The 53,116-nt window shown below is 65.8% G+C and carries 59 protein-coding genes and 1 tRNA gene (2 of these 60 running past the window's edge); 32 read left to right on the top strand and 28 right to left on the bottom strand.

Going from position 1 to position 53,116, the window contains the following annotated elements; translation table 11 throughout:
• Together ACP15H_RS14040 and ACP15H_RS14035 are read left to right on the top strand one after the other, a co-directional pair.
• On the top strand, nucleotides 1–72 hold the 3' end of the coding sequence (locus ACP15H_RS14040; protein ID WP_425066799.1) for a hypothetical protein. 339 nt of this gene lie to the left of the window's left edge; 72 of the gene's 411 nt are visible here — the last part of the coding sequence; the start codon falls outside the window, past its left edge; it ends in the stop codon at nucleotides 70–72.
• Between the two features lie 78 nt (nucleotides 73–150).
• Nucleotides 151–1,848 carry an N-acyl-D-amino-acid deacylase family protein gene (locus ACP15H_RS14035; protein WP_425066798.1) on the top strand — a complete coding sequence of 566 codons (1,698 nt, stop codon included), beginning with the start codon at nucleotides 151–153 and terminating at the stop codon, nucleotides 1,846–1,848.
• Between the two features lie 18 nt (nucleotides 1,849–1,866).
• Here the strand turns inward: ACP15H_RS14035 and ACP15H_RS14030 are convergent, their stop codons facing one another.
• On the bottom strand, nucleotides 1,867–2,304 hold the full coding sequence (locus ACP15H_RS14030; protein ID WP_425066797.1) for a cupin domain-containing protein: 438 nt from the start codon (nucleotides 2,302–2,304) through the stop codon (nucleotides 1,867–1,869).
• 27 nt (nucleotides 2,305–2,331) lie between these two features.
• A complete protein-coding gene (locus ACP15H_RS14025) occupies nucleotides 2,332–2,766 on the bottom strand; it encodes a hypothetical protein (RefSeq protein WP_425066796.1) in 435 nt (144 codons plus the stop codon).
• Nucleotides 2,767–2,832: 66 nt separating this feature from the next.
• On the opposite strand from ACP15H_RS14025, the gene ACP15H_RS14020 reads away from it, so the two are divergent.
• A complete protein-coding gene (locus tag ACP15H_RS14020) occupies nucleotides 2,833–3,747 on the top strand; it encodes a 2-hydroxyacid dehydrogenase (RefSeq protein ID WP_425066795.1) in 915 nt (304 codons plus the stop codon).
• Here the strand turns inward: ACP15H_RS14020 and ACP15H_RS14015 are convergent.
• From ACP15H_RS14015 to ACP15H_RS14000, 4 genes are all read right to left on the bottom strand, one after another.
• Nucleotides 3,737–4,834, bottom strand: a complete 1,098-nt coding sequence (locus ACP15H_RS14015; RefSeq protein ID WP_425066794.1) for an ABC transporter ATP-binding protein — start codon at nucleotides 4,832–4,834, stop codon at nucleotides 3,737–3,739. The genes ACP15H_RS14020 and ACP15H_RS14015 overlap by 11 nt on opposite strands.
• Nucleotides 4,835–4,923: 89 nt before the next feature.
• On the bottom strand, nucleotides 4,924–6,219 hold the full coding sequence (locus ACP15H_RS14010) for an extracellular solute-binding protein (RefSeq protein ID WP_425066793.1): 1,296 nt from the start codon (nucleotides 6,217–6,219) through the stop codon (nucleotides 4,924–4,926).
• Nucleotides 6,220–6,258: 39 nt separating this feature from the next.
• Nucleotides 6,259–7,089, bottom strand: coding sequence for a carbohydrate ABC transporter permease (locus ACP15H_RS14005; RefSeq protein WP_425066792.1), 831 nt, complete (start codon nucleotides 7,087–7,089; stop codon nucleotides 6,259–6,261).
• A gap of 10 nt (nucleotides 7,090–7,099) precedes the next feature.
• Nucleotides 7,100–7,972 carry a carbohydrate ABC transporter permease gene (locus ACP15H_RS14000; protein WP_425066791.1) on the bottom strand — a complete coding sequence of 291 codons (873 nt, stop codon included), beginning with the start codon at nucleotides 7,970–7,972 and terminating at the stop codon, nucleotides 7,100–7,102.
• A 261-nt stretch (nucleotides 7,973–8,233) separates the two neighbouring features.
• Here ACP15H_RS14000 and ACP15H_RS13995 point away from each other — a divergent pair, with 261 nt between their 5' ends.
• Together ACP15H_RS13995 and ACP15H_RS13990 are read left to right on the top strand one after the other, a co-directional pair.
• On the top strand, nucleotides 8,234–9,442 hold the full coding sequence (locus tag ACP15H_RS13995; RefSeq protein ID WP_425066790.1) for a molybdopterin-dependent oxidoreductase: 1,209 nt from the start codon (nucleotides 8,234–8,236) through the stop codon (nucleotides 9,440–9,442).
• A gap of 3 nt (nucleotides 9,443–9,445) precedes the next feature.
• A complete protein-coding gene (locus ACP15H_RS13990) occupies nucleotides 9,446–9,841 on the top strand; it encodes a c-type cytochrome (RefSeq protein ID WP_425066789.1) in 396 nt (131 codons plus the stop codon).
• Nucleotides 9,842–9,853: 12 nt separating this feature from the next.
• Here ACP15H_RS13990 and ACP15H_RS13985 read toward each other — a convergent pair whose 3' ends face one another.
• Nucleotides 9,854–10,294, bottom strand: a complete 441-nt coding sequence (locus ACP15H_RS13985; RefSeq protein ID WP_425066788.1) for a hypothetical protein — start codon at nucleotides 10,292–10,294, stop codon at nucleotides 9,854–9,856.
• A 115-nt stretch (nucleotides 10,295–10,409) separates the two neighbouring features.
• On the opposite strand from ACP15H_RS13985, the gene ACP15H_RS13980 reads away from it, so the two are divergent.
• From ACP15H_RS13980 to ACP15H_RS13965, 4 genes are read left to right on the top strand one after another with little or no spacing between them, the layout of a single operon-like run.
• Nucleotides 10,410–11,645 (top strand): GTP cyclohydrolase II, encoded by a 1,236-nt coding sequence (locus ACP15H_RS13980; RefSeq protein WP_425066787.1) that lies wholly within the window; start codon nucleotides 10,410–10,412, stop codon nucleotides 11,643–11,645.
• The gene (locus tag ACP15H_RS13975) at nucleotides 11,638–12,786 is read left to right on the top strand and encodes a URC4/urg3 family protein (RefSeq protein ID WP_425066786.1); all 1,149 of its coding nucleotides are present in this window, start codon (nucleotides 11,638–11,640) and stop codon (nucleotides 12,784–12,786) included. The genes ACP15H_RS13980 and ACP15H_RS13975 overlap by 8 nt, the downstream gene beginning before the upstream one ends.
• 22 nt (nucleotides 12,787–12,808) lie before the next feature.
• The gene (upp, locus tag ACP15H_RS13970; RefSeq protein WP_425066785.1) at nucleotides 12,809–13,447 is read left to right on the top strand and encodes a uracil phosphoribosyltransferase; all 639 of its coding nucleotides are present in this window, start codon (nucleotides 12,809–12,811) and stop codon (nucleotides 13,445–13,447) included.
• 20 nt (nucleotides 13,448–13,467) lie between these two features.
• On the top strand, nucleotides 13,468–13,863 hold the full coding sequence (locus ACP15H_RS13965; RefSeq protein WP_425066784.1) for an MAPEG family protein: 396 nt from the start codon (nucleotides 13,468–13,470) through the stop codon (nucleotides 13,861–13,863).
• A gap of 109 nt (nucleotides 13,864–13,972) precedes the next feature.
• Here ACP15H_RS13965 and ACP15H_RS13960 read toward each other — a convergent pair whose 3' ends face one another.
• From ACP15H_RS13960 to ACP15H_RS13940, 5 genes are all read right to left on the bottom strand, one after another.
• The gene (locus tag ACP15H_RS13960) at nucleotides 13,973–14,446 is read right to left on the bottom strand and encodes a copper chaperone PCu(A)C (protein WP_425066783.1); all 474 of its coding nucleotides are present in this window, start codon (nucleotides 14,444–14,446) and stop codon (nucleotides 13,973–13,975) included.
• A gap of 45 nt (nucleotides 14,447–14,491) precedes the next feature.
• Entirely contained in the window at nucleotides 14,492–14,977 is a 486-nt protein-coding gene (locus tag ACP15H_RS13955; RefSeq protein WP_425066782.1) for a TlpA family protein disulfide reductase, read from the bottom strand.
• A complete protein-coding gene (locus ACP15H_RS13950; protein WP_425069902.1) occupies nucleotides 14,974–16,167 on the bottom strand; it encodes an exo-alpha-sialidase in 1,194 nt (397 codons plus the stop codon). The genes ACP15H_RS13955 and ACP15H_RS13950 overlap by 4 nt, the downstream gene beginning before the upstream one ends.
• Nucleotides 16,161–18,341, bottom strand: a complete 2,181-nt coding sequence (locus ACP15H_RS13945) for a TonB-dependent receptor (protein ID WP_425066781.1) — start codon at nucleotides 18,339–18,341, stop codon at nucleotides 16,161–16,163. The genes ACP15H_RS13950 and ACP15H_RS13945 overlap by 7 nt, the downstream gene beginning before the upstream one ends.
• A 64-nt stretch (nucleotides 18,342–18,405) precedes the next feature.
• A complete protein-coding gene (locus tag ACP15H_RS13940) occupies nucleotides 18,406–18,798 on the bottom strand; it encodes a DUF2946 family protein (RefSeq protein ID WP_425066780.1) in 393 nt (130 codons plus the stop codon).
• Between the two features lie 88 nt (nucleotides 18,799–18,886).
• Here ACP15H_RS13940 and ACP15H_RS13935 point away from each other — a divergent pair, with 88 nt between their 5' ends.
• Nucleotides 18,887–19,312, top strand: coding sequence for a DoxX family protein (locus tag ACP15H_RS13935; protein ID WP_425066779.1), 426 nt, complete (start codon nucleotides 18,887–18,889; stop codon nucleotides 19,310–19,312).
• Between the two features lie 2 nt (nucleotides 19,313–19,314).
• On the opposite strand, the gene ACP15H_RS13930 is transcribed toward ACP15H_RS13935, so the two are convergent.
• On the bottom strand, nucleotides 19,315–19,902 hold the full coding sequence (locus ACP15H_RS13930) for an NUDIX hydrolase (protein ID WP_425066778.1): 588 nt from the start codon (nucleotides 19,900–19,902) through the stop codon (nucleotides 19,315–19,317).
• Between the two features lie 16 nt (nucleotides 19,903–19,918).
• Nucleotides 19,919–20,236, bottom strand: a complete 318-nt coding sequence (locus ACP15H_RS13925; protein WP_425066777.1) for a DMT family transporter — start codon at nucleotides 20,234–20,236, stop codon at nucleotides 19,919–19,921.
• Between the two features lie 129 nt (nucleotides 20,237–20,365).
• On the opposite strand from ACP15H_RS13925, the gene ACP15H_RS13920 reads away from it, so the two are divergent.
• The 6 genes from ACP15H_RS13920 to ACP15H_RS13895 all read left to right on the top strand — a co-directional run bounded on the left by ACP15H_RS13920 (nucleotide 20,366) and on the right by ACP15H_RS13895 (nucleotide 26,540).
• Nucleotides 20,366–22,156 (top strand): peptide ABC transporter substrate-binding protein, encoded by a 1,791-nt coding sequence (locus ACP15H_RS13920; RefSeq protein ID WP_425066776.1) that lies wholly within the window; start codon nucleotides 20,366–20,368, stop codon nucleotides 22,154–22,156.
• Nucleotides 22,157–22,216: 60 nt separating this feature from the next.
• Nucleotides 22,217–23,179 carry an ABC transporter permease gene (locus ACP15H_RS13915; protein WP_425066775.1) on the top strand — a complete coding sequence of 321 codons (963 nt, stop codon included), beginning with the start codon at nucleotides 22,217–22,219 and terminating at the stop codon, nucleotides 23,177–23,179.
• Nucleotides 23,145–24,098, top strand: coding sequence for an ABC transporter permease (locus ACP15H_RS13910; protein WP_425066774.1), 954 nt, complete (start codon nucleotides 23,145–23,147; stop codon nucleotides 24,096–24,098). The genes ACP15H_RS13915 and ACP15H_RS13910 overlap by 35 nt, the downstream gene beginning before the upstream one ends.
• A gap of 72 nt (nucleotides 24,099–24,170) precedes the next feature.
• A complete protein-coding gene (locus tag ACP15H_RS13905; protein ID WP_425069901.1) occupies nucleotides 24,171–25,082 on the top strand; it encodes an ABC transporter ATP-binding protein in 912 nt (303 codons plus the stop codon).
• 11 nt (nucleotides 25,083–25,093) lie between these two features.
• A complete protein-coding gene (locus ACP15H_RS13900; protein ID WP_425066773.1) occupies nucleotides 25,094–26,098 on the top strand; it encodes an ABC transporter ATP-binding protein in 1,005 nt (334 codons plus the stop codon).
• 229 nt (nucleotides 26,099–26,327) lie between these two features.
• Nucleotides 26,328–26,540 carry a hypothetical protein gene (locus ACP15H_RS13895; protein ID WP_425066772.1) on the top strand — a complete coding sequence of 71 codons (213 nt, stop codon included), beginning with the start codon at nucleotides 26,328–26,330 and terminating at the stop codon, nucleotides 26,538–26,540.
• A gap of 10 nt (nucleotides 26,541–26,550) precedes the next feature.
• Here the strand turns inward: ACP15H_RS13895 and ACP15H_RS13890 are convergent.
• A tRNA-Leu gene (locus tag ACP15H_RS13890) sits at nucleotides 26,551–26,639 on the bottom strand.
• A gap of 45 nt (nucleotides 26,640–26,684) precedes the next feature.
• Nucleotides 26,685–27,830 carry an NAD(P)/FAD-dependent oxidoreductase gene (locus tag ACP15H_RS13885; RefSeq protein ID WP_425066771.1) on the bottom strand — a complete coding sequence of 382 codons (1,146 nt, stop codon included), beginning with the start codon at nucleotides 27,828–27,830 and terminating at the stop codon, nucleotides 26,685–26,687.
• A 61-nt stretch (nucleotides 27,831–27,891) separates the two neighbouring features.
• Between ACP15H_RS13885 and ACP15H_RS13880 the strand changes: the two genes are divergently transcribed.
• From ACP15H_RS13880 to ACP15H_RS13865, 4 genes are all read left to right on the top strand, one after another.
• A complete protein-coding gene (locus tag ACP15H_RS13880; protein ID WP_425066770.1) occupies nucleotides 27,892–29,412 on the top strand; it encodes an AMP-binding protein in 1,521 nt (506 codons plus the stop codon).
• Between the two features lie 53 nt (nucleotides 29,413–29,465).
• Nucleotides 29,466–29,846: an endonuclease domain-containing protein gene (locus ACP15H_RS13875; protein ID WP_425066769.1), complete on the top strand. Its 381-nt coding sequence runs from the start codon at nucleotides 29,466–29,468 to the stop codon at nucleotides 29,844–29,846.
• An 83-nt stretch (nucleotides 29,847–29,929) separates the two neighbouring features.
• A complete protein-coding gene (locus ACP15H_RS13870) occupies nucleotides 29,930–30,589 on the top strand; it encodes a dienelactone hydrolase family protein (protein WP_425066768.1) in 660 nt (219 codons plus the stop codon).
• 93 nt (nucleotides 30,590–30,682) lie between these two features.
• On the top strand, nucleotides 30,683–32,065 hold the full coding sequence (locus ACP15H_RS13865; RefSeq protein WP_425066767.1) for an MFS transporter: 1,383 nt from the start codon (nucleotides 30,683–30,685) through the stop codon (nucleotides 32,063–32,065).
• A 72-nt stretch (nucleotides 32,066–32,137) separates the two neighbouring features.
• Here the strand turns inward: ACP15H_RS13865 and ACP15H_RS13860 are convergent, their stop codons facing one another.
• The 3 genes from ACP15H_RS13860 to ACP15H_RS13850 form a co-directional block, all read right to left on the bottom strand.
• Nucleotides 32,138–32,998 carry a hypothetical protein gene (locus ACP15H_RS13860; RefSeq protein ID WP_425066766.1) on the bottom strand — a complete coding sequence of 287 codons (861 nt, stop codon included), beginning with the start codon at nucleotides 32,996–32,998 and terminating at the stop codon, nucleotides 32,138–32,140.
• Nucleotides 32,995–33,855, bottom strand: coding sequence for a hypothetical protein (locus tag ACP15H_RS13855; RefSeq protein WP_425066765.1), 861 nt, complete (start codon nucleotides 33,853–33,855; stop codon nucleotides 32,995–32,997). The genes ACP15H_RS13860 and ACP15H_RS13855 overlap by 4 nt, the downstream gene beginning before the upstream one ends.
• Nucleotides 33,856–33,973: 118 nt before the next feature.
• Nucleotides 33,974–34,933, bottom strand: coding sequence for a Bug family tripartite tricarboxylate transporter substrate binding protein (locus tag ACP15H_RS13850; protein WP_425066764.1), 960 nt, complete (start codon nucleotides 34,931–34,933; stop codon nucleotides 33,974–33,976).
• Nucleotides 34,934–35,028: 95 nt separating this feature from the next.
• On the opposite strand from ACP15H_RS13850, the gene ACP15H_RS13845 reads away from it, so the two are divergent.
• Nucleotides 35,029–35,439: a DUF1801 domain-containing protein gene (locus ACP15H_RS13845; RefSeq protein ID WP_425066763.1), complete on the top strand. Its 411-nt coding sequence runs from the start codon at nucleotides 35,029–35,031 to the stop codon at nucleotides 35,437–35,439.
• Here the strand turns inward: ACP15H_RS13845 and ACP15H_RS13840 are convergent.
• Nucleotides 35,421–35,873: a nucleoside deaminase gene (locus ACP15H_RS13840; RefSeq protein WP_425066762.1), complete on the bottom strand. Its 453-nt coding sequence runs from the start codon at nucleotides 35,871–35,873 to the stop codon at nucleotides 35,421–35,423. The two genes, ACP15H_RS13845 and ACP15H_RS13840, sit on opposite strands and share 19 nt — an antisense overlap.
• 129 nt (nucleotides 35,874–36,002) lie before the next feature.
• Here ACP15H_RS13840 and ACP15H_RS13835 point away from each other — a divergent pair, with 129 nt between their 5' ends.
• The gene (locus ACP15H_RS13835; protein WP_425066761.1) at nucleotides 36,003–36,824 is read left to right on the top strand and encodes an SDR family NAD(P)-dependent oxidoreductase; all 822 of its coding nucleotides are present in this window, start codon (nucleotides 36,003–36,005) and stop codon (nucleotides 36,822–36,824) included.
• 137 nt (nucleotides 36,825–36,961) lie between these two features.
• On the opposite strand, the gene ACP15H_RS13830 is transcribed toward ACP15H_RS13835, so the two are convergent.
• Both ACP15H_RS13830 and ACP15H_RS13825 read right to left on the bottom strand, forming a co-directional pair.
• Nucleotides 36,962–38,053 carry an AbrB family transcriptional regulator gene (locus ACP15H_RS13830; protein WP_425066760.1) on the bottom strand — a complete coding sequence of 364 codons (1,092 nt, stop codon included), beginning with the start codon at nucleotides 38,051–38,053 and terminating at the stop codon, nucleotides 36,962–36,964.
• Nucleotides 38,050–38,832, bottom strand: coding sequence for an NAD kinase (locus ACP15H_RS13825; protein ID WP_425066759.1), 783 nt, complete (start codon nucleotides 38,830–38,832; stop codon nucleotides 38,050–38,052). The genes ACP15H_RS13830 and ACP15H_RS13825 overlap by 4 nt, the downstream gene beginning before the upstream one ends.
• A 103-nt stretch (nucleotides 38,833–38,935) precedes the next feature.
• Here ACP15H_RS13825 and ACP15H_RS13820 point away from each other — a divergent pair, with 103 nt between their 5' ends.
• The gene (locus tag ACP15H_RS13820; RefSeq protein WP_425066758.1) at nucleotides 38,936–39,814 is read left to right on the top strand and encodes a TauD/TfdA dioxygenase family protein; all 879 of its coding nucleotides are present in this window, start codon (nucleotides 38,936–38,938) and stop codon (nucleotides 39,812–39,814) included.
• Nucleotides 39,815–39,875: 61 nt separating this feature from the next.
• On the opposite strand, the gene ACP15H_RS13815 is transcribed toward ACP15H_RS13820, so the two are convergent.
• Nucleotides 39,876–41,687: a B12-binding domain-containing radical SAM protein gene (locus ACP15H_RS13815; RefSeq protein ID WP_425066757.1), complete on the bottom strand. Its 1,812-nt coding sequence runs from the start codon at nucleotides 41,685–41,687 to the stop codon at nucleotides 39,876–39,878.
• 292 nt (nucleotides 41,688–41,979) lie between these two features.
• Here ACP15H_RS13815 and ACP15H_RS13810 point away from each other — a divergent pair, with 292 nt between their 5' ends.
• Together ACP15H_RS13810 and ACP15H_RS13805 are read left to right on the top strand one after the other, a co-directional pair.
• Nucleotides 41,980–43,230, top strand: coding sequence for an MFS transporter (locus tag ACP15H_RS13810; RefSeq protein WP_425066756.1), 1,251 nt, complete (start codon nucleotides 41,980–41,982; stop codon nucleotides 43,228–43,230).
• Between the two features lie 38 nt (nucleotides 43,231–43,268).
• On the top strand, nucleotides 43,269–44,372 hold the full coding sequence (locus ACP15H_RS13805) for a lipid A deacylase LpxR family protein (protein ID WP_425066755.1): 1,104 nt from the start codon (nucleotides 43,269–43,271) through the stop codon (nucleotides 44,370–44,372).
• A gap of 92 nt (nucleotides 44,373–44,464) precedes the next feature.
• Here ACP15H_RS13805 and ACP15H_RS13800 read toward each other — a convergent pair whose 3' ends face one another.
• Complete coding sequence (locus tag ACP15H_RS13800; protein ID WP_425066754.1) at nucleotides 44,465–44,620, bottom strand: DUF3309 family protein; 156 nt, start codon at nucleotides 44,618–44,620, stop codon at nucleotides 44,465–44,467.
• Nucleotides 44,621–44,630: 10 nt separating this feature from the next.
• On the bottom strand, nucleotides 44,631–45,227 hold the full coding sequence (locus tag ACP15H_RS13795) for a superoxide dismutase (protein ID WP_425066753.1): 597 nt from the start codon (nucleotides 45,225–45,227) through the stop codon (nucleotides 44,631–44,633).
• A 328-nt stretch (nucleotides 45,228–45,555) separates the two neighbouring features.
• On the opposite strand from ACP15H_RS13795, the gene bfr reads away from it, so the two are divergent.
• Nucleotides 45,556–46,041, top strand: a complete 486-nt coding sequence (gene bfr / locus ACP15H_RS13790; RefSeq protein ID WP_422012329.1) for a bacterioferritin — start codon at nucleotides 45,556–45,558, stop codon at nucleotides 46,039–46,041.
• 17 nt (nucleotides 46,042–46,058) lie between these two features.
• Here the strand turns inward: bfr and ACP15H_RS13785 are convergent, their stop codons facing one another.
• Together ACP15H_RS13785 and ACP15H_RS13780 are read right to left on the bottom strand one after the other, a co-directional pair.
• Complete coding sequence (locus ACP15H_RS13785; protein ID WP_422012331.1) at nucleotides 46,059–46,262, bottom strand: (2Fe-2S)-binding protein; 204 nt, start codon at nucleotides 46,260–46,262, stop codon at nucleotides 46,059–46,061.
• Between the two features lie 139 nt (nucleotides 46,263–46,401).
• Complete coding sequence (locus tag ACP15H_RS13780) at nucleotides 46,402–48,108, bottom strand: adenylate/guanylate cyclase domain-containing protein (RefSeq protein ID WP_425066752.1); 1,707 nt, start codon at nucleotides 48,106–48,108, stop codon at nucleotides 46,402–46,404.
• Between the two features lie 88 nt (nucleotides 48,109–48,196).
• Between ACP15H_RS13780 and ACP15H_RS13775 the strand changes: the two genes are divergently transcribed.
• From ACP15H_RS13775 to ACP15H_RS13760, 4 genes are read left to right on the top strand one after another with little or no spacing between them, the layout of a single operon-like run.
• A complete protein-coding gene (locus tag ACP15H_RS13775; RefSeq protein WP_425066751.1) occupies nucleotides 48,197–48,655 on the top strand; it encodes a MaoC family dehydratase in 459 nt (152 codons plus the stop codon).
• Complete coding sequence (locus ACP15H_RS13770) at nucleotides 48,652–49,497, top strand: VOC family protein (RefSeq protein ID WP_425066750.1); 846 nt, start codon at nucleotides 48,652–48,654, stop codon at nucleotides 49,495–49,497. The genes ACP15H_RS13775 and ACP15H_RS13770 overlap by 4 nt, the downstream gene beginning before the upstream one ends.
• A 5-nt stretch (nucleotides 49,498–49,502) precedes the next feature.
• Nucleotides 49,503–49,946 carry an acyl-CoA thioesterase gene (locus ACP15H_RS13765; RefSeq protein ID WP_422029389.1) on the top strand — a complete coding sequence of 148 codons (444 nt, stop codon included), beginning with the start codon at nucleotides 49,503–49,505 and terminating at the stop codon, nucleotides 49,944–49,946.
• A complete protein-coding gene (locus tag ACP15H_RS13760) occupies nucleotides 49,943–50,404 on the top strand; it encodes a PaaI family thioesterase (protein WP_425066749.1) in 462 nt (153 codons plus the stop codon). The genes ACP15H_RS13765 and ACP15H_RS13760 overlap by 4 nt, the downstream gene beginning before the upstream one ends.
• Before the next feature lie 105 nt (nucleotides 50,405–50,509).
• Here the strand turns inward: ACP15H_RS13760 and ACP15H_RS13755 are convergent, their stop codons facing one another.
• Complete coding sequence (locus ACP15H_RS13755) at nucleotides 50,510–52,093, bottom strand: hypothetical protein (protein ID WP_425066748.1); 1,584 nt, start codon at nucleotides 52,091–52,093, stop codon at nucleotides 50,510–50,512.
• A 60-nt stretch (nucleotides 52,094–52,153) separates the two neighbouring features.
• On the opposite strand from ACP15H_RS13755, the gene ACP15H_RS13750 reads away from it, so the two are divergent.
• Together ACP15H_RS13750 and ACP15H_RS13745 are read left to right on the top strand one after the other, a co-directional pair.
• Entirely contained in the window at nucleotides 52,154–52,894 is a 741-nt protein-coding gene (locus ACP15H_RS13750; RefSeq protein WP_425066747.1) for a class I SAM-dependent methyltransferase, read from the top strand.
• Nucleotides 52,887–53,116, top strand: the 5' end (the start) of a protein-coding gene (locus tag ACP15H_RS13745) for a glycosyltransferase (protein WP_425066746.1). 817 nt of this gene lie beyond the right edge of the window; only the first 230 of its 1,047 coding nucleotides appear in the window; it begins with the start codon at nucleotides 52,887–52,889; its stop codon lies off the right edge, out of view. Before ACP15H_RS13750 ends, ACP15H_RS13745 begins: the two co-directional genes overlap by 8 nt.

Raw genomic sequence — 53,116 nt, 5'->3', positions numbered from 1 at the left:
GGCGGCCACTACAATGTCAGCTACCGGCCCAATACCAACAATACGTTCATCCAGGTGACCAAGCGCAACTGAGTTCTGCGGCGCGACGCGCTCGCGTTGACAGGTCGACAGCAGGCCCGCACGCTTCCGGCAAAACACCGGAGGAAACGAATGGCGCGCTATGATCGCGTGATCCGCGGCGGGATGATCGTCGACGGCAGCCGGCTGCCGCGCTTTCGCGGCGACATCGGAATCAAGGATGGCCGCATCGCCGAGATCGGCCAGATCGCCGCCGGCGATGCCGACGAGGTCATCGACGCCGGCGGCCTGATCGTGGCGCCGGGCTTCGTCGACCTGCACACGCACTACGACGCGCAGCTCTTCTGGGATCCCTACTGCACGCTGTCCTCGTGGCACGGCATTACTTCGGTGGTGATCGGCAATTGCGGCTTCGGCTTCGCGCCGGTTCGCCCGGCCGAGCGCGAGCGCGCCATGATGTCGATGACGCGCGTCGAGGCGATCCCGATGGCCTCGATGCAGCAGGGCATGCCGTGGAACTGGGTGACCTTCCCGGAGTTCCTCGACAGCGTGGATGCCGCGCCCAAAGCGGTGAACATTCTTCCCTACGTGCCGGTGTCGCCGCTGCTCATCTGGGTGATGGGCTTCGAGGCGGCCAAAGCCGGCAAGATGCCGACGCCGGAGCAGCATGCCGAAATGAAGCGCCTGCTCGGCGAGGCGATGGATGCCGGCGCCTGCGGCTGGTCGGCGCAACGGATGAAGCCCACCGGCCCGGCGGCGGTGCAGCGCGACTATGACGGCACGCCGATGCCGACCGATGTGATGCATGACGAGACCTGCCGGGAATTCGCCCGCGTGCTGGCCGAGCGCAACGAGGGCTTCATGCAGATGTTGCTGATCTCGGGCGACAATGCGGCCGACCGCGCCTTCTACGAGGAGCTGTCGACGCTGAGCGGCCGGCCCATGATCATGAACGTGATCCAGGCCTTCGATCACCGGCCCGAGATCCATCGTCGTGGACTGGCGTGGCTGAAGAGCTGCCGCGAGCGCGGCATCCGGGTCGTGGGGCAGGGGCTCACCACCGATGCGGGCTTCACCTTCACCTTCGAAGACTGGAACCTGTTCGACGATTCGCAGGACTGGTGCGATGCGACCACCGGCACGCGCGAGGAGCGGCTGGCCAAGCTCGCCGATCCGGCCCGGCGTGCCAAGTTGCGCGAAAACCTGCCGATCACGGCGACAGGCCCATTGCCGCAGATCGCGATTGTCGGTCCCAAGACGGAGCGCAACAGGAAGTGGCTCGACCATACGTTGGCCCATGCCGGCGAGAAAATGGGCAAGCATCCGGTCGACGTCATGCTCGACATGGCGGTCGAGGAGAATCTCGAGACCGAGTTCTTCGCTGCCCCGCCCAACGGCAGCATCGAGTATCTGAAGGAACTGGTCGACGATCCCTACATCCTGTTCGGCGTGTCGGACGGCGGCGCCCACACCAAGTTCCTGACGGCCGGCCGCTATCCGACCGAGACGATCTGCAAGGTGGTGCGACAGCACGGCATGCTGAGCCTCGAGGACGTGCACTGGCGGCTGTCGGCATTACCGGCCGAGGTCGCGGGCTTCCGCGGCCGCGGCATGCTGAAGAAAGGCGCCCCGGCGGACATCGTGATCTACGACTATGACGGGCTGAAGGTCCTGCCCGACGAGATCGCGCACGACCTGCCAGGCGGCGAATGGCGCCGCGTGCAGCGGGCCTCAGGCTACAAGTACATCCTGGTCAACGGCCAGGTGACGATGCGCGACGATCGTCCGACCAACACCTATTCGGGGCAGCTGCTGCGACACGGCGCGTGAGAGCGCGCCCTTGGCCGGCTACTCCACCACCGTCGTCGTGAAGTCGGCCGGCATGGTGATCTCGATCAGTTCGAGATCGTCGCTGTGGTCGATCTCCTTGTGCTTCACGCCGGGCGGTTGATAGACGGTCGAGCCCGCGACGAGCTTGTGCTGGCCGTAGCCCTCGTACTCGAAGATCGCCCAGCCCTTCAGCACGTAGACGAACTGGAAATCGAGGGCGTGGCTGTGGCGCGGCGCGTCGGGATGCTGGCCGGGCACGGCGCGGATCACGTGAGCGCCGACCTTGCCGCCGGTGAGCTCTTTCAGGCCGAGCGGACGATACTCGAAGAACGGCCGCAGCCCGTCCTTCTGGAAGGAGTCGGGACCGAGGTGGCTGACGATGCCGGCACCAGCGGCCGTCTCGTCCTTGAGCTTCTCCTCCTCTGCCTCTCCGGTCGTCGGAAACAGGTCAGGCATGCCATCCTCCCTCTGTCCGCGCCAGGACTATTGGCCCGTGACGGAAACGGTGAGCGTGTAGCTGGCCGCGTCGCGGCGGCTGTAGACGATCAGCAGATAGGGCCCCGTCTTGGGCAGGGCGCCGATCCAGGCGGCGGGTTCCTCGGTCGGACCGGCATCGTGCATGGGCTTTCCGTCGAGGGCGAGCGTCCCGTCGGCATTTGTCTTTACGCCGGTGCCCGGCTCCCAGACCTGGAAGACGACGTTATTGCCGGGCGAAGCGACCGCGACGTTCATGGTCTGGCCGGCCTGGCCCGGCACGTAGTAGAGGCCGCGCGCCTTGGTGTCGGCCAGGCTGCCGGTGACGTTCGTGCCGGTCGGGCCCGGCGCCACGGTGAGGGTGCGGATGGCGGGAAGCTGCTGGGCCAGGGCGGGCGCAGCGGCGAGGAGCGGCAGGGTGCCGAGGAGGAAGCGTCGGTTCATCCCGCCACCCTAGCAGACAGTTCGGCTCCTGCGGACTATTGTCGGCAAAACCGGGGGAAGACGATCATGGCCAAGACGTTGTTCATCGATTCGACGTCCGACATCGACCGCGTCTGGAAGCAGGTCCACGGTCCGGCGGACATCCCGATCGCGGTCGGCATGGGCCCCGTCTCCGAGGCGGACGTGCCGGCCAAGGTCGCGGGCTACGACACGGTCATCAACGACGCGACCTATTTCAGCGAGCCGACGCTGAAGCGCTGCACCGACCTGAAGCACATCGTCTTCCTGGGCACGGGAGCCGCGAGCTTCGTCGACCTCGCGGCCGCCGAACGGCTCGGCATCAAGGTCTCGACCATTGGCGGCTACGGCGACACCACGGTCGCCGAGCATGCGATGGGCCTGGTGTTCGCCGCGGCCCGCCACATCGCGACCATGCACGGGATCGTCCGCAGCGGCGGCTGGCGGCCGATGCAGGGCATGGAGCTTCGGGGCAAGACGCTGGGCGTGGTCGGTCTGGGCGGCATCGGCCGCGAGATGGCGCGCATCGCCCAGGGCGTCGGCCTGAAGGTGATCGCCTACAACCGCTCGCCCGTATCGGGCGGCAGCGTGCCGGCCGTGCCGATCGACGAGGTGCTGGCGCAATCCGATATCATCAGCCTCCATCTCGCGCTGAACGAGTCGACGCGCGGCTTCCTCGATCGCGCGAAGCTGGAGAAGACGAAGCCGGGCGTCCTCATCGTCAACACGGCGCGCGCGGGAATCGTCGACGAGGCGGCGCTGATCGAGCTGCTGGGCACCGGCCGCATCGGCCACTATGCAACGGACGTGTTCGGCAAGGAGCCGACGCCGCCCGAAGAGCCGCTGCTGAAGCTCGACAACGTCACACTGACGGCACACGCCGGCTACAACACGCCCGAAGCGGCGATGACCATGTATCGCCGCGCCATCGACCTGGCGGCGAAGGGATGGTCTACGCCGTAATCGCGTTCTCGGTGTCGGGATCGAAGAAGTGCAGGCGGCCGGGCTGGACGCTCAGGCGCACCTGGTCGCCCGCCGAGATGGCTGACTCGGGGGGCACGCGCGCTGCGGTCACGCGGGCGTCGCCGACGCGGGTTTCGAGCAGGATCTCCGAGCCGAGCTGTTCCACCACCTCGACCTTGGCCGCAAAGCTGCGGCTGACGGCGCCGTCGCCCAGCATAAGATGCTCGGGGCGCAGGCCCATGATCACGCCGCGCCCGATGTAGGCTTCGAGCGCGCGGCTGCTCGGTTCGTTCACGGCGAGCTTAAGCGCGGCCGACTGGGCCACGATCGTGTCGCCCTCCCGGGCAATCGTGACGTCGAGGAAGTTCATCGCCGGCGCTCCGATGAAGCCCGCGACGAACTTGTTGACCGGGTTGCCATAGACCGTGAGCGGCGTGCCGGCCTGCTGGACGCGGCCATCCTTCATCACCACGACGCGATCGCCCAGGGTCATCGCCTCGACCTGGTCGTGGGTCACGAACACCGAGGTGGTGGGGAGCTGCGCGTGCAGCCGCTTGATTTCAATGCGCATCTGCGCGCGCAGCTTGGCGTCGAGGTTGGAGAGCGGTTCGTCGAACAGGAAGACCAGGGGATTGCGCACGATGCAGCGGCCCAGCGCCACGCGCTGCTGCTGGCCGCCCGAGAGCTGGCGCGGCTTGCGCTTCAGCAGATCGTGCAGGCCCAGCATGCCGGTGGCACGGTCGATCGCAGCCTTGATTTCGGCTTCCGGCAACTTCTTGTTGCGCAGGCCGAAGGCCAGATTGTCGTAGACGCTCATATGCTGATAGAGCGCGTAGTTCTGGAACACCATGGCGATGTCGCGGTCGCGCGGGGGCAGGTGATTGACCACACGGCCGCCGATGCGGATCTCGCCGCCGCTGATGTCCTCGAGGCCGGCGATCATGCGCAAGGTGGTGGACTTGCCGCAGCCCGACGGTCCGACCAACGCCACGAACTCCTTGTCGGCGATGGTGAGATCGACGTCCTTCACCGCGTGATGCAGTGCTCCGTAATGCTTGTTGAGCTTGTCCAGTACGATCGCTGCCATGATCCCGCCAACCTTGAATAACGCTGCGCGTGACGACCCCGCCGCGCGGAAGCGCGGCGGGGGTATCGCTTCGGCTCGGCCTTGGGCCGCTAGGGCGTCGCCGCCTTGGTGACCAGCGGTGCGCCCTCGGCGAGGACCTTGCCGATATCCTCGCGCTTGCCGGTGACGGCCTTGGTCACGGCGTCGTTGAACGCCTTGTGCACGGCCGGCCACTGCGGGAAGTAGTAGGCGCCGCGCACCTTGTCGGGCGAGTCGAGTGCCGCTTCCTTCAGGAGCTTCATGAACGGATCCTGGGCTGCGATCTTGTCCCAGAACTGCGTGTTGGGCGGCGGCGCGCCGGTCGCCTTCCACAGCTTCATCTGGCCTTCCTCGTCCATCATCATGGCGCCGAGCATCTGCTTGGCCAACGCCTTGCGTTCGGGCGAGATCGACTTCGGAATCGCCCAGCCCCAGATGTCGTCCCAGGCGAAGTTCTTCTGGCGGTTGGGGCCGAGTGGAAAGCGGGCCGCGGCGACCTTGCCCACGACCTTCGACTTTGCGGCGTCGTTGAAAGTGCCCCACCACAGCGAGTCGGCCACGGTGAAGGCTGCGTCGCCCGACATGAACACCGCGTTCGCCTCGTTGCGATCGTAGGCCGGCATGCCGCGCGGCGAGATTTTGTGGGTGTTGATCGCATCCCACCAGTACTCGGCCGTCTCCTTCATGCAGGGCTGGTCGAGGCCCGACTTCCAGCCGTTCTGAGCCAGCACCTTGTTGTCGCGCTCGTAGAACGGCATCAGCACGTCGCAATTGTTGCCCCACATCGACCAGAACCAGCTGAACCAGCTGTTGTTCATCGACATGGCGCCGACATAGCCGAACTTCACCTTGTTGGCGGCCTGCAGCTTCTTGCTGACGGCGACCACTTCGGCGAGTGTCTTGGGCACCTCGTTGGGCTGTACCAGGTCGGAGCGGTAGAAGAACACGCTGAAGGTCTGGCCCATCGGCACGACCGTGTTCTGTCCCTGGGCGTTGCCGAACACGACCTTGTCCATGCCCCACTTCTCGGCGAACTGCAGGCCGGGCACGTCGTCCGTCGGCTCGAGCAGGTGGGCCCAGAGCTGTCCCCAGTCGTCGTTGTGCCAGATGACGTCGTACTGGTCGGAGTTCGAGGTCAGCGACGCCGTCATCTTCTCGACGTAGACGCCGTAGGAGTTCGGCACCTTGACGATCTTGATGCCGTTCTTGGCACCCCAGGTCTCGAACATGGCGATCGAGGCGTCCTGGATCGGGCTCGGCTGGTAGCCGATGCGCAGTTCCTTGACGGCCTGGGCGTTGGCGCCGCCTGCGACGAGCAGTCCGGCGGCGGCCGCGATTGCGGCTAATGTCCTTCGTCTCACGCTCATCTCGTTTCCTCCTCGATGTGGTTTTGTTTGTCCTCTTCTTTAGATCCGCAGCCCCCGGATCACGTATTTCTGGCCGAACAGGGCCAGCAGGAAGGCGGGCACCAGGGCCATGACCGCCGTGGCGGCCATTAGGTTCCAGCGCAGCCCCATCTCGGTGACGAACTGGGCCATCACCACGGTGATCACCGGCACCTTGTTGCCGGTCAGGATCAGCGCGAACAGGAACTCGTTCCAGGTGAACAGCCAGCACAGAACGCCCAGCGCCGAAATCGCCGGGATGGCCGACGGCAGCGCCACCCTCACGAAGGCGCCCCAGCGCGTGCAGCCGTCGATCAGCGCGGCATGCTCCATCGACGGATCGATGCCGTCGAAGAAGCCCTTCATCAGCCACGAGAAGAAGCAGATGTGCACGGCGATGTGCGGCAGCAGCAGGCCGAGATAGGTGTCGTAGAGGCCCCAGCTCTGGGCCACGAAGTAGAGCGGCAGGACCCAGGAGATATAGGGCACGCAGCGGAACACGTAGATCGTGCCGAACCAGGTCGACGCCGCCGGCCCCTTGAAGCGCGACAGCATGTAGCCGCTCGACACGGTGACGAGCAGCGAGAAGATCGTCGCCAGGGTCGAGATCAGGGCGGAATTGAAGAAGGCCTGGACCAGCCGGTCGTCCTGCAACACCTCGGCGAAGCTCGCGAGCGTGAACTCGGTGCCGCGATGGACGTAATAGACACCCGATTCCGGTCGCAGCGACGTCAGGATCAGCCACAGGACGGGGAAGGCAAAGGCAAAACAGAAGCCGAACACCGCCAGCCCGAAGAGCAGGCGGCGGCCGCCGAGCGGCAGGCGGGCGAACATCAGGGGCGTGCGGACCATCGCCATCGGATCAGGCCTTCGTGATGCGGTCGACGATGCGGTAGAGACCGATGCCGACCAACAGGATGATGAGGCCGCCGACGATCGCCGCCGCCGAGCCCCGACCGAGGTCGAGGTTCAGGAAGGCCAGCACGTAGGCATAGAGGCTAAACAGCTCGGTGGAGCGGCCGGGGCCTCCGCCGGTCAGGGTCCAGACGATGTCGAAGGTGCGGAACGCGTCGATGGCGCGGATCACCACGCAGACCACGATCACCGGCTGCAGCATGGGCAGCGTGAGGTGGCTGAACACGCGCCATGTCGAGGTGCCGTCGATCTCGGCCGCCTCGAACGGTTCCTTGGGCAGGCTCTGCAGGCCCGCCAGCAGGAGGAGGGTGAACCAGGGTGTCCACAGCCAGATGTCGGTCAGCACGATGATGCCGAAGGCGCTCCAGCGCTGGACCAGCCAGGGCTGGCCTTCGAGACCAAGACCCTCGAGGACGGTGTTCACGATCCCGAACTGGTCGTTGAACATCCAGCGCATCATGATGGCCGCGATCACCGGCGCCACCATCAGCGGCACCATCAGGACGGTCTGCACGATCTTCTGGCCGCGGAACGGACGGTTGAGGAGGAGGGCGAGGCTGAGGCCCAGGACCAGCGAGCCGGCCACGCTCAGCACCATGAAGATGAAGGTGTTGGGCAGTACGACCTCGAGGAACGCCGGATCGCTGAGGACCGACTTGTAGTGATCGAGGCCCACCCAGGTCTTCTTGGGATTGTACAGCGCCCAGTCGCGAAAACTCGCATTGGCGCCGATCACGATCGGCAAGACCTGGAAGAGGCCCAGCAAGAGCGCTGCGGGCGCAATGAGGAACAGCATGAAACGCTGCTGTTCGCCGAACATGGGTCGTCGCGCTGGCGTCACCCGCCGTCCTCCCCCGTATCTCTCTTCTTCGTGTCGACGCTTGTTCCGCGCCGTTTTCACAATCGATGAATTGCGGGCAACTTCTGCGAGAAATGCTGCAATTGGATGAACGCTAGCATTCCGATAGCAAAGCGGGAAGCCGCATCCTTCGTATCCAACGGACGCGACAGAAAGGCGTTGGTTTCACGCAGGCCGTTGTGAGTAGTGTGCCGGCGAGCGTGGACGAATGGGCGTGATGCAATGACGAGAACGACGCGGCGGTCTTTTCTGGGGCAGGCCAGTGCTGGCGGCCTCATGGTGGTGTCCGGCTCGGCCTGGGGGCAGGCGGCGGTCGAATTGCCGTTCGCACCGTCCGAGCGCGCCCTCACGAAGGGCTTTCCGCAGAAGGGGCCGATGATCCTGCAGCGGACGCGGCCACCGCTGCTCGAGACGCCGTTCGAGGTCTTCGACCGCGGCGTGTTCACGCCCAACGACTCCTTCTATGTGCGCTGGCACTGGGCGGTGATCCCGACCGATATCGATGTCGGCACGTTCCGGCTTTCGGTGCGCGGTCATGTCGACAAGGAACTGTCACTCACGTTGAAGGAGATCGTCGACGGGTTGCCGCGGGTCGAGCTGGCCGCGGTCAACCAGTGCTCGGGCAACTCGCGTGGCTTCACCGAGCCCCGGGTTCCCGGCGCGCAATGGGCCAACGGCGCGATGGGCAACGCGAAGTGGATGGGCGTGCGGCTCAAGGACGTGCTCGACCGGGCGGGTGTGAAGGCCGGCGCGACGGCTGTGCGCTTTGCCGGGCTCGACGACCCGGTGGTGCCCGAGGCGCCGAAGTTCATGAAGTCGCTGGCGCTCGACCATGCAAGCGATGGCGAGGTCATGATCGCCTATGCCATGAACGGCGAGCAGCTTCCGTTGCTCAATGGCTTCCCGCTGCGCCTTGTCGTGCCGGGCTGGTATTCGACCTACTGGGTGAAGATGCTGGCCCGTATCGAAGTGCTGGCCGCGCCCGACGAGAATTTCTGGACCAGGAACGCCTATCTGATTCCCGACACGCCGGGGGCCGACATGAAGCCCGGGCAGACCGGCCTCACCATGGTGCCTATCAACCGCATGGTGCCGCGCTCGTTCGTGACCAACCTGAAAGACGGCGCGACCCTGAAGGCCGGCACAAAGACCCTGGTGCGCGGCATCGCCTTCGGCGGCGATACCGGTGTGCAGTCGGTCGAGCTTTCGGTGGACGGCGGCAAGGACTGGCTGCCCACGGTGCTCGGTCGCGACGAAGGCAAGTACAGCTTCCGGCAGTGGCAGGCCGAGGTGACGCCGTCTGCCGGCGACATTGCGCTGATGGTCCGCTGCACCAACGACGGCGGGCTGGTGCAGCCCGCGGCAAACAACTGGAACCCCAGCGGCTTCATGCACAACGGCATCGAGACCGTGCACCTGAAGGCGGCCTGAGCGATGCAGATCAACGGTGCCGCCCTGGGTCTTGCCGTCGCAGCCATTGCCGGGCTGACGCTGGCGTTCATCGGCCATCCGCCGGTTCAGCTTCCGGCGCCGGTGCCGGTGCCGGCCGCCGCGGCGTCATCCGGCGCGACGGCCTTCGTCCTGAAATCGGTGTCGGTCGATCTGCCGACCAGCACCGAGGTCTTTCCCGGCGGCGCGACCGCCGATACCATCAACGCGAACTGCCTGTCATGTCATTCGGCCGGCATGGTGCTGACCCAGCCCAACCTGTCGAGGGCTACCTGGCACGGCATCGTCGAGAAGATGATCCATGCCTACAAGGCGCCGGTCGACGATGGCGAGATGGCGGCGATCGTCGATTATCTCGCGACCACGAAGGGCTCGAAGTAGGCGGCGGTCGCGCTATTCGATCTTCACGTCCATGCTGTAGTTGGCGTTCCCGCGCGTGCTGCCGATGGCGATGATGTAGGTGCCCTTCCGCGGCAGGCGGCCCGTCCAGCGCGTCGCATCCTCGCCGGGACCGCCAGTGCGCAGTGTCTTGCCGGTGAAGGTGAGTCGTCCGTCGCCGTCTCGGCCGACCACGGTGTCGGGCTCGTAGATCTGGAAGGTTGCATTGCCGCCGGGTGTCGTCATCGAAACGGTCATGAACTGGCCGGCATCCCCCACCAGCGAATAGAGATTCTGTTCGCCGCGCTGGACGTGGCCACCCACGGTGCCGCTCTTGGCGCCGGATGAGAAGTAGATCGGTCTCGGCGCTGGGATCGGGTCGGCGGCCCAGACGCCGGCCGGTGCGGCGATCAGGGTAAGGAGAAGCAAGAGAACGGACAGGGTGATTTTGATCATGTCGCGTGAAGAGTCTCCCGGCTGACCGCAAGACGCAAGGGCGCGGCGCCTTCCTTTGGTCATCTACTCGCTGTACAGTTCCTCGCTTTCCAGCTCCCAGAGGACCGGAAAGCACATGGCGCATATCAGACTGAATACCCATCCCAGCCAGGGCGGCCAGCCGGCGCCTCCGGTGGTCTGGGGCGCGCGCGACCCGGCGGTCCGCGGGCCGGTCGTCGGAACGGTCGGCCTCACGTCGCACCGAAACGTCATCGGCGTCCATTCCGGGAGCTACGGCATCTATCGTGCGCTGGCCATCGCGGCGAAGGAGCTCAAGGCCGACCATCGGCCCGACCTCACCAACACCTCGCCGGCCGAGATCATCGGGCCGTTCGAAAGCTGGTTCGATCCGAAGAAGATCGTGTCGCTCGATCCGTGGGGACACCTGGTTTCCGAGGTCTTCGCCGACAAACTGGCGGCGGGGTGGGACATAAGGCCGACCATCGCCATCACCAAGGCCCATGTGAACATGCCGGAGATCATGGAGGCGATGGCCGCCGGCCGGCTGAAGCCCGACAACGACATATTGAGCGGTGCGGGCGACGTGAAGGTCACCAAGGCGGCGATCGAGCCGGTCTGGTGGCTGCCCGGCATCGCCGAGCGTTTCGGCGTCAAGGAAGTCGACCTGCGCCGCACGCTTTTCGAGGAAACCGGCGGCATGTACACCGAGCTTGTGACGCGGCCCGACCTCGAACTGTTCCTGCCGCCGATCGGGGGCGCCACGATCTATTTCTTCGGCGACGTGTCGAAGCTCGGCAAGCCCGAGACGAAGATCGCCTGCCGCCTCCACGACGAGTGCAACGGCTCCGACGTGTTCGGCTCCGACATCTGCACCTGCCGGCCTTACCTCGCGCATGGCATCGAGATCTGCATCGACATGGCGCAGAAGGGCGGCGTCGGCGTCGTCATCTACAATCGCAAGGAGGGGCGCGCACTGGGCGAGGTGACGAAGTTCCTCGTCTACAACGCGCGCAAGCGCCAGCCCGGCGGCGATTCGGCGGCGCAGTACTTCAACCGCACCGAATGCGTGGCGGGCGTCCAGGACATGCGCTTCCAGGAGCTGATGCCCGACATCTTCCACTGGCTGGGCATCAGCCGCATCGACCGCTTCGCCTCGATGAGCAACATGAAGTCCGATGCGCTGCGCGAGCAGGGCATCGAGATCGTCGAGCAGGTGCCGATCCCCGAGCATCTGATCCCCGCCGACGCGCTGGTCGAGATGGATGCCAAGAAGGCGGCGGGCTATTTCAGCCCGACCAAGCCGGGTTCCAACGAGCTGGCGCGCGCCAAGGGACGTGGCCTCGATGAATGATTCGCTGGCGTATCTGCGCACGCCCATCGCGATCCGCGAACGGGCGGCGAAGGTCCTGAAGTATGTCGAGGATGGGCAGTCGCAATGGTTCCGGCTCGATCCGAACGGGCTGGAGACGGCTGTGCAGGCGACGCTGGCCGTCACCCGCGAGCGCTTCCCCAATCCGGCGGCGATCCCGTTCCATTCGCGCTGGCGACATTTCGAATCCGGCGGCCGTGACCGCTGGAGCGCGCTGGCCGAGCGGCTGAAACATCTGCCGCCCGAGGAGATCGCGCGTCGGCGCATGGACCTTGCGGTCGTATCCGTGCTGCTCGATGCAGGGGCCGGGGCGGCCTGGAGTTTTCGCGAGCCGGGCACGGGCGAGACTTATGCGCGCTCCGAGGGGTTGGGCGTGGCCAGCTTCCATATGTTCGCCAATGGCGCCTTCAGCCGCGACGCCAAGGGCGATCCGCTGCGGGTGGATGCCGAGCGCCTCGCGAAGCTGACGCCCATGGACATCGCCATGGGCTTCCAGGTGAAGGCGCACAATCCGTTGCTGGGCCTGGAGGGGCGCGCTGAGCTGCTGCGCAAGCTGGGGGACGTCGGGTTGGAGCGGCCGGGCGCACTGTTCGATATCGTCGCGACGAGCGGCGAGGTGAGGGCCGACTCCATCCTGGCAGCTGTGTTGGACAAGCTCTCGCCGATCTGGCCGTCGCCGCGCGGCGACGTCTGGGAGCATCCGGTGGTCGGGCTGGTGCCCTTTCACAAGCTGTCGCAATGGATGAGCTACTCGCTGGTCGAGCCCATCGAGGGGGCAGGCCTCCACGTCGTGGCGCTCGATGCGCTGACCGGCCTGCCCGAGTATCGCAACGGCGGCCTGTTGGTCGATGCCGGCGCGCTGCGGCCCAAGCAGCGCGTGCTGCTGGAGAAGGCCTTCGCCCCGGGCGACGAGGCAATCGTGGAATGGCGGGCGCTCACCGTGGCGCTGCTCGACCGGATCGCCGAGCATGTGCGCCTGCATCTCGGGATGGATGCGGCGCGCCTGCCGCTGGTCAAGGTGCTGGAAGCCGGCACGTGGTTTGCGGGACGCCGGCTGGCGGCTGAACGCCGGCCCGGCGGCGGCCCGCCCATCACCGTCGAGAGCGACGGCACGGTGTTCTAGAGTTTTTGGGGAGAAGAAGACGATGTCATTGCCGCACTCGATCCATGTCGTGACGCACCCGCTGGTTCAGCACAAGCTCACCAAGCTCCGCGACAAGGCGACGTCGAGCACCAACTTCCGCCGGCTGCTGCGCGAGATCGGGCTGCTCCTGGGTTACGACGCCACGCGCGACCTGCCAATGGTGCAGACGCGAATCGAGACGCCGATCGAGGCGATGGACGCGCCGATGCTCGACGGCAAGAAGCTGGTGGTGGTGCCGATCCTGCGCGCCGGGCTCGGCCTCGCCGAGGGCGTCACCGACCTCGTGCCGCTGGCCAGGGTCGGCCATGTCGGGCTCTATCGCGACCCGCGCACGCTGCAGGCGGTCGAATACTACCTCAAGATCCCGCAGGACATTTCCGACCGCGACGTCATTGTCTGCGACCCGATGCTGGCGACTGCCCATTCGGCCATCGCAGCGGTCGACCGTCTGAAGGAGTCCGGGGCCAAGCGCATCAAGTTCATCTGCGTGCTGGGCTCCGAGCAGGGCGCGCGGACCTTCGCCGAGGTCCATCCCGACGTCCCGGTGTTCGCGGCAGCGATCGATGCAAAACTCAACGATCACGGGTATATTGTTCCCGGGCTCGGCGATGCGGGGGACCGTCTCTTCGGGACCAAATAACAACAACGGGAGAAACGCCGATGTCGCCGGACCTCAAGTACCTCCTTTTCTCCGTGATCCTGACCTTCGGGCAGATGCTGGTGGCGGCAACGGGCGCCAATCGGGCGGTCGGTCTGCCGACGCTGGCAGGCAATCGCGAGGGCCTGCCCGAGATCAAGGGGTGGGCCGGGCGCGCCAAGCGGGCCCATCTCAACATGATCGAGAATATGGTGCTGTTCGCGGCGCTGGTTTTGATCGCGGCGGTCGCCGGCAAGGCCAACGCCATGACCGCGATGGGCGCCGCGATCTTCTTCTGGGGCCGCGTGGCCTACGCCGTGATCTACGTCGCCGGCATCGCCTGGCTGCGCACGGCGGCCTGGTTCGTCTCGGTCATCGGCATGGCGCTGATTGCGATCGAACTGCTGAAGGCGATGTAGCAACCGCGAACACTATAAACGGAGCGCGCCATTCTAGTGGCGCTCATGCCTTGTTGATCTGCAAAGCTTGAGCGCAACTGGAGTTGCGCGCTCCGGTCGAGATGATGGGTTAATTCTTCCCGTGGCCGTGCGGCATGGCGCCCATGGCTTCGACGTTCAGCTGGACGTCGATGCTGCCGGCCTTCTCGAAGACGAGGGTCAGGGGCACCTTGGCGTCCTTGGCGAGCGGCGCCTTCAGCTCCATGAACATGATGTGATAGCTGCCGGGCTTCAGCATCACGGTGGCGCCGGGCGGAATCTCGAGGCCCTTCGCCAGTTCGCGCATCCGCATCACGTTGCCGTCCATCTGCATCTCGTGGATCTCGACCTTGTCCGAGGCGTTGCTGCGCACGGAGACCAGCCGGTCCGCGACTGTCCCCTTGTTGGTGATGGTCATGAAGCCGCCGCCGGTGCGCGCCGACGGCGGCGTGGCACGGGTCCACGGTGTGGTGATTTCGATCGAACCGATCTTGTAGTCCTGTGCCGCGGCGGGCAGCGCGAGCAGGGTGACGGCGGCGGCGAAGAACAGGCGGCGGGCGAGCATGGAAGGAACTCCTGAAGCGGAAGATGAGGGGGAAGAGCTTGGGCCTCAGCGCTTTTTCTGCGCGTCGAGCCAGGCGCGGACCTCGCCGAGATCGGCGACGCCCGTGAGAACGGTTTCCTTGCCGTCGCGATCGATCAGCATCGTGCGCGGCAGCTCGCCGGGCCAGGCGGGATCGATTTCATAACGCAGCCGCTCGTTGAAGCGGTCTGCGAAGGCCCAGTTCTCGGCCTTTGCGAGATCGGCCCGCGCGAGCATGTCGGAGATCCGCGCCGGATCCTGCGGCACCGGATCAGCCGCCACCATCACGAGGCGCATGTCGGGGCGCTCGGCCTGCAGCTTGCCCCATTCCGGCATCTCGACGAGGCAGGGAGCACAGGTGAGACCCCAGAAATGCACGACGGTCGGTTGGCCGTCATGGGCGGCTCGCAGCTTGGACCAGCTTCCGCGGCCGAAGGACTGCAGGTCGGCCGCCTGTGCGCCGGCCGAAGCGACCGCGAGCAGGAGGGCGAGGAGGAAGGGACGAAACGTCATGGCTGGTCCTCGAGGGGGATCAGGCGATAGCCGTCGGCCTTGGTGAGCCACGACAGATAGGCGCGGCCGGCGTTGGCGACGAGCAGGGGATGGTCGGAAGCGTCCTCGGTGTCGGCGACGGTGCGCGGATCGCTCCAGGTGCGGCCGCTATCGTGGCTCACCTGCCAGCGCACGGTCGACTTGGTGCCGTCGAACTCCTTCCACACGAGATGGAGCGCGGTGCCGTTGGCCAGCAGATAGGGCCGCGCTGGCTGCCGCTTGGGCGTGGACAGCGCGCGCGGCGCACCGAACGGCGTGTCGTCCTTGTCGGCGCGGGCATAGAACAGGCCCTTGCGCGCCGAGCCGTCGGTGAACCAGGCGACGTGATAGGAGCCGTCCGGCAGGATGGCGATGCTGGGCCCGTGATGCGGGCAGGCCTCGATCTTCCACTCGTCGGCACTGACGCGGCGCACCGGGCCCGGTGTCTTCTCGTCCTTGAAGGTGACGACGCCATGGTCGCGGATCGAGCCGGGGAAGATGTTGCGGAACACGACGGCGGGCTTGCCGGGACCGGCGAAGGCGACCCCGAGACGGCAGCATTCGCAGGTATTGTCGAGGGCGATGGAGGTCGGGCCGAAACCCGCCTCGCCATCCTCCCAGGCATAGGCCAGCGCGGCGCCGGGATAGGGCTTCCCGGCGGCGCGCGCCTTGGCGACGTTGCGCTTGTCGAGCCAGGCCGCGAAGACGCGGCCGGTCGCGGGATCGACGGCCGCCGTCTCGAAGCGCTGGCTGGTCGTGTCGGCGGTGATCGGCTGCGGCGTGCTGAAACTCGCGCCGTTGTCGTTCGAGCGCGAGTAGTAGGCGCGGCCGTTGAAGTTGCGGTCCTGGAAGATCGCGAAGGTCACGACCAGTCGTCCCTTCGGATCCACGACGATGCGGGCCCGTGCGTCGGGCCCCCAGTCGAGGTTCATCGGCTCCGGCGTGACCGCGACCGGTTCCGAGAAGGTCTTGCCGAGGTCGGTCGAGCGCACGACGACGATCTTGTCGGCCATGGCGCGGACCAGCCAGAGCGTGCCGTCGGGACCGAAGGCCGGTGTGGCGGTGAAGGCCTCCGGTGCGGCGGCGCCCGGCTTGCCGTGCTGGTGCTGGGCCGCGGCGGTGCCGGCGAACAGCAGCAAGGCTGTGAAGGCGAGAAGAGCGCGCATCAGAATTTCACCCTCAGGCCGGCGGTGGCAGTCAGCGGCATGCCGAGCTGCGGGATGGCGGAGGCGCTGACGGTCGAGCCCTCGAACGAGGTCCGCGTATAGCCCTGCGCCAGATACTGGACGTTGGTCAGGTTCTGGATACTGCCATAGATGTCGACGTCCTTCACGGGGGTCCAGCGCAGGCCGAGGTCGATCAGGGTGGCGCCGTCGTTCAACTGCGTATGGTTCGTGTCGTTCCAGTATTGCGGGAACGATTTCAGCGCGGCCGTCAGGACGAGCGTCTCGATCGGCCGCCATTCGACGCCGGCCGTGAACATGTAGCCCGGCACCTGGCCGAGCTGCACGCCCGTGCGCACCAGCGTCGGATTCACCGAGCTGGTGAGATAGGCATTCGTACTGGTGAAGCCGCCGGTCAGCCTCAGTTGCTCGAACGGCTGCCAGGTCGCGATCAGCTCGAGACCCTGGAAGGTCGCGTTGCCCACGTTCTGATATTGGCGGACCGTGGTGAAGTTGGCGCCCAGGCCGGCCGCGCCGACATAGGGCGCGGCGCAGGCCGGGCTGGTGTTGCAGACCGTGATGTAGTCGATGAAGTTGTCCAGGTTGTTGTTGAAATAGGTGCCCGACAGGGTGAAGCCCTTCCACTCGAAGTCGAAGCCGACCTCCTGGCCGAAGTTGGTCATCGGCTGGAGGTTGGGGTTGATCGTCGAGTAGCTCGTGCCGCTCGCGAACACCCGGTACATCTGGTTCATGCCGGGCGCCGAGAAATTGCGATAGATCGCGGCGCGCAGGGTCAGCTCGTCGCTGGCATAGAACTTCATGCCGATGCGCGGATCGAAGCTCGCCGCGCTCGCGTTCGGCACCACGTTCAGGTTGCTCGAGTTCGTCGTGAGCACGCTGGCGTTCATGGCCTGCCAGAAGTCGCCGCGCACGCCGACCGTTATATCGATCGGGATGCCGGTGAAGCGGTAGGTTCCCTGTCCGAAGATGCCCTGGAAACGGTGCTCGCCGTTCACGACGAAGGTCGTGGGATTGGCCGAGACGCTGGCATAGAGGTTGTTGTAGTCGGTCACCATCGTGCGACGGGCGTCGACGCCGATCTTGACGTCGCGCAGAGGTCCGAAATTGGCTTCGTAGAAGACCGAACCGCCGACGTCGGAATTGGGCGCGGCTTCGATCTGGCTGACATACTGGTTGGTCGCGTTGATGTTGTTCAGCGTGTAGGAGCCGCTGGCGACGTTGATGGTGCCGAACGAGCCGCCGCTCGCCCAGCCGCTGAAGTTGAGCGACTGGTTCTCGTCGAACTTGTAGCTGCCGCCGGCCAGCACGCGATAGGTCGACCAGTTGTTGTGGGCATAGGTCCAGACCAGGCCGTCCTCGTAGGTCTGGTTCCAGTAGCCCTTGGCGAAGAGCTTCAGGTTCGAGTTGGGGGTCAGGAACACGCTGGCGGCGACGTTGTCGGCCTTGGACGCCGTCGGGACGAGATTGGCGTTCTGGTACTGGGCGGGCGTGAGGTTGTAGCCCGAGCTCTGGGCATGATTGTAGCTCGCCCCGACCCTGACCTTGTCGTTGATGACGTAGCTTCCGGCCGCTTCCGCCGTGGAGGTGTTGTAGCTGCCGTAGCTGGTATCGGCCGAGGCCGAGTTGGTCGTCGGCTCGCGCGTGATGATGTTGATCACGCCGCCCATCGCCATGTTGCCCCACAGGCTGGTGGCGCCGCCGCCGCGGATGACCTCGATGCGCTCCACGGAGTTCTTGGGGATGGTGCTCCAGTTCATGGTCCGGAAGTAGGGATCGTTGACCGGCACGCCATCGACCATGATCAGGGTGTTGATCGTCGTGCTGGTGCCGAAGCCGCGGATGTTCACCGGCTGGGCCGTCGGATGGAGCTGGCCGGTCGGGATGTTCGGCAGCCAGACGCCGGGGATGCGGTTCACGAGCTGGTCGACGCCGGTCTCGGGCATCGCCTGGATCTGCTCGCGGCTCATCACGGTCGTGCTGACGTCGAGCTTCTGCAGATCGGAGCCGCGGCCGGCACTCACCGTGATCGGCGGCAGCGACATTGGCTGCTGGCCGGTAGCGGATGGATCGGTGGCGGGCGGCCCCCCCTGCGCCCGGGCAACAATCGGGACCAGCCCGAGGGCTGCGACAGCAGTGGCCGTGACCACGCGAATGGACAACATGAAAATCTCCCCACGAATGACAAGAGAACGCGACGCACGGCGAGGCGCGTCGCGGGTTCAGGCGTCAGACGTGGGAGGGCGGACCGCGTGGTCGGTGAGGCCCGTCGCGGATGCCGACGGGGGCCAGGGCTTCATCGTTTGCCGCAAAGACGACGGTCTCCACGACGGGTTCGACGAGCAAAAAGGCGGTGACGGAGGGCTCGGCGAGCACCGGCGCCTGCGCGAGGCCCAGGCAACATTCGTGAACCTTGCCGGCCTGTTGGCCGGCGGACTGCGAACCGTCTTCGTCGGCGCCGGGCAGACAGAAGACGCCCCAGGTCCGGGCGGCCGCCTCGGGGCCGCCGTCCCGCATCAGGACGGCGTGGGCCAGAGGCTGGAAGAAGTTGAGCGTGATCGCAAACAACGCCACGGCGAATGCCGCCGCGCGCCAGCCTTGGTCAGGGCGTTTGCGAACCATGGCCGAATTACGCACGAAACGAGGCGAGGTGGAAGAGGTCAGCTTGTCGCCTTATGATGCACGAAAGCAGTCTCGGGGGAGAAACCACATGGGCCGGAACGACACGCCGCGGGTGATCGCGGCTTTCCTGGACAGCGGGATCGGCTGGTTCCTGGCCAGGCTGGTGCTGACCTTCGTCTTCTGGAGCGCGGGGCTCGGCCACCTTGCAGAGTTCGACGTCAGCGCGGCCGAACTGGCCTCCCTCGGACTCCGGCCCGAGGGCTTGCTCAATATCGTGCTGATAGCGACGCTGCTGATCGGCTCTCTGCTGATCCTGCTGGACCGCTGGCTGTGGCTGGGCTGCGGCATCCTGAGCGGCTTTCTGGTCGTGGCCATCGTGCTCGCCCATCCATTCTGGACGATGCAGGAGCCGGCGCGCACGGCCCACTTCCGCGTTGCCATGGAGCATGTCTCCCTGATCGGCGGCTTCATGATGTGCGCCGTCGCCGGCCGCCTGCGAGAGCTGCGGCGGTAGGCTCAATCGAGCAGCGCCGCCAGCCGTTCGTCGCGGGTCTTGCGGGCGTAGGTGTGGAGAAGCCACATCGCGCCACCCTGAAAGCCGTGGAAGGTGAGGCGTCCGTCGCGCAGCTCCTCGAGGAAGCGGGCAAGCGGCACCTCGTGGTTCACGATGTCCTCGCTGTCGTCGGCCGCCGGCTCGGCCACCTTGCGGGCGTCGAGGGCCAGGAAACAGTGCACGAGATTTCTGAGCCGCCCCGCATTGGCGAAGAAGACGCCGAGCGGGTGCCATTCCTCGCTCGCGTACCCGGTCTCTTCCAGCAGTTCGCGCTTCATCTGGTCGAGCGGCTCACCCGGCCCGTCATGGATGCCGCTCGGCAGTTCGATCAAGGCCTGCCTCGCGCCGTGCCGATACTCTTCGACGAGGACGATCCTGCCGTCGTGTGTGATCGCGACGGCGGTGACCCAGTCGGGCTGCTCGATGACGTGGAAGGGCGTGAGCACGCGGCCATTGGGCAGTTCGACCGTGTCGGAACGCAGCGCCAGCCAGCGGTCGCGATAATTGTACTTGGACTCGAGCACCTTCCACGGCGCGATCTTGGTTTTCATCGGAAACGCGCACCCTTCACGCGAGTTTGAGGCCGACGATGCCGGCCACGATGAGCGCGATCGAGACGATGCGGATCGTCGAGGCGGCATCGCCGAAGGCCAGGATGCCGACGACGAACGCGCCGACCGCGCCGATGCCCGTCCAGATTGCGTAGGCGGTGCCCATCGGGATGGTGCGTTGTGCCCACATAAGCAGCGCGCCGCTCACCACGATGGCAACGGCGGCGAAAAGCAGCCACCCCGGCCGGACGCCCTGGTCCGTCCAGCCGAGTTTCAGCCCCACGGGCCAGCCGATTTCGCAGAGTCCCGCCAGGAAAAGAGAAATCCAAGCCATTCAGTGTCTCCCCACAGCAAGTGCTGTCATTGACGGCAACGTTACAGCCTGTAACGATCAAGGATTGCACGCATCTTGCAGAATAGCGAGGGCGGCACCGGGAAGGGCATAGATCTTGGGAGTGTGGAAATGAAGGAACGTGAACTGCGTGGCCTCATCGGCAAGGTGAAGGCCGGCAAGCTCTCGCGACGTGGTTTCGTGCAGGCGATGATGGCCGTGGGCATCGGTGCGCCGGCGGCCGGCCAGATTCTGCTGTCGTCGGGCGTGGCGATGGCGCAGCCCGCGTCGACCTACAAGCCGACCAAGCGCGGCGGCGGCGGCCCCCTCAAGCTCCTGTGGTGGCAGGGTCCGACCCTGCTCAACCCGCATTTCGCGGTCGGCACCAAGGACCAGGACGGTTCGCGCCTTTTCTATGAGCCGCTGGCGGCGTGGGACGGCGAGGGCAACCTCAAGCCCAAGCTCGCGGCCGAGATCCCGACCAAGGAGAATGGCGGCCTTTCCGCCGACGGCACCTCCGTGACGTGGAAGTTGAAGCAGGGCGTCACCTGGCATGACGGCAAGCCGTTCACGGCCGACGACGTCGTGTTCAACTGGGAATATGCCAAGGACCCGGCGACGGCCGCCTACACGATTGCGTCCTACCAGGATGTCATGGTCGAGAAGGTCGACCAGTACACCGTCAAGGTGACCTTCAAGAAGCCGACGCCGTTCTGGGCCGATGCCTTCGTCGGCACACGCGGCATGCTGATTCCCAAGCACCTGTTCGCCGACTTCATCGGCGCCAAGTCGCGTGACGCTCCCACGAACCTGAAGCCGGTCGGCACCGGCCCCTACATGTTCAAGGACTTCAAGCCGGGCGATCTGGTGACGGGCGTCGCCAACCCGAACTACCATCAGGCCAACAAGCCGTATTTCGACTCGGTCGAGATGAAGGGCGGCGGCGACGCCGTGTCGGCGGCGCGCGCGGTGCTGCAGACCGGCGAATTCGACTTTGCCTGGAATCTGCAGGTCGAGGACGAAATCCTCACGCGTCTGGAAAAGGGCGGCAAGGGCAGGGTCTCGATCACGCCGGGTGGCAACATCGAGTTCTTCCTCATGAACACGACCGATCCGTGGACGGAAGTCGACGGCGAGCGGGCGAGCCTGAAGACCAAGCATCCGACCTTGAGCGATCCCGAGGTGCGCAAGGCGATCGCGCTGCTGGTCGACAACAAGTCGATCCAGGATCACATCTACGGCCGTACCGGTCCGGCGACGCGCAACTACCTCTATGGTCCGCCGCGCTTCGATTCCAAGAACAACCCGATCGAGTTCAATATCGACAAGGCGAACGAGGTCCTCGAGAAAGCCGGCTGGAAGAAGGGCGCGGACGGCATCCGCGCCAAGGACGGCAAGAAACTCAAGTTCGTCTACCAGACCTCGATCAACCAGCCGCGCCAGAAGACGCAGGCGATCATCAAGCAGGCGGCCCAGAAGGCCGGCATCGACATCGAGCTGAAGTCGGTGACGGCGTCGGTGTTCTTCTCGTCCGACGTGGCCAACCCGGACACCTACACGAAGTTCTACGCCGACCTCGAGATGTACACGACGACCGTGGGCCAGCCCGATCCGGGCACGCACATGCTCCAGCTCGTTTCCTGGGAAGCCGCCACCAAGGAAAACAAGTGGCAGGGTCGCAACATCACGCGCTGGCAGAGCCCCGAGGCCGACAAGCTCTACCGCGAGACCGAAGTGGAGCTCGATCCGGTCAAGCGCGCCGCGGCGTTCATCAAGATGAACGACCTCGCCGTCCAGAACCACATCCTGATGGGCATCGTGCAACGCCCGACGGTGTCGGCGCAGGCTTCGAAGCTCAACTGCCAGATCAGCGGCTGGGACAACAATACCTCCGATCTCAGCGACTGGTTCAAGGACGCCTAGGTCCGAAAACGCCCTCCCCGTGACTCGCGGGGAGGGCTTTCTTATTTGCAGGTCCATCGCGTGAGCAGGCAGTACGTAATCCGGAAGCTCCTGATCATGATCCCGAGTCTGCTCGGGATCAGCATCGTGCTCTTCAGCCTCCTGGCCCTGGCGCCGGGAGATCCCTTCGATGAACTCGCAACCAATCCGGCCGTACCGCCGGAGGTTCGCGCCGCGCTGCGCGCCAAGTTCGGCCTCGATGACCCGGTGTGGATGCGTTACTGGCACTGGCTCACCGCCCTGATGCAGGGCGACTGGGGCTTCTCCTTCGTCAGCCGCATGGACGTGAGCACGCTGATCATGCAGCGCCTGCCCGTGACGCTGGTGGTCATCGGCGCCTCGCAGATCCTGGCCATCGCCGTCGCCATCCCGGTCGGCGTGCTGGCCGCGACCCGGCCCTATTCGCTGTTCGACCAGATCGCCAACACCTTCGCCTTCATCGGCTTCTCGCTGCCGACCTTCTTCACCGGCCTGGTGCTGATCCTGGTGTTCTCGATCCAGCTCGACTGGCTGCCCTTCGTCTACCGCGCTGATATCAGCGCGACGGGCTGGGAATTCTACTGGGAGCACATCAAGCAGTCGATCATGCCGGTGACGGTGCTGGGCCTCTTCCAGGGCGCGGCACTGGTGCGCTTCGTGCGGTCCTCGGTGCTCGACGTGATCCGTCTCGACTATGTCACCACGGCGCGGTCCAAGGGCATCGGCGAACGCAAGGTCATCACCCGGCACGTGGTGCGCAACGCCCTGATCCCGGTGGTGACGCTGGTCGCGCTGCAGATGCCCATCGTGTTCAGCGGCGCGGTCGTCACCGAGCAGATCTTCCGCGTCCCCGGCATCGGCTCGCTGCTGATCACCTCGATGCTCTCCAACGACACGCCGGTCGTCATGGGAGTCACCTTCGTCTCGGCCTGCCTGGTCGTCATCTTCAACCTCATTGCAGATATCCTTTATGGCTGGCTCGACCCCCGCATCGCTTACCGCTGACGCGCCCGCAACGGCGGGGACCGCTGCCGCGGCCAAGCGGCAGAACTTCTCGCCCTGGCAGGAGGCCTGGCGGCGTTTCCGGCGCCACAGGATGGCGCTGTTCTCGGCCATCGCGCTCGCGGTGATCCTGTTCGCCGTGCTGCTCGGGCCGTTCATCTGGCGCGTGCCGATCAACGAGATCGACTTTGCCGCCAAGCTGCAGGGACCTTCCTGGAACCATCCGCTGGGCACCGACGATCTGGGACAGGACCTGCTGGCCCGCCTGATCTACGGCGGCCGCATCTCCATCGCGGTCGGCGTCGCGGCGATGGTCGTGGCCATCTTCTTCGGGTTGCTGGTCGGTTCCGTCGCCGGCATGGCGAGCGGACGGGTCGATGCGGCGCTGATGTGGGTCACCGACCTGTTCCTGTCGCTGCCGCAGCTGCCGCTGCTCCTGCTGGTGATCTACCTGTTCCGCGAACCGGTGAAAGGCGTGCTGGGAGTCGAGGGCGGGGCCTTCGTGCTGATCGTGGCCGTCATCGGAGGCACGCGCTGGATGTCGGCGGCGCGGCTGGTGCGCGCGCAGTTCCTCTCCTTGCGCGAAAAGGAATTCGTCGAGGCCGCCCGGGCGCTCGGCGCCTCGCGGCTGCGCCAGGTGACGCAGCACATCCTGCCCAATGCGCTGGGCCCGGTGATCGTGGTCGCGACCATCGACATTGCCGCCGCCATCATCGCCGAATCGACGCTGTCGTTCCTCGGCCTCGGCTTCCCGTCCGACGTCCCGACCTGGGGCAGCGTGCTGCGCGACGCCAAGGACTATCTCGATATCGCGCCGCACTGGGCGCTGTTCCCCGGCTCGCTGATCTTCATCACCGTGCTGGCCATCAACTTCATCGGCGACGGGCTGCGCGACGCGCTCGATCCGCGACGTGTTCTCTAAGGCTGGTGTAGCGTGGCCGAACCCCTGCTCGACATTCGCGGACTGAAGACCTGGTTCAAGACCGAGGACGGCATGGTGCGTGCCGTCGACGGCGTCGACCTGCACATCGACAGTGGCGAAACGCTGGGCGTCGTGGGCGAATCGGGCTGCGGCAAGACCGTCACCGCGCGCTCGGTGCTGAAGCTGATCGACATGCCGCCGGGCCGCTTCGAGGCCGGCCAGATCCTGTGGAAGGGCAGGGATCTGATCCCGCTCGAAGCCTCGGAGATGAACTCGATCCGCGCCAAGGAGATCGCGATCATCTTCCAGGAGCCGATGACGTCGCTCAATCCGGTCTACACGGTGGGAGACCAGATCGCCGAGGTCATCGAGCTGCACCAGAAGCTGTCGCGCAAGCAGGCGCTGGTCGCCGCCGCCGAGATGCTGCGGCTGGTCAACATCCCCAATCCGCAGCGCCGCGTGCACGACTATCCGCACCAGTTCTCCGGCGGCATGCGCCAGCGCGTCATGATCGCCATGGCGCTCTCCTGCCAGCCCAAGCTGCTGATCGCCGACGAGCCGACCACGGCGCTCGACGTCACCATCCAGGCGCAGATCCTGGAGCTGATGCAGGAGATGAAGGATCGCTTCGGCATGGCGATCATGCTGATCACCCACGCGATGGGCGTGGTCGCCGAGACCTGCCAGAGGGTGACGGTCATGTATGCCGGCCTGGTGGTCGAGGAGGCGCCGGTCGAGGCGCTGTTCGGCAATCCGCGCCATCCCTATACGCAGGGCCTGATCCGCTCGATCCCGCGCGTCGACCGCTCGGCCGAGAAGAAGCAGCGGCTGGAAGCGATCGCCGGTACCGTGCCCAACATGCTCGAACCGCCGCCGGGCTGCCGCTTCGCCGCGCGCTGCAAGTTCGCGATGGATATCTGCAACCAGGGCATCCCTCCGCTCAAGGAAGTCGGGGCGGGCCATTTCGTGCGGTGCGTGCTGTGAGCAACTCCTCCATGACGGCTCCCGCCGCCGTGCCGGCGCCCGACGCCGCAGAACCGCTCCTGTCGGTGCGCGACCTGCGCAAGCATTTCGCCATTCGCGGCGGCATCCTCTCGCGCGTCATCGACAAGGTGCATGCCGTCGATGGCGTGAGCTTCGACATCGCGCCCGGCGAGACGCTGGGCCTGGTGGGCGAATCGGGCTGCGGCAAATCGACGACCGGCCGCTGCATCCTGCGCCTGATCGAGCCGAGTTCGGGCGAGGTCTGGTTCGAGGGCACCGACGTCACGAAGATGGGCCCGGATAAACTGCAGTCGCTGCGGCGCGACATGCAGATCATCTTCCAGGATCCCTACGCGTCGCTGAACCCGCGCCTCACGATCGGCGCGATCATCGGCGAGGCGCTGACCATCCACAAGCTCGCGCCATCCCGGCAGGCGCACGAGGACCGTGTCGTACAGCTCCTCGAGACGGTGGGGCTGCGGCCCGACCACATGCGGCGCTTCCCGCACGAATTCTCGGGCGGCCAGCGCCAGCGCATCGGCATCGCCCGCGCGCTCGCCGTCGAGCCCAAGCTGCTGATCTGCGACGAGCCGGTCTCCGCGCTCGACGTGTCGATCCAGGCGCAGGTCATCAATCTGCTGGAGGACCTTCAGGAGCAGTTCGGCCTCACCTACCTGTTCATCGCCCACGATCTCAGCGTGGTGGAGCATATCTCGACGCGCATCGCGGTGATGTATCTCGGCCGGGTGGTCGAGATCGCGCCGGCGGCCGAGCTCTACGACACGCCGATCCATCCCTATTCGGAAGCGCTGCTATCAGCCGTGCCGATCCCCGATCCGACGGTGAAGCGAAAGCGCATCATGCTGCAGGGCGACGTGCCGAACCCGATCCGCCCGCCCTCGGGCTGCCACTTCCACACCCGCTGCCCGATCGCGCGCCCCGACTGCAGCCAGCGCGCACCGGTGCTCGAAGAGAAGCGCCCGGGTCACTGGGCGGCCTGTCACTACCGGGACTAGCGCCGGGGGCGCGCCACTCCGGTGGCGCGCCATGCTTGAGGAAGATCGCGCCACTGGAGTGATGCGCCCCCGGCAATCATCTTTGCCGACTGTGGGCGCAGGTCTCTGGACCCTCCAGGGGACGACGGCTAGAAGTTCGCCCCCAACAGGCGAGGCTCCCATGTCAGAGGACAGCAAGAAGGCCGCGAGTGCGATCCTCACCGAGAATGAGGAAGCGCTGTTTCAGATCATGAAGATCGTCATTGCGACCGTCGCGGCGGGCGACCCGGTCAAGAGCAAGCAGCTGGACGAGCAACTCACCTATCTGAAGAACGCCTTCTACTCGAACGGGAAGAAGAAGGCGGCGATCATGGCCGAATCGATCCGGATCGCAGCGTTCGCCTCAAGTCGCGATGCCGCTCGCTTGGCAAGCTTGCGGGGAACCCCGAAGGCAAACGCTTAGTACGCATCTCTGGTGCCCCCGGCCGGACTCGAACCGGCACGACCCTTACGGATCAAGCGATTTTAAGTCGCTGGCGTCTACCAATTCCGCCACGGGGGCACACGGGGGCGACCATAGTCAGGGTCGATTCCCGTGTCATCCCGTTCAGGAGTCGTCGGGTACGGTGAAGCGCGCGGGCGACAGCGAGGCTTCCGTGACGCCGAGGTCGGCGACTTCGGCGGGCAGGGGCTTGCCCAGTGCCAAAGCGGCGGCGAGCTGGCCGGCGGCGTAGCCGGTCTGGATGCCGTAGCCGCCCTGGCCCGCCAGCCAGAAGAAGCCCTCGATCTTCGGGTCGTAGCCTGCGACCAGGTTCTTGTCGTGCACGAAGGAGCGCAGGCCGGCCCACTTGTTCTTGATGCGGCGGATCTGCAGCGTGCTCGCCGTCTCGATGCGGTCGACGGCCGTGGCGACGTCGATCTCCTCGGGCTGGGCGTCGCACGGCGGCGACGGCGTCTCGTCGGCCAGCGAGCCCAGGAACTGCCCGACCTCGGGCTTGAAGTAGAAGCTCTCGTCGAAGTCGATCAGCATCGGCAGCGGCCCAAGGTCGAGGCCCTGCGGCGGGTCGAAGGTGAAGGCGGTGCGCCGCTTCGGCACCAGCCCGATCGGCACGCAGCCGGCGAGGCCGCCCAGCACGTCGGCCCAGGCGCCGGCCGCATCGATGATATTGGCCGCGCGAATTGTCTCGCCGTCGCGCAGCACCAGGGTCCACAGCCCATCCTGGCGGCTGAGGCCCGTGACCTCGGCATTGAGCTGCAGCACGGCGCCTGCGGCGCGCGCGCCCTTGAGGAAGCCGCCATGGATCGAGGCAACGTCCATGTCGTCGGCCTCGGGCTCGAAAACCGCGCCGCCGCCGGCCGCTTCGGGCCGGAGGAGGGGGTGGCGGCGCAACACCTCTTCCGGCTCCAGCCAGCGCACCGAGGGCACGAGCTGCGCATAGTCGGCAGCGGCGGCCTTTACCTCGGCTTCCTGTCCGGCATGGCCCGCGACCAGGGCGCCGCGGGGCGTCAGCAGCGCATGATCGGAGAAGCCCGGCGGCGGATTGCGGTAGAAGCGGCCCGACGCCACGGTGATGGCGCGGATCTGGGCACTGCCGTAGGTCTCGGAGTGCAGCGCTGCCGAGCGGCCCGTCGTGTGATAGGCGGGCACGTTCTCCCGCTCGAGGATGATCACTTTCGCATGGGGCGCGAGGTGATAGGCGACGGAGACGCCGGCAATGCCGGCGCCGACAATGGCGAAATCGAAATCCTGCATGGGCGGCACATTGCAAGGTCGATGCCACGCCTGCAATAGTTGGCGCGAGGAAACGACGCCCATGAACATCGCCCATCTGCTGCTGGGCTCCGCGCAGGAGTTCCGCGACCAGCCTGCGCTGGCCCGCGGGACGTCGCCGCACCTGAATTATCGTGAGCTGTGGCGCAAGGTCTCGGTGATGAGCACGCATCTCACCGGGCGCTTTGGCCTCGTGCGCGGCGACCGGGTGGCCTTCGCCATGGCCAACTGCGTCGAATCGATCGAGGTCATGTACGCGATCTGGCACGCCGGCCTCTGCGCGGTGCCGATGAACGCCAAGCTGCATGCCAGGGAATTCGCGTTCATCCTGGAGAATTCGGGCGCGAGGCTCTGTTTCGTGACGCCCGACCTCGCGGGCACGATCGCCGAGGCTGCGAAAGAGGCGCCGGCGCTGAAGGAGATCGTCGACGTCACGACACGCTCCTACAGCTTCATGGCGGTGGGCGATCCGAGCCCGATCGCCGATGCCCAGCCCACCGACCTGGCCTGGCTGTTCTATACGTCCGGCACCACCGGACGGCCCAAGGGCGCCATGCTGACGCACCGCAATCTGCTGGCAATGACGCTCAATTACTTCGCCGACGTCGACCGCCCGCCGCCGGGTGGCTCGATCGTGCATGCCGCGCCCATCAGCCATGGCTCGGGCCTGTGGAACTTCCCGATGCTGGCGCGCGGCTCGGTGCAGGTCTTCCCCGAGAGCGGCAAGTACGAGGTGCCCGAGACCGTCGAGCTGATGAACCGCTGGCCCGAATGCTCGATCTTCCTCGCGCCCACCATGGTGAAGCGGCTGATCGAGCATGGCAGCGTGTCGGAGCTGAAGCCGGATGCGCTGCGGCTGATCACCTATGGCGGCGCGCCGATGTATGTCTCCGATCTGAAGCGCGCGCTCGACGTGCTGGGCAACAAGCTGGCGCAGCTCTACGGCCAGGGCGAGAGCCCGATGACCATCACGCATCTCGGCCGCGAGTATCACTGGGACCGCCTCCATCCGCGCTGGGAGCAGCGCCTGGCCTCGGCCGGCCGCGCCGATAGCTGCATGGAGGTTCGGATCGTCGATGAGACCGGGCGCCCGCTTCCCGTGGGCGAGGTCGGCGAGATCATCTGCAAGGGCGATCCCGTGATGGCGGGCTACTGGAACAATCCGGAGGCCACGGCGCGCTCGCTGCGCGACGGCTGGCTGTGGACCGGCGATGTCGGCGCCTTCGACGAGGAGGGGCTGCTGACGCTCAAGGACCGCTCCAAGGACATGATCATCTCCGGCGGCTCCAACATCTACCCGCGCGAGATCGAGGATGTCCTGAACCTCCATGCCGGCGTCGCCGAATGCTCGGTGGTTGGCCGCCCGCACCCCGAATGGGGCGAGGAGGTCGTGGCCTTCGTCGTCGCCCGTGCTGGCGAGAGCCTCTCGGCCGCCGAGCTCGACCAGCTCTGCCTCGACAACATCGCGCGCTTCAAGCGCCCCAAGGACTACCGGTTCATCGAGGCGCTGCCGAAGAACAACTACGGCAAGATCCTGAAGACGGAGCTGCGGAAGCTGCTCTGAATCATCGGTTTCATGTTCCTCTCCCCCTTGGGGGAGAGGTTAGGTGAGGGGGAATGCAGGACGAAGCGACTGCGCGAGCCCGAGAGCTACGCCGCGATGGCAGCCGCGCGGAGCGAATCTGTTGGGAGCTTCTTCGAGGGCGTCGCCTGCATGGCTTCAAATTCAGGCGGCAGCATCCCATCGGTCTGTACTTTGCCGACTTCGCCTGCATATCGCTTAAGATCGTTATCGAAATCGATGGCGATCATCATGCTTTCCAAATTGACGCCGATAATCGACGTACGGCGGCGATGGAACGGGACGGATGGCGTGTACTGCGGTTCTGGGCAAATCAAGTCGTCGAGAATCGGGAAGGTATATGGGCGGAGATCGAACAAGCTCTTTTGGCAAGCGCCCCTCACCTAGCCTCTCCCCCAAGCGGGAGAGGAACATGAAATGATTACGGAATGAGGAATGTTGTCATGTTGGTCGAGGCGACGCATCTTTGGGCGGCAAAGACATTCAGGAGGACAATGACATGGGCAGTCTGATCGACTTCAACCGTCCCGACGGATCGACCTGCAAGGGCTACCTGGCCGAGGCTGGCAAGGGCCGGCCGGGGATCGTCGTGATCCAGGAATGGTGGGGTCTCAACGACCAGATCTGCGGCGTCGCCGATCGCTTCGCACGCCAGGGCTACAACGCGCTGGCGCCGGACCTCTACAAGGGCCGCGTGACCCAGAAGCCGGACGAGGCCAACCACATGATGAGCGGCCTCGACTTCGTCGGCGCCGCCGACCAGGACATTGCCGGTGCCGTGAAGCATCTCGCCGGTCTCGGTGGCAAGGTCGGCGTGATGGGCTTCTGCATGGGCGGCGCGCTCACCATTGCGGCCTGCGCCCGCGTGGGCGGCATTTCCTGCGGCGTGCCCTTCTACGGTATCCCGCCGGGCCAGCTCGCCGACCCGGCCAAGATCACGGTGCCGCTGCAGGGCCACTTCGCCAACAAGGACGACTGGTGCACGCCGGCGGCCGTCGATGCGCTTGAGAAGACGATGAAGGGCGCCGGCCACAGTCCCGAGATCTTCCGCTACGACGCCGCGCATGCCTTCTCCAACGAGCGCAGCGAGGCCTATGACGTGAAGTCGGCCAACGCGGCGTGGGAGAGGATGCTCGAATTCCTGAAGAAGAACCTCTGATCATGGGGCCACGCCACTGCGAGCGGAGGGGCCTCCGCTCTGAAGTGGCGCTCTTCTCATGAATCATGAGCGCAACGGGAGTCGCGCGTTCCCATGACGATCCGTGCGGGCTTCGGCATCGCCATCGTCGGACTGGGCGCGTCGCTCGCCCCGCTCGACATCGCCGTCAACGTGGCGCTGCCGGCGATCACTGCCCATTTCAAGGTGCCGTTGGGCGACGTGCAGTGGCTGGTGATCTGCTACGTGCTGGTCTACGGCTCGCTCATGCTTGTCTGCGGCAAGCTGGGCGATCTGTTCGGGCACCGGCTGATCTTCCGCATCGGCCTTGCGATCTCCGCCCTCGGCTGCGCGGCCTGTGCGGCGGCGCCGGACTGGCCTCTCTTCCTGTGGGCGCGCGGGGGGCAGGGGATCGGCACGGCGCTGGCCCTGGCCTGCACGCCCGCGCTCGCCACCTCGCTGTTTCCCGAGAGCGACCGCACCAAGGCGCTGGCAGGCTTCGCCAGCACCATGGCCATTGCGGCCGCCGTCGGCCCGTTCCTCGGCGGCATGCTGGTCGAACTCTGGGGCTGGCCCGCCGTCTATTGGGTGCGCGTGCCGCTCGCCCTCGTCACCCTCGCTCTGTCCGGGCTGCTGCCCTCGCCCAAGCCCGATTCGCGCCCTTTCGATGCGCCGGGGGCGGTGCTGCTGGCCGCCTGCATGAGCACGCTTCTCCTGGCGCTCACCTTCTCGCAGCGCAAGGAGATCCCGGGGCCATGGGCGCTGGCGATGGCCATCGTCGCGCTGGGGCTGATCGTGGCCTATGTCCGCCGCGCCAACCGGGTGCCGGAGCCGATCATCCGGCCGTCGCTCTTCGCCGATCCACGCTTCACGATCCCCAACGTGCTCAATGCGCTGGCCAACCTGGCGGGCTTCGCGATCCTGCTGCTGACACCCTACTACCTGGTGAATGTGCTGAAGCTGACGCCCCTGGGCGTGGGCATCGTGTTGGCCATGGCCTATGGCGGCAGCCTGACCGGCGCGCCGCTCTCGGCTTTCCTGGTCAGCCGCATCGGCCAGCGGCCGACGGTCTTTGCCGGCATTGCCTGCGTGGGCCTCGGGCTGCTGCCCCTGGGCTTCACCGGCATCGACACGCCGGTGCTCGCCGTGGCGGCGCTGCTGGTTCTCGAAGGCGTCGGGCAGGGCCTGCTGACGGTCGCCTATACCGACATCGTCACGGCCACCCTGCCGGCCCGCGACCGTGGCGTCGCGGGCAGCCTGTCGCTGCTGACCCGCACCATCGGCATCGTGGCCGGCGCCTCGGTGCTGACCGCGCTGCAGGCTCATGGCGCGCAGGGTTTCATGGGCGCAGCCGGCTTCCTCGCCGGCTACCGCTTCGCCTTCGTGGCGGCGGGCGGCGGCCTTCTGGCCGTGCTGCTGCTGTCGCTCCTCTGGCCGGGCGTCTGGTCCGCGCAGTCGCTCAAGGCGAAAAAGAGGTGATCGGTCGGCTTTCGGCCGGGCAATCTTCTCCCTGCCGAGGCCGACCAAACTTTCCTGACGCGCAAGCGCCAGTCAGATGCGATTCCCGTAGGGGCGCTGGAAGAAGACACGCGAGAGATCGTCTTCGATCATCAGCGAACGCAGGAACGTCACGCCATGACGGCCGTACGCGTAGGGAAGCATGAAAAGACGCTTGCCCTTGGCCGCTTGGCCGAGCACGCGGGCGAGATACTCATATCTGGCCCGTGCCAATTGCGGAGAACGATCGCCCTCTACGGCGATGTAGACGCGCTCCCATTCGCCGGGCCTCATCACGGAGCGCATGTCTCCGACGCCAGCGGCCAGTGCGGCAATCGTGGCCGCAATCTCCGCGTCGAAGTTGCGCGTCAGGGCTGGCCGCGTGCGCTGGACGAAGGCATCGACTTCGGCAGGGGAGGTCTGCGTGCCCGTCGCAATGCGGTCGAGCATGTCGAGCGACAACTGAAGGACGGTGCGCTGGTCAGGTAGTTGGGCGACCGGAATGACAGAAGTATCCAGCGCATCGAGGGCCGCTCGCACTCTGGAGGCGTAGCTCGCGGCGTTCTGCTTGTTGTCGCTCTGTGATGACGCGAGCTGGAATGCCACCAAGGGCACCTGCCTCAGCAGCGCATACTGTTCAAAGAGCTTCGCATCGAATCTGTGCTGCCAGAAGCCTGAGCCGCGTGACAAGCTGAGCGCCTGACCGTCGACCGTGGCCAGCGGAGCGACTGTGTCGCCTGGTCCGGATCTGACGCGATCAAAGGTGACGCCAAGCGATCCATCCAGTTCTTCGAACGTCTCAGGTCCGGTCGTCGCTGCTGCTATGCTGCCGGTTGGAGGCTGGGTGCTGCAGCTCGACAGCAGGCAACCCAGAGCGAGCAGGATTGCTACGCGGGGGCCACCGACGCTTGTCATGGTTCGTCGCCGACGTTCACTGTGCCGAAGAAGGCGCGGGACGCCGGGCTCTGTCTGAAAACAGACGCAGACCCGCCTCGCGAGACGAAGGAGACGCGGTCTTCACTTCCCGGACCAAGAAGCCGCTTGAAGTAGGCATATCTCTCCTGGGCAGCATAAAGAACGCCGTCGTGGCTGCCGATGACGATCCGCAGTTGATCCCATTCACCGGCCTTGAGAACGCCGCGCATCTCGGCCGTGGCAGCGTCGAGTGACGGCTTGAGTTCAATTGCCATGGCGTCGAAGTTGGCGCGGACGAGTGGCCCCATGCGCCGCGCGAATGCCTCGATCTCGTCGTGGGGCACGTCCACGCCGGTTTCGATCTTTGCAAACATCTCGTCGGAAGCCTGGAGTATCTGCCTTTGGCGGGGACGGTCACTGACCGGAATGAGCGACGCGTCGATCTTGCCAAGCACTTCGGCGATTCGGCGTCGGTAGGTCATGGCTTCGCTGCGCCGAAAATCGGGTGGGCAGAAGGTCAACAGATAGGCACCGAACGGAACGCCGCCGATGTTCTTGTACTGCACGGCCGCGAGCGTGACGTAGTTCCGAGTCCAGTCCGGCTCCCCTTTGCGCTTCAGCACGATTTTCGTGAGGTCGACGACGGCAACGGTGCCGACAGGGACCTGTTCGGGCCGCGTGAGCGGGTCAGGGAAGTGCTCGAGTTGCTGGAACACGTCCTTTGGCGGCAGAGGGGGCGACAGAGCAACCGAGGTCTGGGCGAACCCATCGGCAGCGGTGCCGGTCAGAAGAACGGCCGCTGCCGCCGACTTACCAAGTAGCGCCAATCTCGGCAGGAGGGATCGAAGCGTGCTCATGCCGTCGATTATGCACTGCGCTGACCGCCCCGCGCGAGGGCGAGTTGAAGGCCAGCGAGGAATTCAATCGCCTTCGACGTAGTTGCCGATGGCCCGTGGCTTCGTGCCATCACGATCCTCAGGGCAGCTTGATGTCGCCCTTCTTGATGATGGCGCCGAACAGGCCGCTCTCGACGCCGATGCGGGCCTTGAAGTCCTCCGGACCGAGATAGGTCACGCGCATGCCGCCATTGTGGACCTTGGCGACGATGTCGGGCGCGCGGAGAGCTTCGGCAATCGCCTGGTCGAGGCGCACGATCGCCTCGGGCGAGGTGCCGGCAGGGGCGAGGATGCCGAACCAGGAATCGCCGCCTTCCTTGCCGTACCCCGTCTCCTGCAGGGTCGGGACATCGGGGAAATCCGGGTGGCGCACTTCGGCCAGCATCGCCAGCGCCCGCAGCTTGCCCGCCTTGATGTGCGGCAGGGTGGTCTGGTCGAACTGCGCCTGGATCTCGCCGGCCAGCAGCGCATTGGTCGCGGGTGCGCTGCCGCGATAGGGAACGTGCGTCATCCGGATGCCGGCTTCGAGGCAGAGCATCTCGCCGAACAGGTGGGTGATCGTGGCCAGCCCGGCCGAGCCGTAGTTGAGCTTGCCCGGATTGGCCTTCGCATAGGCCACGAACTCCGCGACCGTGTTGGCCGGCACCGACGGATGGACGGCGAAGGCGCCCCATGAGGTCGACATGCGCGAGACCGGGACGATGTCGCGGTCGGGGTCGAAGGGGATCGCCTGCAGGTGCCGCGTGATGCAGACCATCGCCGTCGTCGTCGTGAGGAACGTGTGGTGGTCGACTGGCTGGTTCTTCACGAACTCCGCCCCGATCATGCCCGAGGCGCCGGCCTTGTTGTCGAACAGCACGCCCTGGCCCAGGAGCTGGGCGGCACGCTCCATGACGATGCGGCTCGAAACGTCCGACGGGCCGCCGGGCGGATAGGGAATAACGAGGCGGAGCGGCTTGGCAGGCCATGGCGCCTGAGCGATCGCGGGAGACGCGAGCGCGGTTGCAAAGGCCGAGGCGGTGAACGCACGACGACGCATGGACGCTCCTCCGATTCATTCTTGTTTGAAGAAGCTTCCCACGCGGGCGCCCGGCTCGCCAGCCCGGCCCGGCGGCTTCGTGCTAGGCTCCTTCCATGAAACGGTTTGGCGATCCCCGGGTGGCTGCAACGTTCAAAGCCTATCCGCGGGATGTGCGTGCCCGGCTGATGGCGCTGCGCCGGACCATCTTCGATGTGGCAGCCACGACCGACGGCGTGGGCGTGCTGACGGAGACACTGAAATGGGGCCAGCCAAGCTATCTCACCGAAGAGACGGGCAGCGGAACCACCGTGCGCATCGACCGGTTGAAGGGCGAGAGCGGCGGCTACGCCGTCTTCTTCCATTGCCAGAGCGGCTTGATCGGCCAGTTCCGCGAGCTCTATCCGGACACCTTTGCGTATGACGGCAAGCGGGCTATCAAGTTCGGGTTCGACGACCGGTTGCCCTTGGGTGAGCTAAGGCACTGCCTGGCCCTCGCGTTCACCCATCACTTGCGCGCGAAGTAGCGGCTACGCAGCGAGAGGCATTCCTCCTCGAGGATGCCGGTCGTGAATTTGATGTCGGCGCCCACGAACTCGGCAAACGTTTCGACGGAGTAGCGGCCGAAGTTGCGTCCCACAGTCTTGAAGCGCAGGCCCAGCACCCAGTGGCCGACCTTGGCGTTCAACAAGGCGCCGGCGCACATCGGGCAAGGCTCTACCGTGGTGTAGAGCGTCGTGCCCGACAAGTCGTCCGTGCCGAGCGTGCGGCATGCATCGGAAATGGCGTCGGTCTCCGCATGGACCAGCGAGTTGGCCGTGTGGATGCGGTTGCGTCCGCGGCCGACGATCTTGCCCTCCCGCACGATCACGGCGCCAACGCCCATGTCGCCTTCCTTGTCCGCGACGGCGGCGAGTTCGAGGGCCTGCCGCATCATCGTCTCGTGATGGTTCGTGTCCATGGCCACGATCATGGACGGGGCGTGTCGCATCGTCACCCTGATTCCAAGCCGGCCCTTCGTGCTAGGCTCGATCTCAATCCTTCCGTCCCCAGAAGACGGGAGAGGAAGACGAAGCGGGAGCGAAGCGGCATGAGCGGCAAGTTGAAGGACAGGGTGGCGATCGTCGTCGGGGCGGGCTCGAGCGGGCCGGGCTGGGGCAACGGCAAGTGCACGGCGATCACCTTCGCGCGTGAAGGCGCCAAAGTGTTCTGCGTCGACCTGAAGCGTTCTGCGGCCGAGGAGACGGCGGGGCTGATCGAGAAGGAGGTCGGTCCCGGCTTCGCCGTCGCCTACGAGGCCAACGCCTCGAACAATGCCGACGTGAAGGCGATGGTCGACGCCTGCATGGCGAAGTGGGGCCGCGTCGACATCCTCGACAACAATGTCGGCATCGGCTCGCAGGGCGGGCCGGTCGAGTTGAGCGAGGACGAGTGGCATCGCGTGTTCGACGTCAACGTGAAGAGCTTCTTCCTCACGGCCAAGCACGTGCTGCCGATCATGGAGGCGCAGGGCAAGGGCGCGATCGTGAACGTGAGTTCGATCGCCTCGATCCGCAGTCCCAAGGGGATTTCCTATCTCGCCTACAATGCCAGCAAGGGCGCGGTGAACTCGCTCACCATGGCGATCGCCTCGCAGTATGCGGAGAAGGGCATCCGCTGCAACGCAATCCTGCCCGGGCTCATGCACACGCCGATGATCGACTTCCTGGCCGAGCAGTATGCGAAGAGCGAGAAGGACCATAACCAGGCCTACGAGAAGATGATCGCCATTCGCGACCATGCCTCGCCGACCGGCAAGATGGGCACCGGCTGGGACACCGCAAACGCGGCGCTGTTCCTCGCGTCGGACCAGTCGGCCTATGTGAACGGCCACCTGCTGGTGGTCGACGGCGGCATCACGGTGCGGGCTTAAAATGCCTGCCTTTCGAGGAAATCGAGGAGAATATTCGAAATAAACGAAATAAACGCAACGAACGAAATGACTCGGGCGGTTTGCCGAAAAGGTATCCAGATACCGCGACGACAAGGGCTCCGGCAGAGGCTGCCCGGTCAGCGGCGGGCGCGCCTCAGGATCGTGCGGAAGACGATCGGTCCGGTGATGATGATCAGGAACAGCCGGAAGAGATGGTGGGTCGCCACCATCGCGATTTCGATGCCCAGTGCCAGGCCGATCAGGCTCATCTCGGCAAAGCCGCCGGGGGCGTAGCTCAGGACGGTGGCGTCGAGGTTGAGGCCGGTCAGCGCGTGGGTGATCTCGGCGAAGCCCACCGCGCAGGCGATCAGGATGAAGGCGGCGCCGATCGAGGCCGCCATCTCCTTGTGCAGCTTGTCGAAGTTGGCGCCGACGAAGCGGCAGCCGATGCCGGTGCCGACCACGACCTGGGCTGCCGCCACCAGGAAGCCCGGCGGCTGGGAGTTGGTGAGACCGCCCAGATGGGCGATGGCGCTCACGATCATCGGTCCCATCATGAAGCTGGCGGGCAGGCGCAGCAGGCGGCCGAGCACCGCGCCGATCACGCCGCAGGCGATCAGGACGGCATAGTCCTTCCAGTCGTTGCCCGTGGGGCCGTGGACCATGGTCAGAACGCTGGTCTGCGCACCGTTCACCAGCCGGTACCAGATGGGGATGGTGAGGACCACGGTCAGGATCCGCAGCGCATGCGCGAGCGCGATCGAGCGCTCGTCGCCACCCATCGCGCCGCCCATGATGGTCATGTCGTTCAAGCCGCCCGGCATGGCGGCGAAGTAACAGGTGACCTTGTCCCAATCGGTGACGCGTCGCAGCCAGGCGTAGCAGAGCGTGGCGCCGGTCATGGTCATGCCTGTCAGCACGCACAGGCTGACGGCCCATTCGCCCAGCCGCTGCAGCAGTTCGGGCGTAAAGCCCGACCCGAGCAGGACACCCAGGATGATGATCATGCCCTGGCGCAGCCGCACCCGCATGCCCACGCGCAGGCCGAGGAAGGCGGCGACGGTGGAGAAGACGCAGGCGCCCAGCATCCAGGCGAGCGGCATGCGCAGCCAGTTGAAGACGAAGCCGCCCACCGTGCCGATGACGAGCGCCAGCGCGAGAGGCTGCCACCCTTCGTGGCCGATGATCCTCTTCTTCTCGGGCTTGAAAGATAGGTCCTTCCCACTCAAGGAGCGAACTGCTCCTTCAGGATCCGTTCCTCGAGATCGTGCTCGGGGTCGAACAGCAGGGTGAGCTTGGTGTCGCTGGCCTCGGTCACGGCGACATGGGCGACGTTGGGGATCTCGACCGAATCGGCCGCCGCCGCGACGGGACGCTTCCTGGGATCGAGGATCGTGAATTCGACCCTGGAGGTGCGCGGCAGCAGCGCGCCGCGCCAACGCCGCGGCCGGAAGGCGTTGATCGGCGTCAGCGCCAGCAGGCCGGCCCCCAGCGGCAGGATCGGTCCGTGGGCCGAGAGATTGTAGGCGGTCGAGCCGGCGGGCGTCGCCACCAGCACGCCGTCGCAATGCAGCTCCGGCAGGCGCTTCTGGCCGTCGACCGCCACCTCGATGCGCGCGGTCTGGCGGCTCGAGCGCAGCAGCGATACTTCGTTGATGGCGAGGACTTCCGAGACTTTGCCGCGGGTGTTGGTGGCCACCATGCGCAGCGGCGTCAGCGTCACCTGGCGAGCCTTCTTGAGGCGCTTCAACAGGTTGGTTTCCTTGAAAGTGTTGAGCAGGAAGCCGACCGTGCCGAGGTTCATGCCGTAGATCGGCTTGAGCCGCCGCATGTTGCGGTGGAGTGTCTGCAGCATCAGCCCGTCGCCGCCCAGCGCGACGATGACGTCGGCCTCGGCGGTGGTGGCTGCACCATAAATCTTCTCGAGGCGGGCCTTGGCCTCGCGGGCCGTGGCGGTGCTGGCGCAGACGAAGGCGAGGCGGGGAGCGGGCGGGGACTGGACGGCCATACGGGATACAGCAATGCCTCGGGTGCAGGAATCGCACTATAGCCGCCCGCCGCGCCGGTGCGATAAATTCCCGGTCACAAAAGAAACTGCGAGGAGGAACGCGATGGAACTGGTCCCACTGGCCGATGGCTTCGGCGTCGAAGTGAAGGGCGTGTCCCTGCTCGACGTCGCGACCGATGCCCAGGCCTACAAGGCCGTCCGCGAGGCCTTCGAGACACATTCACTCCTTGTGTTCCGAGACCAGCAGATCGCCGACGACGTCCAGGTCGCCTACAGCCGCGCCTTCGGGCCGCTGGAGCTCACCAAGGCAGCGTCGCTCGGCGAGAACAGCTTCTATTCGCGCCTGACCAATGTCGGCCAGCAGGGCGAGATCGTGCCGCCCGATCACCGCCAGGTGCTGGTCGCCAAGGCCAATGCGCTGTGGCACACCGACTCGTCCTTCAAGAAGACGCCGGCACTCGCCTCGGTGCTGACCGCGCGCGTGCTGCCGGGCGAGGGCGGCGAGACCGAATACACCTCGACGCGGCTCGCCTGGGAGCGGCTGCCGGCGGACATGCAGGAGCGGCTGAAGCACTCGGTGGCCACGCACTCCTACGCCAACAGCCGCGACCAGATCCATCCCGACCTCGCCAATGCCGAGGAGCGCAAGGCGCTGCCGCCGGTGCGCTGGCGGCTGAACTGGCGCAACCCGGTCAACGACCGCCGCGCGCTCTACGTCGCGAGCCACGCCTATGCGATCGACGGCATGGACGACCGCGACGCGCGCCAGCTGCTCTCGCAGCTGCTCGACGAGGCGACGCGGCCGGAGTTCGTCTACAGCCATAAATGGCGCCAGGGCGATGCGGTGATGTGGGACAACCGCGCCATGCTCCACCGCGGTCGCCCGTGGGACTACACGCGCGAGCGCTCGATGGTGCGCACGACGATCTCGGCCACCGACGCGGACGGGCTCGGCGAAGTCACGCCGCCCGTCGTTCACTAGAGACTTCGAGGGAGACTGGCGGCCCGGCGTAGAGCCCGCGCCGCCAGTTCGAGGCGCGGCGCTATTCCGCGGCGGCCAGACGCTGCTGGTTCTGCTGGGCCACGACCTTGGCGCGGGCGAGGTCCTCGCCGCGACGCTTGTTGACGGCCGCGCCGCCGCCCGCCGTCTCGGCGAACAGCGACAGCTTGTCCATGTCGTCGTCGACCACAGGCTGCAGCGCGAGGTCGGTGTATTCGAGGCGCTTCGGGTCGTTCTTGACCTTGCGGCCGATGGCGATGCCCTGCAGCGTGAGGCGCGCGTAGATCTTGAGCTTGCGCCAGAAATCCGCCGCCACCTTGTAGTGGAACACGCCGATCGGCTCGATCGGCATGCCATGGCGGCGGTCAAGGCGGTACTTCATACGCACCGCGCCGCCTTCCAGCGGATGCACGCCCTCGGCCTCGAACATGATCTTGAACATGGTCATGAAGCGCGCCGGCTCGGCCGGATCACGGCCCGGGATCGCGCCATGCCGGCGGGCCACCGTCTCGATGTGCTCGGGCGTGTAGTAGGACTTCCAGGCTTCGCGATAGACCTGCTCGAACTCCGCGTCGCTCATCTTCGGATGATGCACGCAGCGATGATGGACGTCGTACTTGTTGAGGTCGGGGTCCATCCACACACCCTGCTTCCACAGGGTCTGGTGATCCTCGGAGCCGGGCAGCGGCGTGAGCATGAACAGCTCGAGGATGTCGAGCGGCAGCTCTTTCTTGATGATCTCCATGTCGCGCAGGATCGAGGCGCGCGTGTCGCCGGGGAACCCGAGAATGTAGCCGGCCCAGGTCGAGGCGCCGCTGGTGTGCCACGCCTGCAGCATCTTGCGGTACTCGGTGATCTTGTTCTGGCGCTTCTTGGCGGCCAGCAGATTGTCCGGGTTGACGTTCTCGAGGCCGATGAAGACACGATAGACGCCGGCCCAGCGTGCCTTATGGATGAAGTTCGGGATGCGATGGCACTGGGTGTCGACCTGGATGATGAGGGACAGCTGGATTCCCTCGTTCTCCTTCAGCTCGATGAGCCGGTCGAAAAAATCCTCCCAGTGCTTGTTGCGGGCCATGTTGTCGTCGGTGATGAAGAACGACGTGATGCCCTGCTTGTAGTTCTCGCGAATGATCGCTTCGAGGTCGTCGGCCGTGCGGAAGCGGCTCTTGCGGCCCTGGACGTTGATGATGGTGCAGAACGAGCACTGGAACGGGCAGCCGCGGCCGAGGTCGAAGCTCGACATGCCGCCTTCGTTGCGCGCCAGCGCCGACGGCGGCAGGTGCGGGGTGGGAGCGCCCTCGAGACCCGGCAGATCGTCCATATAGTTGTAGAGCGGCTTCATGGTGCCGTTCATCGCGTCGCGCATCACGATGTCGAAGCGGCCTTCCTCGGCCTCTCCGGCGAAGATCGAGACGCCCATGTCCATGGCTTCCTGGATCTCCGGCGGGATCACCGGCAGCATCGACAGGCAGCCCGACACGTGGAAGCCACCGATGGCCACCGGGAAGCGGCCCTTCAGGAACTTGCGGGCGAGATCGACCGCGTGGGGATACTGGTTGGTCTGGACGCCGACGAGGCAGATCAGGCCCTTGCCGCCGCTGCGCTCGATCTGGGCCATGAGCCGGTCCGGCCTGACGCGCGTGTTGGTCTCGTCGATCGGGTGAATGACGATGTCCACGTCCGGCCCGAGCACCTGCCGCGCACGGCAATCCTCGCCAAGCCCGTAAAGGGCGGCGAGCGTGTTCGAGGGGATGTGGGACCGAAGCCAGGTGATCGGGTAGCCGTCATCATCGTAATGAGTGGGCTTGATCAGAATGAGATGAAACTTCGTACGCTTCACTGCACCGCCCATAGCGGATTTCTCCAAGACATTACCCGCACGCGGTTCCAGCCAATTACCGCTTGACGGCATTCATTGTCACAATGCTCTGAGCCGGTCCCCAACGCAACGGGGCGCGACTTATATTCTCAGTTTGGGTGCGTAATAGGGCCACTAGAATTAGGGTTTTGTAGGGCACTGAGCCCAGCCATTAGTGCGGATGCGCCATGCCCAGCCGATTATTGCAGTCGATGCCGTGGAAGCGCAGCTTGAGCTTACCCGAAGCGTCTCCGACGAAGGCGCAGGGTGAGGGAACGAACAGGAATTGAGTCTCATCGCACGTGCGCCCGCCCTGGCGCCTTTCCAGATCCGGAGCTTCCGGTTCCAGTGGCCGGCCGACCTTCTCGCCTCCTGGGCGTTCGAGATGGAAACCGTGATCCTGGGCTGGTTCGTGCTGGTGTCGACCGGCTCGGTCCTGGCGCTGGCCGTCTTCGGCTCGCTGCAGTTCCTCGGCACGCTGATTTCTCCCCTGTTCGGCATGGCGGGCGACCGCATCGGCAACCGCAACGTCCTACTTCTCATGCGGACGGCCTATCTCGTCCTGGCGAGCTGCCTCGCGGTGCTGTTCCTGAGCGGCCTGGCGGCGCCCCTGCCGGTCTTCCTGCTGGCCACGATCATGGGGCTGGTGCGCCCCTCGGACATCACCCTGCGCAACCTCCTGGTCGGCGAGACCATGCCGGCCGACTATCTGATGCGAGCCATGGGCGTGTCGCGGACGACCGCGGATTCCGCCCGTATCGTGGGCGCTCTCACGGGCGCCGGGCTGGTCGCTGCCCTCGGCTCGGGCCTGGCCTACGTCGCGGTCTGCGGCGTCTATGCCGTGTGTCTGGCGCTGACCCTGGGCGTGGGCACGCGGCGGCTACGCATCCTGGGCGACGGCGAGGTCATGCCGTCGGCGTTCGGGGCGTTGCGGCAGGGCTTCACCTATGTCTGGTCGACGCCGGTCGTCCGCGCGGTGATGTTGCTGGCCTTCCTGGTGAACTTCGCGGCCTATCCGTTGACCGGCTCGCTGCTCGCCTATGTGGCCAAGGACATCTACCGGCTGGATCAGACCGGCCTCGGCTGGCTGATCGCCAGCTTTGCCGGCGGCGCGCTCACCGGCTCGATCCTGGTGTCGCTGTACGGCGCCCATATCCGGCCGGCGCGCACCATGATTGTCTGCACGCTCGTCTGGATGTCGCTCAACCTGGTCTTTTCCTGGCTCACGACCCCATTGATGGGGGAGATCGTCCTGTTCGGGTCGGGGCTCTTCCAGAGCTTTTGCATGATCCCGATGTCGGTGATCCTGCTCCGCGTTACCCATCCCGCCTTGCGCGGCTGCGTCATGGGCGTGCGCATGCTGGCCGTCTACGGCATGCCGCTCGGGCTGCTGCTTTCGGGCCCGCTGGTCGAGTGGACCGGCTTTGCCGCCACCGGGACCCTCTACAGCGTGCTGGGCATCTTCTTCACGCTGGCGATCGCAGTAGCGTGGCGCCGCGACCTGTGGGACCGCGCGGCCGCCGTTAACGTTCGCTAGCCGGGCAACCTGCCGGGAAGGCGTGCGTTCCAGCCGGAATGCATCATCGCCACGCCAAGACCGTCGCCGTGGCGATGGCAGCCTTTTTCGCCTTGTGTGCTTCGGCAGGGGCCCAGTCGCCCGACGAGGTCAAGCCGCCGCCCCGGCCTTCAGCCACCGAGGACGAGCAGCGGAATATCTACACGTTCCAGGTCGAGAACGACGTCTTCAACCGCTTCGGCAGGTCGGATCGCGACTACACCAGCGGCGTCAGGATAGGTTGGTTGTCGCCCGCGATCACCGAGATGCCGCACGGCATCGTGGCCATGACGACCATCCCGACGTTCCTGGGCGAGCCCGCGGCCGATTCGGTCATCCGCCGTATCGCCATCTCCGCCGGCCAGAACCTCTACACGCCGGAGAACACCTATGTGTCGAACCCGATCTACAACGACAGGCCCTACGCGGCCTGGCTCTATGCGAGCTTCGCGTTGCAGTACACCTACAAGCGCCACGATTCCCGGACCGGCATCGACGAGCCGACGCGCCTGGACACGCTGCAGGTCGATCTCGGCGTGATCGGGCCGGCCGCGGGCGGCGAGTTCGTGCAGAACAACTTCCATCAGCTGATCGGCGTGTCGCCTGCCTATGGCTGGGGCAACCAGCTGCATAACGAGCCCACGGTCGGGCTCACCTTCGAGCGGCGCTGGCGCACCGGCCGCGCCGTGCTGATCGACAATCCCAAGCTGGAGGTGGATTTCATCCCGCGCGCGGCTTTGGCGGTCGGCAATGTCGCCACCTATGGCAGCGTCGGCGGCACGGCCCGGATCGGCAAGAACCTGCGGGACGATTTCGGGCCGACGCGCGCCCGGCCGGCATTGCCCGGATCGGACGCCTTCATCGGCGACGGAAGCTTCGGCTGGTATCTGTTCGCGGGCTTCGACGGGCAGGCGGTTGCCCGCAACATCTTCCTGGATGGAAACACCGACGGGTACAGTCAGCGGGTATCGCATCGTCCGTTCGTCGGCGAGGTGCAGGCGGGGCTTGCCGTTCTGTGGCGTGGCATGCGGATTTCCTACACCCAGATCCTGCGCACGCCGGAGTTCTACGAGCGCGATCGCATCACGCAGTTCGGCTCGATCAACCTCACGTTCAGATACTGAGTCGGCCACTGAGTCGGGCGGATACTGAGCGTAATTCCGGTGCAAAATAGAAGGGGCGCCCGAAGGCGCCCCTTGGACTGCCGGCTGGGGCGCTAGATGCGTCCCATCAACAGCAGGATTACGACGATGATGAGCACCAGTCCGATACCACCGCTCGGATAGTAACCCCAGCCGCTGCTGTGCGGCCAGGTCGGAAGCGCCCCGATCAGAATGAGGATCAGGACGATCAGAAGAATGGTGCCCAACATTGAATGCTCCTTAGCCTAGGTTTGCCTCGGCGAACGACCAGTTCGCGAGCTTGTCGAGCCAGGCCTGGACGTGGTCCGGCCGGCGGTTCTGGAAGTCGAGGTAGTAGGCGTGCTCCCACACGTCGGCGACGAGGAGCGGGGTGCCGCCATGGGCGATCGGGGTATCGGCGTTGGCGGTCGTCTCGATCTTGAGCTTGCCGTCCGCGCCCTTCACGAGCCAGGCCCAGCCGCTGCCGAACTGCCCGACGGCCGCCGCCTTGAAGGCCGCCTTGAAGGCATCGAGGCCGCCAAAGCTGTCGTCGAGCGCGCTCTTGATCTTGCCGGTCGGCTCGCCGCCCTTCGGCGCCATGCTGTTCCAGTAGAAGGTGTGGTTCCAGATCTGGCCGGCGTTGTTGAAGATCGCCTTGCCCTTCTCGTCCTTGGCCGACTTCTTGATGATGTCCTCGAGCGACAGGCCTTCGTACGCCGTGCCGGGGACGAGTTCGTTCAGCTTGTCGACATAGGCCTTGTGATGCTTGCCGTAGTGGAAGGAGATGGTGTTGGCCGAAATCACCGGCGCAAGCGCGTCATCGGCATAGGGGAGTTTCGGAAGAGTGAAATTGGACATAACGCTATCCTTAGCTGGCTGGCCCGGATCGTCCCGGGCGGGCGGCGTCCGACATGAACGCACCTCACCTTATGACGTTGCGCGTTGCGATGGTGCTACGTTTTTTCCTGTAAATTCCCAAAGCCCTGATTCGCCGTGTGGGTTCGGGTCTGGTCTCTGGGCGTGCGCGCAAGGGCCAGATTCCGGGCAAGTCGTTCTCACTTGCTGAGCTTGAAAGGGTATCGCGCGCTTTTTTCAGCGAACGTTTCTCAGTCGCTCACTCTGTGGTTGCGTGCCCGGAATCGGTGAGTATTTGTGAGAGCCGACTCATTCAAAGAGGAGGTTCGCCATGAAGGGCAACCCGCAGATCATCGCCGAGCTCAACAAGCTCCTGAAGAACGAGCTGACGGCGATCAACCAGTATTTCCTCCACGCCCGCATGATGAAGCACTGGGGCTTCGATCGCCTCGGCAAGAAGATCTACGAGGAGTCGATCGGCGAGATGAAGCACGCCGACAAGCTCATCGAGCGCATCCTGATGCTCGACGGCCTGCCGAACCTCCAGGACCTGGGCAGGCTCGCGATCGGCGAGAACGTGCCGGAAGCGCTCGATGCCGACCTCAAGCTCGAGACCGCCGCACGCACGGCGCTGGTCGAGGCCGTGACGGCCTGTGAGGCGGCGAAGGACTATGTCAGCCGCGAGATCGCCGTCAGCATCCTCGAGGACGCCGAGGAGCACATCGACTTCCTCGAGACCGAGATCGGCCTGATCGAGAAGGTGGGCGTGCAGAACTACCTGCAGAGCCAGATGGGCGAAGGAAAGGGCCCGAGCTGAAAGCTCGGGAGCCGGAATCAGTCGGCGGCGAGGAGCGTCGGCTCTACAGACCGTTCATGGGCGATCGCGTGGGCTATGCGATCGCGCATGTCGCAGGCACAGGTCCCGCATTGGGGACTCTTGCCACAGGCGCGGAAGACGTCGGCCGGTCGCCGCGCTCCTGCCCGGACGGCGGCATCGACTTCGCGCTCGCGAATGGCTTTGCAGATACAGATGAACATGCTCTGACGGCCGTTTCTTCCCGCTGTTGCGACTTACTCGCAGACGCAGGATAGGAGCGGAGACGGCCGACGGTCAAGCCCCCCTTAGGGGCCGGCTGTCGAGCGCCGCGCCTCGAACGTGAGTTTCTTCCGACGAAGGCTATTGCGGGGCCACCGTGAATGCCCCGATGGCCGTGATCGCGCAGTCCGCCCCCCCTGCATCCCGGCAGGCCTGCAGGGCCTTGGTGGTGGCGTCCTGCTCACTGGGCCGGCCGCTCACGATTCCCATCCGCCCATTCGCCGCCAGCGCGACGGCGCGCCAGTCATTGGCGATCAGATACTGCTCGAGAGCCTTGCTCTGGGCGTCATCGAGGGCGATGCCGACGTCCTGTGGCGTGAAGACGTCGGTGGGTCGCATCGTCTGCGGCGTACGGACCAGCACCTCATTGTTCAGCGCGTAGAGCACGCACGGCCGTCCCGTGAGATGGCCGCAAATCTGCAGGTTGCGGCGGATCGCATCGGCGTCGGTTTCGCTCGGGGACCACCAGTCGAACCGGTTGTGACCCATGACCAGCGCGCGGTGGTGCCGGTTGGTGAGGTAATGCACGGGCAGGCGTTCGCGCGCCAAGGCACTGAGAAGAGGGGCCGTGGCAGGATCGAATGCAATCGGCGGCGAAGGCCGGCTGGCGGGTACATAAGGTGCCGGCGGCATCGGCGGCGGCCGGAACGACCAGACCACGTTGTTCTCGACCGCGTAGAGCATGCAGCCGTCGTAGGTGCGAAGGACCGTTACTTCCCGTTCCACCTTCTTGTTGCACTCTTCGAGCGCGGCGCGCCGGGCCGCCGCTTCATCGACGCGGTCGATCGCCGTCACGAAAATTCCGCGGACATTCAAGGCCAGGGCCTTGGCCCCCGGTGCATCGGTGTAATTCTGCAGGGCTCGCCAGTGATAGTCGGGGACGAACGGAACGTCCTTGGCCACGAAGAGACGCGGGACCGGGGGCGCTGCGGACGGGGCCGGCGTCGGCGCGGCGGCGGGTGTGGCGGACACGGCCGGTGTTTGCGGGGCGGCAGAGGGGAGCGGATTGGCCGGCGCCGTCGGTCCCGGCGTGGCCTGGCTTGTGGCCGTTTGCGCGACCGGAGGGGGGGCGACAGGAACGGCCGAGCTGGGCTCCGCCGCCTGCAAGGGCGGGGACGGGGTGGGATGGCGAAGATAGAAGGTCCCGGCCAACGCACCCAGGATCAGGACCATCGCCACGCCTCCCGCGAGGAGGATCCGCGTCCGCGGCATCGATCGGGCTTCCGCATGGGCGGGATGGGCCGTGGGGGCGGGCCGTGCGCCGTCGATGGTCAGGCGATAGGCATGGATGGGCCGGGGGATGTTCTTGACGTGCTGGTCGCCGATATCCTCGGCGCCCAGCATCAGCTTGCCGACGATCTGTTCGTAGACCGAAGACGAGATGCAGATGCCGCCAACCTCCGAAATCGACTCGAGGCGCACCGCCACGTTCACCGCATCGCCCATGAGATCGTCGCCGCTTTCCACGACGTCGCCCAGGTTGACGCCGATGCGCAGGGTGAGCTGGTCGTCGGCCGTGGAGCCCGCATTGGCCGAGCGCATGGCCTCCTGGATTTCGAGGGCGGCGCGCACGGCCTCGACCGGGCTCGCGAATTCCGCCAGCAGCCCGTCGCCGGTCATCTTGAAAACACGCCCGCGATGCTGGCGCACGAGAGTGCCTGCCGTATCGAGGCGGGAGGCCAGCAGTGCCAGCGCATGCTCTTCGTCGCGCGCCGACATGGTGCTGAACGCCACCACGTCGAGGGCGAGGATCGTCGTGAGCCGTCGGAGGAGATTGGTATCGGTCATTGCGCGAGGATTTCCCGACCCGAAGCTACCATAGCTCGCGCCGGAGGACATGCTTGCGTGATCGGCCATGCTCTGCGAAGACCGACTCATGCAATCCGCAGAGCCCCGCTACTGGGAAGACTACGAAGTCGGCCGGAAATACCCGCTCGGCTCGACCAGCTTCACGGCCGAGGAAATCGTCGAGTTCGCCGAGAAATTCGACCCGCAGAGCTTTCATGTCGATGCCGAAGCCGCCAAATCCTCCCTTTTCGGAGGGCTTTGCGCGTCCGGCTGGCATGTCGCCGCCAAGCTGATGAGGCTCTTCGTCGATAACTACGTCGACAAGCGCACGGCGTTGGGCTCTCCGGGCCTCGACGAGCTGCGCTGGCTGAAGCCCGTGCGGCCGGGCGACACGCTCACCGCCTGGGTCGAGTGTGCGAACAAGGTCCCGTCCAAGAGCCGCCCGACCCTGGGCGTCATCCACGAGCATTGGACCGCGGTTAATCAGAACGGCGAACTGGTCATGACCTCCAAGGGGGTCAACATGGTACGCAGGAGGCCGGTATGAAGCGTGCAGTGAAGGGTCTCGACCATGTAGTGGTCATGGTCGACGGCATCGACGCGGCCGAGGCGGCCTACAGGAAACTCGGCTTCCAGGTCCAGCCGCGCGGCTTCCACAAGAAGCTCGGTACGGCCAACCACCTGATGATCTTCGACACCGATTACTTCGAGATCCTGGGCATCGTCGAGGATACCGAGTTCAACGCCGAGCGGCGCGAATGGCTGAAGGGCGGGGGCGGTCTCGCCAATGTGGCGCTGGCCACCGACGGCGCCGACGTGGCCTACGAAGCCTTCAAGGCGGCCGGCCTCAATCCCGATGCGCCGCTCTTCTTCGACCGGGCGGTGGAGGTGGACGGCAAGACGGAACTCGCCAAGTTCCGCACGGTGCGCATCCCGAAGGACAATATGCCGGTCGTCGGCTTCTTCGTCTGCGAACACCAGACGCCTGAGTTCGTCTACCGGCCGGAATGGGCCAGCCATCCGAACGGCGCGCGCGGCATCCTGGGCGTCACCGTGATTGCCGAGCAGCCGGCCAAGTGGATTCCCGAACTCGAAAAGTATTTCGGGCCGGGCTCCGTCAAGCGCGAGGGCGAAGGGCTGGTGGTCGACACCGGCACCCAGCCGATCCGCTACATGACGCCCAAGGACTATGCCGTGCGCTATCCCGGTATCACGCCGGTACGGACGGGCGATCATCCCGCGCTGCTCACGGTGCGCGTCGAGAGCCTCGTGGCCTGTGAAGACCTCCTCAAGAAGAACGGTGTCAGGTTCACGAAGCCCGACTCCGGCCGACTGGTCGTCCCGCCGTCCGAGGCCGCGCATCTCACCCTGGAATTCTCGGAGTTCTAGTCTTCATGGCGTTCGATCTTGCCGACCGCGGCATCTATGGCTTCTCGACCACTGAAAACCTGCGCTTCGCGGACGTCGACGCCAACGGGCACATCAACAACGGCGCCTTTCTCGAACTTCTGGAGAATGTGCGCGTCGCGTACCTTCGTCAGATCGTTCGCACGGGGCTGCCGCGCTTCCGCCTGGTCGTCGGCCGCATCGAGGCCGACTTCAAGCGACAGATGTTCTATCCCGGCACGGCCGTGGCCTGCTGCCGCCTGATCGAGGCGCACGACCGCAAGTGCGTTGTCGGCCAGGGCCTGTTCGACGGCGAGGGCAACTGCACCGCGGTTCAGAAGGTGATCATGGTCTCGCTGAACGAGGAGACCCATCGCGCCACCCCGTTCGATCCCGTGGTGCGCGCGATGCTCGACCGTCTCGCGGCCTCGAAGGACGGGCTCGATCCATGACCGCCGTACCGGAAGGCTTCCGCACGCTCGATGTCACCGACGATTTCGTCGGGCTCGTGGGGCCGCTCTGGTTCAAGGCGGAAGAAGACGGGCTCAGGATCGGCCTGCCGCTGGAGAAGCGGCACGGCAATCCGATGGGCTGGGCCCATGGCGGCCTTCTGGTCACCGTCGCCGACATGGTGATGGGCGTGGGCTCAGGCTTCTCGACCGGCCTGTTCTGGCCACATCCGACCATCTCGCTGACCAGCGAGTTCGTGCGCGGCGCCAAACTGGGACAGTGGCTCGAAGGCAAGGCGCGCATCGCGCGGCGCACGATCAACTTCTGTTTCGCCAGCTGCGACCTGGTCTGCGGCGGCGAGATCGTCCTGGTGGCCTCGGGCGTCTTCAAAGTGCCCGATCCCGACAAGATCCCCGAAGCGGCACGTGCCGTCGCGCTGGCGCCGCCCTGGAAGAAGTAGCCAGGTCTAGATTGTCATCCTGAGCGAAGCGAAGGATCTCGCGCTGGCCATGAAGTGTGCTGGTCGTTGCGCTGGGTCCTTCGACGCTCGGGACGACATGAAGACCTACTTCTTCATTTTCTTCCGCCGGTAGATCCGATAGCGGTCGAAGTCCATCAGGTGTTCGTAGTTCTCGAAGGCGTCGGCGAACACCCGATTCTGCATGAAGTATTCGAGGTAGTCGAATTCCTTGCCCTGGCAGCGCGGCACGCCGGCGATGCGGTCGACGATCAGCAGGTCGGGATGCTCGCGGGCGAAGTCCTCGCTCACCGAGTCGAACACGAATTTCTCGGAGTCGCCCATCGTGTCGGGCGGATTGTAAAGGGCGGGAAAGTCGTCGCAGGTCGCGTAGACGCCCTGCAGGACCCACATGGTCAGGAACCGCGTGGTCATGCGGCCGCCGAGGTAATTGATCATGGGCCAGAACGGGTAGATGCCCGGCGACAGGACGAGGATCGTCCGGTTCGGCGCGTTCTGCTCGATGATGTGCTGCAGGCGGCCGCCGATCGAATCCTCGAACTGGCGCTGCTTGTAGAAGGGCGGCGTGTAGAGGGCGGCCTGGAAGTAGAGCAGCACCATGAAGGTGGCGCAGATCACCGCCACCGGCAGGCGGTGGGCGTTGCGGCTGATCGGCAGGTAGCGATCGACGGTCTGCGAGACGGTGAGCGCCGCGAGCAGGATGGCGGCCGAAAGCGCCGGCAGGACGTGGTAGGGCCAGCCCTTGGCCTGGCCGATCGCCGAGAGGGCGGCACCGACGCCGAACACGACCAGCACGCGGGCGGCGATGGTCTTGGTGAAAACGACCGCAAGCAGGCCGAAGATCGCCAGCGCCAGCAAGGTCGGGCCCAGCACGTTGCTGGTCAGAACCTCGCGCCAGCCCGACTCGCCGATCGGCGCATAGGCCTCGACTGCCAGCGGCAGCACGAAATGCCCGAACTCCGGGAACACGAGGTACATCAGCGCGAGGTGCGCGACCGCGAGCAGGCCGATCGCCCAGGGAATGGGGTCGGTGAAGGTCGGGCGCACGCCGCGCCGGACCAGCAGGTAGAGTTCGACCGCCGCCGGGATCGCCAGATAGTGCGGCTTCATGGCCAGGGCGACGCCGGCCACGAGGCCCACCAGGATCGAGGCGAAGCGCGACGGGTTCACGCCCTCGGCGCGTGCCATAGAGGCGATCAGGTAGGGCGCGCAGGCCACGAACATGATGTGCTCGCGCTGGCCGAAATGCTCGTTGGGCAGCACGGAGAACAGGAACAGCAGAACCGGCGGCAGCAGCGCCTCGGTGAGCGCGTGGTCGGCCGAAGGCACGAGACGGATGAGCCGCCGGCAGGCCCAGAACGACGCGAAGATGCCGGCCACCACCCAGGCCGTGAACCAGAAGGCCACGGTGCCGGGCAGGAGCCTGGCCGTCAGCACCGGCAGTCCGTGCACGATGAAGGTCAGCGGCAGGTTCTCGTCGAGGACCTCGACATAGAGCTTCTCGCCACCGATCCACCGTGTCGACACATCGAGGATGGCGGCGACGTCGTGGTTGATGGGCGGAAAGAAATAGCCGGCGAGCCAGAGAACCGGCAGCGCGAACAGCGACACCAGCAGGAGCTGCTCGACACGCGGCGGGATGGTCGGAGGTTTGGTCTGAACGGTTGGCAAGGCGGGGCGAAGATATCATAAGCGGACAGGAAGAGGAGACTTCCTGGGAGAGGCCGCTTCGTGGAACGGGCCGAGTACGAGCATATGCATGCGGTCGAAGACCGTATGTGGTGGTATCGCGGCCTGCGGCGGCTGGTCGCCGACCAGCTTGCCCGGACGCTCTCGCGGTCGGCGGCCTCTGGTCCGGTCCTCGATGCCGGATGCGGCACCGGCGGCATGTTGCGCGTCCTGGGCCCGGACGTCGCGGGCCGGCCGACCGTCGGCCTCGAATACGATCCCGTCGCTGCCGGCATGGCCATGACCAAGGCGGGACGACCCGTGTTCTCCGGCTCGGTCAACGAAATGCCGCTGGGGGACGGAACGATCGGGGCCTACGTGTCGCTCGACGTCCTCTGTCACGCCAACGTCGACCCCGCGCGTGCCCTGAAAGAGGCGCACCGCTGCCTCCGGCCGGGCGCGATCGCCGTGTTCAATCTGCCCGCTTATTCCTGGATGCTGTCGGCTCACGACAGGCGCGTGCACAATGCCCGCCGCTTCACGCGCGGCGAGGCCCGCGCCCTGATCGGCGCGCCGGGCTTCCGTATTCTTCATGCGAGCTATTGGAACACGCTGCTGTTTCCCCTGATGCTCCTCCACCGGCTGGTCGAACGCGACGACGCGGAGAGCGACGTGCGTGACTATCCGCGCTGGCTCGACGCCATCTTTTCCACGGCGCTCGCCATCGAGCGCGCCGCCATCGGCGCCGGGCTCAGCCTGCCGTTCGGCGGTTCCCTCATGATCGTAGCGGTGCGTGATGCTTGAGAATTCCGGAGAGTCGCCAGCCCTGTCCATCGTCGTGCCGGTCTACAATGGCGCGGCGACCGTCGGCGAGCTGGTGAAGGCACTGCGCGCGCTCGAGATCGAGGGCGGTCTGGAGATCGTGCTTGTGGTCGATGGCAGCCCGGACAACAGCCTCGACGTCTGCAAGCAGCTCGCCGCCGAGCCCGGGGCGCCGGTGACCGTCCTGAGCCTCAGCCGCAATTT

The sequence above is a fragment of the Reyranella sp. genome, assembly GCF_965249915.1.
In the GTDB taxonomy this organism is placed as follows: Bacteria; Pseudomonadota; Alphaproteobacteria; order Reyranellales; family Reyranellaceae; genus Reyranella.
Note: the sequence above shows the minus strand (reverse complement) of the source record. Positions and strands in the feature narration are given on the sequence as shown.

Bases quoted from the DNA above. Each gene is read 5' to 3' on its own strand.
- ACP15H_RS14035 (WP_425066798.1), top strand. From the start codon at position 151: ATGGCGCGCTATGATCGCGTGATCCGCGGCGGGATGATCGTCGACGGC.
- ACP15H_RS14030 (WP_425066797.1), bottom strand. From the start codon at position 2,304: ATGCCTGACCTGTTTCCGACGACCGGAGAGGCAGAGGAGGAGAAGCTC.
- ACP15H_RS14025 (WP_425066796.1), bottom strand. From the start codon at position 2,766: ATGAACCGACGCTTCCTCCTCGGCACCCTGCCGCTCCTCGCCGCTGCG.
- ACP15H_RS14020 (WP_425066795.1), top strand. From the start codon at position 2,833: ATGGCCAAGACGTTGTTCATCGATTCGACGTCCGACATCGACCGCGTC.
- ACP15H_RS14015 (WP_425066794.1), bottom strand. From the start codon at position 4,834: ATGGCAGCGATCGTACTGGACAAGCTCAACAAGCATTACGGAGCACTG.
- ACP15H_RS14010 (WP_425066793.1), bottom strand. From the start codon at position 6,219: ATGAGCGTGAGACGAAGGACATTAGCCGCAATCGCGGCCGCCGCCGGA.
- ACP15H_RS14005 (WP_425066792.1), bottom strand. From the start codon at position 7,089: ATGGTCCGCACGCCCCTGATGTTCGCCCGCCTGCCGCTCGGCGGCCGC.
- ACP15H_RS14000 (WP_425066791.1), bottom strand. From the start codon at position 7,972: ATGTTCGGCGAACAGCAGCGTTTCATGCTGTTCCTCATTGCGCCCGCA.
- ACP15H_RS13995 (WP_425066790.1), top strand. From the start codon at position 8,234: ATGACGAGAACGACGCGGCGGTCTTTTCTGGGGCAGGCCAGTGCTGGC.
- ACP15H_RS13990 (WP_425066789.1), top strand. From the start codon at position 9,446: ATGCAGATCAACGGTGCCGCCCTGGGTCTTGCCGTCGCAGCCATTGCC.
- ACP15H_RS13985 (WP_425066788.1), bottom strand. From the start codon at position 10,294: ATGATCAAAATCACCCTGTCCGTTCTCTTGCTTCTCCTTACCCTGATC.
- ACP15H_RS13980 (WP_425066787.1), top strand. From the start codon at position 10,410: ATGGCGCATATCAGACTGAATACCCATCCCAGCCAGGGCGGCCAGCCG.
- ACP15H_RS13975 (WP_425066786.1), top strand. From the start codon at position 11,638: ATGAATGATTCGCTGGCGTATCTGCGCACGCCCATCGCGATCCGCGAA.
- upp (WP_425066785.1), top strand. From the start codon at position 12,809: ATGTCATTGCCGCACTCGATCCATGTCGTGACGCACCCGCTGGTTCAG.
- ACP15H_RS13965 (WP_425066784.1), top strand. From the start codon at position 13,468: ATGTCGCCGGACCTCAAGTACCTCCTTTTCTCCGTGATCCTGACCTTC.
- ACP15H_RS13960 (WP_425066783.1), bottom strand. From the start codon at position 14,446: ATGCTCGCCCGCCGCCTGTTCTTCGCCGCCGCCGTCACCCTGCTCGCG.
- ACP15H_RS13955 (WP_425066782.1), bottom strand. From the start codon at position 14,977: ATGACGTTTCGTCCCTTCCTCCTCGCCCTCCTGCTCGCGGTCGCTTCG.
- ACP15H_RS13945 (WP_425066781.1), bottom strand. From the start codon at position 18,341: ATGTTGTCCATTCGCGTGGTCACGGCCACTGCTGTCGCAGCCCTCGGG.
- ACP15H_RS13940 (WP_425066780.1), bottom strand. From the start codon at position 18,798: ATGGTTCGCAAACGCCCTGACCAAGGCTGGCGCGCGGCGGCATTCGCC.
- ACP15H_RS13935 (WP_425066779.1), top strand. From the start codon at position 18,887: ATGGGCCGGAACGACACGCCGCGGGTGATCGCGGCTTTCCTGGACAGC.
- ACP15H_RS13930 (WP_425066778.1), bottom strand. From the start codon at position 19,902: ATGAAAACCAAGATCGCGCCGTGGAAGGTGCTCGAGTCCAAGTACAAT.
- ACP15H_RS13925 (WP_425066777.1), bottom strand. From the start codon at position 20,236: ATGGCTTGGATTTCTCTTTTCCTGGCGGGACTCTGCGAAATCGGCTGG.
- ACP15H_RS13920 (WP_425066776.1), top strand. From the start codon at position 20,366: ATGAAGGAACGTGAACTGCGTGGCCTCATCGGCAAGGTGAAGGCCGGC.
- ACP15H_RS13910 (WP_425066774.1), top strand. From the start codon at position 23,145: ATGGCTGGCTCGACCCCCGCATCGCTTACCGCTGACGCGCCCGCAACG.
- ACP15H_RS13905 (WP_425069901.1), top strand. From the start codon at position 24,171: ATGGTGCGTGCCGTCGACGGCGTCGACCTGCACATCGACAGTGGCGAA.
- ACP15H_RS13900 (WP_425066773.1), top strand. From the start codon at position 25,094: ATGACGGCTCCCGCCGCCGTGCCGGCGCCCGACGCCGCAGAACCGCTC.
- ACP15H_RS13895 (WP_425066772.1), top strand. From the start codon at position 26,328: ATGAAGATCGTCATTGCGACCGTCGCGGCGGGCGACCCGGTCAAGAGC.
- ACP15H_RS13885 (WP_425066771.1), bottom strand. From the start codon at position 27,830: ATGCAGGATTTCGATTTCGCCATTGTCGGCGCCGGCATTGCCGGCGTC.
- ACP15H_RS13880 (WP_425066770.1), top strand. From the start codon at position 27,892: ATGAACATCGCCCATCTGCTGCTGGGCTCCGCGCAGGAGTTCCGCGAC.
- ACP15H_RS13875 (WP_425066769.1), top strand. From the start codon at position 29,466: ATGCAGGACGAAGCGACTGCGCGAGCCCGAGAGCTACGCCGCGATGGC.
- ACP15H_RS13870 (WP_425066768.1), top strand. From the start codon at position 29,930: ATGGGCAGTCTGATCGACTTCAACCGTCCCGACGGATCGACCTGCAAG.
- ACP15H_RS13865 (WP_425066767.1), top strand. From the start codon at position 30,683: ATGACGATCCGTGCGGGCTTCGGCATCGCCATCGTCGGACTGGGCGCG.
- ACP15H_RS13860 (WP_425066766.1), bottom strand. From the start codon at position 32,998: ATGACAAGCGTCGGTGGCCCCCGCGTAGCAATCCTGCTCGCTCTGGGT.
- ACP15H_RS13855 (WP_425066765.1), bottom strand. From the start codon at position 33,855: ATGAGCACGCTTCGATCCCTCCTGCCGAGATTGGCGCTACTTGGTAAG.
- ACP15H_RS13850 (WP_425066764.1), bottom strand. From the start codon at position 34,933: ATGCGTCGTCGTGCGTTCACCGCCTCGGCCTTTGCAACCGCGCTCGCG.
- ACP15H_RS13845 (WP_425066763.1), top strand. From the start codon at position 35,029: ATGAAACGGTTTGGCGATCCCCGGGTGGCTGCAACGTTCAAAGCCTAT.
- ACP15H_RS13840 (WP_425066762.1), bottom strand. From the start codon at position 35,873: ATGGACACGAACCATCACGAGACGATGATGCGGCAGGCCCTCGAACTC.
- ACP15H_RS13835 (WP_425066761.1), top strand. From the start codon at position 36,003: ATGAGCGGCAAGTTGAAGGACAGGGTGGCGATCGTCGTCGGGGCGGGC.
- ACP15H_RS13825 (WP_425066759.1), bottom strand. From the start codon at position 38,832: ATGGCCGTCCAGTCCCCGCCCGCTCCCCGCCTCGCCTTCGTCTGCGCC.
- ACP15H_RS13820 (WP_425066758.1), top strand. From the start codon at position 38,936: ATGGAACTGGTCCCACTGGCCGATGGCTTCGGCGTCGAAGTGAAGGGC.
- ACP15H_RS13815 (WP_425066757.1), bottom strand. From the start codon at position 41,687: ATGGGCGGTGCAGTGAAGCGTACGAAGTTTCATCTCATTCTGATCAAG.
- ACP15H_RS13805 (WP_425066755.1), top strand. From the start codon at position 43,269: ATGCATCATCGCCACGCCAAGACCGTCGCCGTGGCGATGGCAGCCTTT.
- ACP15H_RS13800 (WP_425066754.1), bottom strand. From the start codon at position 44,620: ATGTTGGGCACCATTCTTCTGATCGTCCTGATCCTCATTCTGATCGGG.
- ACP15H_RS13795 (WP_425066753.1), bottom strand. From the start codon at position 45,227: ATGTCCAATTTCACTCTTCCGAAACTCCCCTATGCCGATGACGCGCTT.
- bfr (WP_422012329.1), top strand. From the start codon at position 45,556: ATGAAGGGCAACCCGCAGATCATCGCCGAGCTCAACAAGCTCCTGAAG.
- ACP15H_RS13785 (WP_422012331.1), bottom strand. From the start codon at position 46,262: ATGTTCATCTGTATCTGCAAAGCCATTCGCGAGCGCGAAGTCGATGCC.
- ACP15H_RS13780 (WP_425066752.1), bottom strand. From the start codon at position 48,108: ATGACCGATACCAATCTCCTCCGACGGCTCACGACGATCCTCGCCCTC.
- ACP15H_RS13775 (WP_425066751.1), top strand. From the start codon at position 48,197: ATGCAATCCGCAGAGCCCCGCTACTGGGAAGACTACGAAGTCGGCCGG.
- ACP15H_RS13770 (WP_425066750.1), top strand. From the start codon at position 48,652: ATGAAGCGTGCAGTGAAGGGTCTCGACCATGTAGTGGTCATGGTCGAC.
- ACP15H_RS13765 (WP_422029389.1), top strand. From the start codon at position 49,503: ATGGCGTTCGATCTTGCCGACCGCGGCATCTATGGCTTCTCGACCACT.
- ACP15H_RS13760 (WP_425066749.1), top strand. From the start codon at position 49,943: ATGACCGCCGTACCGGAAGGCTTCCGCACGCTCGATGTCACCGACGAT.